We start from the raw sequence: 57,671 nt of genomic DNA, 5'->3' as shown, positions 1-57,671 counted from the left end.
GGTCACGGTCAGGTCGTAGCTGGCTGGGCTACTCGCTCCTTGGTCAAAGGTGACAGACTCAAGTTGCACTGCTTTAGACAGAGCGAAACCAGCTCCATCACCATCAGCGTCATTGTAATCATCTTCCAATACTGTTGGATTAAGCGGACTTAAATCAAGGGTTGGCAATATCACTGTGGTACCGCCACCAGTCACCGTGCGGATATTCACAGTCACTGTGTCAGTAGCGATACCTGTGCTGACATCTGGATTGGACTCCACTGCATTCTTATCCTGTGTATACACAGTCATGTAAATGTCCCGACCATCCACATCAAGAATCGGTCTATTCACAGTAAACGTCACGTCTTTGCTTATCACACCTGTAAAGCCATCTGTCGCACTGATCTGCCATTGACCACCGCCTAGGAAAGTTGCGCCATTTACCGTTACGCCATCAGGCACACCAGCAATCACAATACGCGTAATATGCTCACCTGCACCACCTGCATAGTCATGGTCACGTTCATTGGAACCGCTGGTGTTTAACGCATCATGTGAATCGGTATCAATGGCTTTGGTAATATCCAAATGAACAGTGACGGTATTACTGATGGCTAAGTCTAATTCATAGCCAGAGTGACCAGCGTGAGCGTCAAAATAAGCCGTTCCCCCAGTGCCAGTGATGGGAGGTGTATCATCGACAAACTCAACGGTATCAGTGACTGGACGGAAATGTAGCGTGTGGGTAATGCTATTGAAATTACCTGCGACCCAGTCTGAGCCTAGGATTGGAGGCACAGTGGTGACACCTGCCGTGGTAGGGCCTGTGTAAGTCGGTCCTGTTGTACCGTCGCTGGAAGTATCACGGACGATATAATCCATATTGAGATTAATGTCTCCGCTATAGTTAGCAGGACTACGCACATATAAACTACCCAAGTTCGCATAGGCGATATAGTAGTAACCACCTACTGCCATCAGTGCGTTCATTCCACCCGCATCGCTATACAAAATCAGATTTCGAGCCGTAACATCTGATTCTAAGATGCGTACCGCATAGATTTGTTCATTGACGTTATCGCCATTTTGAATGACTGTCGACAGGTCAATCCGACCTATATTTCCACCGATTTCATCTTCCCAGACATCAGATTGCAGATTCAACGTAGCTTCTGGTGATGGCGTGACATGGAATTCAGCGAATTGCGGTGGGCCAAACTTGGTGGCTCTACCATCGTTTTCTGTGACCACAGGTTCTACGGTAAAGTTTTCCGTACCACTAAAGTTCACAGGTGTTTTGATTTGTGTGGTCACAATCTGTGCTGGAGTCAGCACCCAAACACGCGCATCGCCTGAACCACCCAAGGTGGTGATTGGATTGCCTGTTGCTGCATCTACTAAACTAAAGCCTTCAGGTAAATTGGTAATACGCAGCGTCAATGTTTCTGAATTGACTGACGGATTCAATGGGTTTGTTTCGCCGACCGTCGCAGCTGTAATAAAGTTGCTCAGATCAATCACATTTGGATCACCATTGGCAGCAGCACTATTAATGCCCCCATTATGCTCATCCAAATTATTTTCCACCCACGTTTGACCACCCACAATGGTTACCAACGGTGCATCAGGCACACCAATAACGGAGATAGCGATGGTTTGTGTCGATGTCACTGGATTGGTCTGGGTATATGTTCCCGCATTCGGCCCACCTGAAATCGTGATCGTATCTACGGATACGGCTTCAACGGTTAAATTGATATCCAAACCATTGGTATTACTGTCTTTAGGTGGGGTGAAGATCGGGTTAATGGTGCCTTGTGGCAAGCCATGCAATTCTAAGGTGTATAGACCACCACCTTGATCAACCAATTTATCGCCACCATTGATCCAAGTGCTATTATTTAATGTATAATAGACATGACCATTAAATTCGATTTTACTGCCTTCTGGAATGCCTTGAATTCGGATATTAAAGGTTTCGCTACCATCGAGATCAGTGGTTTGTGTACGAATGGTCAATGCTCTTGAGGTATCTTCGTCCATCACCTCACGAATTCTGACCCGCAAGGTCACAGCATCTGCAACAGGCTCAAGCAATATATCTTTCAGCCAAGCTACGCCAGAGTCTTGTATCACTTCCGCATTGGTTTCTTCATCGTAGTCTTTGGTACGTGCTTGTACTTTGATAAACACTTCACCTGAAAAACCCTCTGGCCCTTTGAATTCAACTGAATCTAAGAACTGTATGGCAACTTCACTAGCAAATGCTGTGCTGCCGCTATGTCTAAACTCTCCAGCAATTGGATTAAGTCCTGTAATGATCCCACCTGCATCACGCACCACTTCATAGGCAGTGAGCACTGCAAAAGTATTTTCTTTATTGCCATTTGCACCGCCTGAACCCACACCATCTTCATTACGCCAAGGTGCTTTAAAGTCGAAACCAACGGTATTTAGTGCAAACCATGTATCTTCAAAACCATTTGTTACATAGCTAAAGTTGCCATTCATGCTTAAGTCAGGTGTAAGACCACCATTGGCAGCATTGATATCGGTATTCATCGCAGTCCAATTGGCTGGGTTGTCTGCTGCTGTGGCATAGTAATCAGTCGTTGAACCTGTAATCGTGGCATTGCCTGTCAGCGCTAAAGCTTCAGCGGTTGGGGTCACTGTGATGCGGATACCAATGTTTCTGGTTGCAGTATCTGAAACAAGGCTAGCGTTAACTGTATTGGTATCGGTCGAATTAATAGAAACCTGAAAGTCAGCAGCTGGCAAGTCTTTACTGCTATGTGCTGGCGGTTGAATCATGAAGCTATCTAATACTACTTCACGTTGCGCCCTAGTTAAAGAGTTGTCAAACGTAATAGTATAGATACCCGTTAGACCATCACCTGTCGTTGACCAGCCACTACTAGGTGCTGGTGCAATGACTTTCCAGTCTGTAGGTACGGTAAATGACACGCTATTGATACGTTCATCACCTGTGCCTGTATCGGTCACTCTCACATGCTGCAAGAAAGCGACTGCGGTATCTTCTGCTGTTGATACATTCCCAGCGGCAACGTCGCCTGCAACTGGAGTAACACGCAGATTCAGCACCACCGTGTTGTTATTAACCAGTGGGTCAGCATCATGCGTATCTGCTTCGGGTACACCCAATGTCGCTGGATTTGCAGGTGCGAATACGAGTGGTGTGCCTGAATTATTATCATGATCGTGATAATAACCATCGGCATCATAATCTTGAGCGTTAATGGTAAGAATAATATTATTCAAATCACCACTAAAGTTGCCTGCCGCACCAATCCTGATATTCGGGAAGCTACCTATTCCGCCTGTTTGTCCAGCACCACCTGCGTTGTCATTGACCGTGACGCTAGCACCGTTTACCAATGTTGAACCATTGACAACAATATTTTGTCCAGTGGTATTGGTGATAGTGATCGAGCGGATTTCGGTATCATCTAAATCGGCAAATTGCGCGCTAAGAATATCTTTTACATTAAACCTTGTTTCTTCTTTAATGGTCACAGTGGCAGCGGTATTACCCCCTGCACCACCGTATGTGACGGCATCCACGTTGATAGGCAGAGCTGCAGCAGTATTAAATATCAACTGCGCATCGTCTGTTACTGCTTCTACAGAGACAAAGATATTTTGGGTAGCTGTATTACCATTTGTGCCGTTATCTGGTGTAGACACAATCAGACCACTATCATTCACTTCGTACTCGGTCACACTCACATTGACATTAAAGTTCTCATGACGATGTAATGCTGGACTCACCGTAATGGCTTCATATTCAGCAATCGTGAGGTAGTTAATATTCGCTGCACCACTTGGCACACCAGCATGATGGTAGCTGGTAGAAGGCGTTGTGCTACCACTGCTATCCACGATCACCACAGTAAAGACACTACCATTTGCAACTGTTGGTATCAGTGCTGTTGCACCATTCAACAACTCCGTTCCAGTTACTGCACCAGCACCCGACAGTGTCAGTGTGATTGCGCCTAACCGCTCTGGATGATCGCCTGTTGTAGCACCATTTTGATCGGTTGGATCGGTAATCACAGGGGCTTTCAAGCCCAACAGCACATCGGTATCTTCGAGCGTATACACAAAGTGCGGATGCGTGGCGTTTGTTTCACCGTCATGTGCAATTGTAGGCACATCATTGGTAATTGGGCGTACTGTCACATCAACCGTATAAGTTTTAGGCCCTTGATCGGTGGTGGTGGTGTAAGCAAAATTATCTACACCGCTAAAATCTGGATCTGGATAGTAGGTAATCTGACCATTCGTTTCGACTACTGCATAACCATTTTCAGTTCTATAGGCATCCACAGTCTGTGCTACACCATTCACATATACTGTTACACCAGTTTCAAGTGTCGCTGCTGTACCTGCTGACGCACCTTGCATATCAACAAACGTATTGCTACTTGTGGCATCCGCGTTGGTATTAAAGGTGTTGCTATCAGGCGCACCATGACCAAAACCACCATCATTCGTTAAATCTTCATTAACAATTAATACCTTAGGATCTGGCACAGGTGGTTCATCATCCAGCACGATGACACTAAAGTTACCGATCGTGGTATCGCCATCACCATCAATAATCTGAAGATCATTAAATGGTAATGTCAAATCGCTCACATTCAAGTGGGTTAATGGCCCTTGCAACGTGAATACATAAGTGACAGCCCCATTTGCCGCAACAGCCAATGTCACCGTGAATGCAGGATTACCATTATTCAATGCCGTTAGGGTATGTCCATCAGGTGAAATACTTGCAGTCAAATTCGGATTGGAATTACTATCCGCCCATGCTTCCAGCGCAGTTTGAGTGGCGATAGTAAACCGAACATCGCGCGATGTTGCTGCACCTGTATCCATCCCAAAATTAACGTTAAGTGAGCCATTAACTGTCAATGCAGGCGCGTTAGGGCTGCTACCTAGAGGTAAATCTGCTTCATCCACTGTAGGTGCAGGACTTGCACTGATAAATGCAGGACCATCATCTAGGAAGGTAAAACGACTACCGACGTCTACTTGCGTTTGAACGTTATCGCCATCTTTATCAGTTGCAACCGCTCTGACAAACAATGCACCATTTACTAACCCCACAGGTTCGTTATGCGAGGCACCAGTCGTTGGATGCACCACCGCACGAGATTGAGTTAAGGTCATGGCATCACCAGTCAAGCTCATACGGAAGGCTTCTGCACCACTTGAATTGCCCACATGTCCAACAACATCATTGCCTACTTTGTAAAGTAGAATCGCCTGACCAGTTGCAGTATCCACCAAACCACTGTTTACACCATCACTCGCAATCTGCAAGCTGTACACCAGAGGATTGGTGGTTGCCGCACCATCTGCACGATAATTTGGAGTAAACACGTTTGTTACAAAGTCAACGTCTGTGGCTGAAACCGTAGCGTTACTTTGCAGTACAGTTTCATCCACTTGCACAGTGCCCAATACACCAGGATTCGAGCTGATTGTTGGGGCGTCGTCTAGGAAGCCAATTCTATTACCTATATTAAGACTGGCGGAATTTTGGTCGCCGTCTTTATCAGTAGCGGTAGCCGTTAATATCACTGTATCGTTGGTTAAATTAATCAATTCATTCGGATTACTCGCATCTGGATGCTGTAATGCACGAACCTGATCTAGGGTCACTGCACCTGTACTCGAGTCGACAGTGATATTAAATGCAATTGCACCTGATGAATTAGCCACACCACCACTGCCTACGCGCCCTACCACACCACCAAATTCCGAATACAGCCAAATCGCTTGACCTGTCGCAATATCAACCACACCGCTATTCGCACCCTCACTTAATACGCTTAGGCTATAAGCGGTAGTGCCTGCATTATCTGCACCGTAGTTCACAGTAAACGCCGTCGAGAAGTTTTCGGTATCATTGCCAGATAAGGTGGTTTCATCAACCAGCAGATTCGTGGTCGTTCCTACAACTGCAACGGTTGGCGCATCATCACGGAAGCCAACTTTATCACCCAAACTAATGCTTGCAGTGGCACTATCACCGTCTTTGTCGGTCACAGTAGCCGTCAATGTCACTGCATTCGTCGTTAAGTTAATGAGTTCATTCGGTTGTGCTGAATTTGGATGCTCTAATGCGCGGACTTGGTCTAGTGTCACTGCACCTGATGTGGCATTAACATGGATATTAAACGCAACTGCACCACCTGTATCTGCCACACCACCACTACCAACACGTCCTACGACACTGCCTGATTCTAGGAACAGATAAACACTTTCACCTGTGGCAATATCAACTACGCCACTCGGCACACCATCACCTAATACGCCTAAGCTATAAACGGTAGTGCCTGAACCATCTGCACGATAATTCGTATTAAATGCTGTGGAGAAGTTTTGGGTGTGGTCAGTTGCCAAGGTTGTTTCATCAACCTCCAGAGTAACCACAACACCTGTCGGTGTAATCGTTGGCGCATCATCTCGGAAACCCACTTTATCACCCAAGCTAATACTTGCAGAAGCAGTATCACCATCTCTGTCGGTAACAGTTGCAGTCAAACTCACTGCACTAGTAGTTAAGTTAATGAGTTCATTCGGTTGTGCTGAATTTGGATGCTCTAATGCGCGGACTTGGTCTAGTGTCACTGCACCTGTTGCTGCATTCACACTGATATTAAATGCAGTTGCACCACCTGCGTCTGCCACACCACCACTACCAACACGTCCTACGACACTGCCTGATTCTAGGAACAGATAGACACTTTCACCTGTGGCAACATCAACTACACCACTCGGTACACCAGCACCTGATATGCCCAAGCTATAAACAGTAGTTCCCGCACCATCTGCACGATAATTCACATTAAATGAAGTGGAGAAGTCTTGTGTAGCGTTGGATGCCAAGCTGGTTTCATCAACCAGCAGATTCGTGGTCGTTGCTACAACTGCAACGGTCGGCGCATCGTCACGGAAGCCAACTTTATCACCCAAACTAATGCTTGCAGTGGCACTGTCACCGTCTTTATCAGTGACTGTGGCGGTTAAGGTCACTGCAGCAGCGGTTAAGCTAACGATGTCATTATCATCACTACCATCAGGATGACTTAATGCACGCAATTGATCTAAAGTCACTGCGCCTGTACTTGAAACGATAGTGATATTGAATGCGATTGCACCATTTACGTCTGCCACACCACCACTGCCAACACGTCCTACGACACTGCCTGATTCTAGGAACAGATAGACACCTTGACCAGTGGCAACATCAACTACACCACTCGGTACACCAGCACCTGATATGCCCAAGCTATAAACAGTAGTTCCCGCACCATCTGCACGATAATTCACATTAAATGAAGTGGAGAAGTCTTGTGTAGCGTTGGATGCCAAGCTGGTTTCATCAACCAGCAGATTCGTGGTCGTTGCTACAACTGCAACGGTTGGCGCATCATCACGGAAGCCAACTTTATCACCCAAACTAATGCTTGCAGTGGCACTATCACCGTCTTTGTCGGTCACAGTAGCCGTCAATGTCACTGCATTCGTCGTTAAGTTAATGAGTTCATTCGGTTGTGCTGAATTTGGATGCTCTAATGCGCGGACTTGGTCTAGTGTCACTTCTCCTGTGCCTGCATTTACGCTGATACGGAATGCTTCCGCACCACCTGCGTCTGGCGCACCTGCTGATCCTACCCGTCCAACGATGTCCGCACCCTCTTGATACAGATAAACCGCTTGACCTGTGGCAACATCAATCACACCACTCACTGCACCAACACTGGATGCAGTCAGACTATAAACCGTAGTGCCTGCACCATCTGCACGATAATTGATATTAAATGCAGTGGAGAAGTTTTCAGTTTGGTTCGTTAATAAGGTTGTTTCATCAACCTCCACATTAATGACAGCACCTGTGGTCACAATCGTTGGTACATCATCACGGAAACCCACTTTATCACCCAAGCTAATGCTTGCGAAAGCACTATCACCGTCTTTATCCGTTGCTGTGGCAATCAATGTCACGGCATTGGTCGTTAAATTAATTAACTCATTCGGTTGTGCTGGATTTGGATGTTGTAATGCACGGACTTGATCGAGGTCAACCTGACCTGTTGCTGCATTAACGCTGATACGGAAGGCTTCTGCACCCAATGGATCCGCAAAGCCTCCTGCGCCCACTAAGCCGACCACTTCACCTGTTACCAAGGCGTACAGATAAACTGCCTGACCTGTAGCAACGTCAATCACACCACTCACTGCACCAACACTTGATATGCCGAGGCTATAAACTAGCGCGTTGCTTAATGCTTGTCCATCTGCACCGTAGGTGTTGACGGTGAAGGCACTAGCAAAGTTTTCGCTGTCATTCGTGGTCAACACTGTTTCGTCAACTTCTAATACTGTGAGTACCGCGTTGGTGGTGACGCTTGGGCCGTCATCCAAGAAGCTTAAGGTGCCTTCAATATCAAGATCCGCACTGGCCGTGTCGCCATCTTTATCCGTCGCAGTCGCTGTCAACGTGATCGCGCTGCTGATCAATGCCGAGGCATCGTTGTGATCCGCAGTGTCCGCATGCACGATGGCGCGGCTTTGGTTCAAGGTCACGTCGGCATTGGTCGCATCCACACTGACGCGGAACGCTTCTGCACCCGCTGGGTCAGCAACACCTGCTGCGCCAACCAGTCCAATGATGTCGCCATTCACGTCTTGGAACAGGTAGATGTTTTCACCAGTTACGGTGTCAACCAGACCACTGTCGCTGCCGACGGTGGTGCTTAAGCTGTAGACCAAGCTATTGGTCACTGCGGCAGTGTCTGCACCAAACGCATGCGTGAACGCATCGCTGTAACTGGCTGTCGCATCAACGCCGTAAGCGGTTTCATCCACGGTCAATGTCGCAGCGGTGCTGCCAACGCTGACGCTTGGGCCGTCATCCAAGAAGCTTAAGGTGCCTTCAATATCAAGATCCGCACTGGCCGTGTCGCCATCTTTATCCGTCGCAGTCGCTGTCAACGTGATCGCGCTGCTGATCAATGCCGAGGCATCGTTGTGATCCGCAGTGTCCGCATGCACGATGGCGCGGCTTTGGTTCAAGGTCACGTCGGCATTGGTCGCATCCACACTGACGCGGAACGCTTCTGCACCCGCTGGGTCAGCAACACCTGCTGCGCCAACCAGTCCAATGATGTCGCCATTCACGTCTTGGAACAGGTAGATGTTTTCACCAGTTACGGTGTCAACCAGACCACTGTCGCTGCCGACGGTGGTGCTTAAGCTGTAGACCAAGCTATTGGTCACTGCGGCAGTGTCTGCACCAAACGCATGCGTGAACGCATCGCTGTAACTGGCTGTCGCATCAACGCCGTAAGCGGTTTCATCCACGGTCAATGTCGCAGCGGTGCTGCCAACGCTGACGCTTGGGCCGTCATCCAAGAAGCTTAAGGTGCCTTCAATATCAAGATCCGCACTGGCCGTGTCGCCATCTTTATCCGTCGCAGTCGCTGTCAACGTGATCGCGCTGCTGATCAATGCCGAGGCATCGTTGTGATCCGCAGTGTCCGCATGCACGATGGCGCGGCTTTGGTTCAAGGTCACGTCGGCATTGGTCGCATCCACACTGACGCGGAACGCTTCTGCACCCGCTGGGTCAGCAACACCTGCTGCGCCAACCAGTCCAATGATGTCGCCATTCACGTCTTGGAACAGGTAGATGTTTTCACCAGTTACGGTGTCAACCAGACCACTGTCGCTGCCGACGGTGGTGCTTAAGCTGTAGACCAAGCTATTGGTCACTGCGGCAGTGTCTGCACCAAACGCATGCGTGAACGCATCGCTGTAACTGGCTGTCGCATCAACGCCGTAAGCGGTTTCATCCACGGTCAATGTCGCAGCGGTGCTGCCAACGCTGACGCTTGGGCCGTCATCCAAGAAGCTTAAGGTGTCTTCAATATCAAGATCCGCACTGGCCGTGTCGCCATCTTTATCCGTCGCAGTCGCTGTCAACGTGATCGCGCTGCTGATCAATGCCGAGGCATCGTTGTGATCCGCAGTGTCCGCATGCACGATGGCGCGGCTTTGGTTCAAGGTCACGTCGGCATTGGTCGCATCCACACTGACGCGGAACGCTTCTGCACCCGCTGGGTCAGCAACACCTGCTGCGCCAACCAGTCCAATGATGTCGCCATTCACGTCTTGGAACAGGTAGATGTTTTCACCAGTTACGGTGTCAACCAGACCACTGTCGCTGCCGACGGTGGTGCTTAAGCTGTAGACCAAGCTATTGGTCACTGCGGCAGTGTCTGCACCAAACGCATGCGTGAACGCATCGCTGTAACTGGCTGTCGCATCAACGCCGTAAGCGGTTTCATCCACGGTCAATGTCGCAGCGGTGCTGCCAACGCTGACGCTTGGGCCGTCATCCAAGAAGCTTAAGGTGCCTTCAATATCAAGATCCGCACTGGCCGTGTCGCCATCTTTATCCGTCGCAGTCGCTGTCAACGTGATCGCGCTGCTGATCAATGCCGAGGCATCGTTGTGATCCGCAGTGTCCGCATGCACGATGGCGCGGCTTTGGTTCAAGGTCACGTCGGCATTGGTCGCATCCACACTGACGCGGAACGCTTCTGCACCCGCTGGGTCAGCAACACCTGCTGCGCCAACCAGTCCAATGATGTCGCCATTCACGTCTTGGAACAGGTAGATGTTTTCACCAGTTACGGTGTCAACCAGACCACTGTCGCTGCCGACGGTGGTGCTTAAGCTGTAGACCAAGCTATTGGTCACTGCGGCAGTGTCTGCACCAAACGCATGCGTGAACGCATCGCTGTAACTGGCTGTCGCATCAACGCCGTAAGCGGTTTCATCCACGGTCAATGTCGCAGCGGTGCTGCCAACGCTGACGCTTGGGCCGTCATCCAAGAAGCTTAAGGTGCCTTCAATATCAAGATCCGCACTGGCCGTGTCGCCATCTTTATCCGTCGCAGTCGCTGTCAACGTGATCGCGCTGCTGATCAATGCCGAGGCATCGTTGTGATCCGCAGTGTCCGCATGCACGATGGCGCGGCTTTGGTTCAAGGTCACGTCGGCATTGGTCGCATCCACACTGACGCGGAACGCTTCTGCACCCGCTGGGTCAGCAACACCTGCTGCGCCAACCAGTCCAATGATGTCGCCATTCACGTCTTGGAACAGGTAGATGTTTTCACCAGTTACGGTGTCAACCAGACCACTGTCGCTGCCGACGGTGGTGCTTAAGCTGTAGACCAAGCTATTGGTCACTGCGGCAGTGTCTGCACCAAACGCATGCGTGAACGCATCGCTGTAACTGGCTGTCGCATCAACGCCGTAAGCGGTTTCATCCACGGTCAATGTCGCAGCGGTGCTGCCAACGCTGACGCTTGGGCCGTCATCCAAGAAGCTTAAGGTGCCTTCAATATCAAGATCCGCACTGGCCGTGTCGCCATCTTTATCCGTCGCAGTCGCTGTCAACGTGATCGCGCTGCTGATCAATGCCGAGGCATCGTTGTGATCCGCAGTGTCCGCATGCACGATGGCGCGGCTTTGGTTCAAGGTCACGTCGGCATTGGTCGCATCCACACTGACGCGGAACGCTTCTGCACCCGCTGGGTCAGCAACACCTGCTGCGCCAACCAGTCCAATGATGTCGCCATTCACGTCTTGGAACAGGTAGATGTTTTCACCAGTTACGGTGTCAACCAGACCACTGTCGCTGCCGACGGTGGTGCTTAAGCTGTAGACCAAGCTATTGGTCACTGCGGCAGTGTCTGCACCAAACGCATGCGTGAACGCATCGCTGTAACTGGCTGTCGCATCAACGCCGTAAGCGGTTTCATCCACGGTCAATGTCGCAGCGGTGCTGCCAACGCTGACGCTTGGGCCGTCATCCAAGAAGCTTAAGGTGTCTTCAATATCAAGATCCGCACTGGCCGTGTCGCCATCTTTATCCGTCGCAGTCGCTGTCAACGTGATCGCGCTGCTGATCAATGCCGAGGCATCGTTGTGATCCGCAGTGTCCGCATGCACGATGGCGCGGCTTTGGTTCAAGGTCACGTCGGCATTGGTCGCATCCACACTGACGCGGAACGCTTCTGCACCCGCTGGGTCAGCAACACCTGCTGCGCCAACCAGTCCAATGATGTCGCCATTCACGTCTTGGAACAGGTAGATGTTTTCACCAGTTACGGTGTCAACCAGACCACTGTCGCTGCCGACGGTGGTGCTTAAGCTGTAGACCAAGCTATTGGTCACTGCGGCAGTGTCTGCACCAAACGCATGCGTGAACGCATCGCTGTAACTGGCTGTCGCATCAACGCCGTAAGCGGTTTCATCCACGGTCAATGTCGCAGCGGTGCTGCCAACGCTGACGCTTGGGCCGTCATCCAAGAAGCTTAAGGTGCCTTCAATATCAAGATCCGCACTGGCCGTGTCGCCATCTTTATCCGTCGCAGTCGCTGTCAACGTGATCGCGCTGCTGATCAATGCCGAGGCATCGTTGTGATCCGCAGTGTCCGCATGCACGATGGCGCGGCTTTGGTTCAAGGTCACGTCGGCATTGGTCGCATCCACACTGACGCGGAACGCTTCTGCACCCGCTGGGTCAGCAACACCTGCTGCGCCAACCAGTCCAATGATGTCGCCATTCACGTCTTGGAACAGGTAGATGTTTTCACCAGTTACGGTGTCAACCAGACCACTGTCGCTGCCGACGGTGGTGCTTAAGCTGTAGACCAAGCTATTGGTCACTGCGGCAGTGTCTGCACCAAACGCATGCGTGAACGCATCGCTGTAACTGGCTGTCGCATCAACGCCGTAAGCGGTTTCATCCACGGTCAATGTCGCAGCGGTGCTGCCAACGCTGACGCTTGGGCCGTCATCCAAGAAGCTTAAGGTGCCTTCAATATCAAGATCCGCACTGGCCGTGTCGCCATCTTTATCCGTCGCAGTCGCTGTCAACGTGATCGCGCTGCTGATCAATGCCGAGGCATCGTTGTGATCCGCAGTGTCCGCATGCACGATGGCGCGGCTTTGGTTCAAGGTCACGTCGGCATTGGTCGCATCCACACTGACGCGGAACGCTTCTGCACCCGCTGGGTCAGCAACACCTGCTGCGCCAACCAGTCCAATGATGTCGCCATTCACGTCTTGGAACAGGTAGATGTTTTCACCAGTTACGGTGTCAACCAGACCACTGTCGCTGCCGACGGTGGTGCTTAAGCTGTAGACCAAGCTATTGGTCACTGCGGCAGTGTCTGCACCAAACGCATGCGTGAACGCATCGCTGTAACTGGCTGTCGCATCAACGCCGTAAGCGGTTTCATCCACGGTCAATGTCGCAGCGGTGCTGCCAACGCTGACGCTTGGGCCGTCATCCAAGAAGCTTAAGGTGTCTTCAATATCAAGATCCGCACTGGCCGTGTCGCCATCTTTATCCGTCGCAGTCGCTGTCAACGTGATCGCGCTGCTGATCAATGCCGAGGCATCGTTGTGATCCGCAGTGTCCGCATGCACGATGGCGCGGCTTTGGTTCAAGGTCACGTCGGCATTGGTCGCATCCACACTGACGCGGAACGCTTCTGCACCCGCTGGGTCAGCAACACCTGCTGCGCCAACCAGTCCAATGATGTCGCCATTCACGTCTTGGAACAGGTAGATGTTTTCACCAGTTACGGTGTCAACCAGACCACTGTCGCTGCCGACGGTGGTGCTTAAGCTGTAGACCAAGCTATTGGTCACTGCGGCAGTGTCTGCACCAAACGCATGCGTGAACGCATCGCTGTAACTGGCTGTCGCATCAACGCCGTAAGCGGTTTCATCCACGGTCAATGTCGCAGCGGTGCTGCCAACGCTGACGCTTGGGCCGTCATCCAAGAAGCTTAAGGTGCCTTCAATATCAAGATCCGCACTGGCCGTGTCGCCATCTTTATCCGTCGCAGTCGCTGTCAACGTGATCGCGCTGCTGATCAATGCCGAGGCATCGTTGTGATCCGCAGTGTCCGCATGCACGATGGCGCGGCTTTGGTTCAAGGTCACGTCGGCATTGGTCGCATCCACACTGACGCGGAACGCTTCTGCACCCGCTGGGTCAGCAACACCTGCTGCGCCAACCAGTCCAATGATGTCGCCATTCACGTCTTGGAACAGGTAGATGTTTTCACCAGTTACGGTGTCAACCAGACCACTGTCGCTGCCGACGGTGGTGCTTAAGCTGTAGACCAAGCTATTGGTCACTGCGGCAGTGTCTGCACCAAACGCATGCGTGAACGCATCGCTGTAACTGGCTGTCGCATCAACGCCGTAAGCGGTTTCATCCACGGTCAATGTCGCAGCGGTGCTGCCAACGCTGACGCTTGGGCCGTCATCCAAGAAGCTTAAGGTGCCTTCAATATCAAGATCCGCACTGGCCGTGTCGCCATCTTTATCCGTCGCAGTCGCTGTCAACGTGATCGCGCTGCTGATCAATGCCGAGGCATCGTTGTGATCCGCAGTGTCCGCATGCACGATGGCGCGGCTTTGGTTCAAGGTCACGTCGGCATTGGTCGCATCCACACTGACGCGGAACGCTTCTGCACCCGCTGGGTCAGCAACACCTGCTGCGCCAACCAGTCCAATGATGTCGCCATTCACGTCTTGGAACAGGTAGATGTTTTCACCAGTTACGGTGTCAACCAGACCACTGTCGCTGCCGACGGTGGTGCTTAAGCTGTAGACCAAGCTATTGATCACTGCGGCAGTGTCTGCACCAAACGCATGCGTGAACGCATCGCTGTAACTGGCTGTCGCATCAACGCCGTAAGCGGTTTCATCCACGGTCAATGTCGCAGCGGTGCTGCCAACGCTGACGCTTGGGCCGTCATCCAAGAAGCTTAAGGTGCCTTCAATATCAAGATCCGCACTGGCCGTGTCGCCATCTTTATCCGTCGCAGTCGCTGTCAACGTGATCGCGCTGCTGATCAATGCCGAGGCATCGTTGTGATCCGCAGTGTCCGCATGCACGATGGCGCGGCTTTGGTTCAAGGTCACGTCGGCATTGGTCGCATCCACACTGACGCGGAACGCTTCTGCACCCGCTGGGTCAGCAACACCTGCTGCGCCAACCAGTCCAATGATGTCGCCATTCACGTCTTGGAACAGGTAGATGTTTTCACCAGTTACGGTGTCAACCAGACCACTGTCGCTGCCGACGGTGGTGCTTAAGCTGTAGACCAAGCTATTGGTCACTGCGGCAGTGTCTGCACCAAACGCATGCGTGAACGCATCGCTGTAACTGGCTGTCGCATCAACGCCGTAAGCGGTTTCATCCACGGTCAATGTCGCAGCGGTGCTGCCAACGCTGACGCTTGGGCCGTCATCTTCAACAATAACATTCAGCGTCGACGCTGCTGTCGCACCATGGTTGTCGGTAACGCTGGTCGGAATGGTGAACTCAAGGATGTCTTCTACGCTGTTATCCGCATGATCCACCGCACCATCTAAGGTGACGATGTAGTCGCCTGTTGCGCTGTCTAAGACCACACTGACCACTGGAATACCGTTGGCTCTTCCCACAACTTCGGTCGCGCTGACCAATGTCCAAATCACAGCAACACCATTGGAGGTCAATACGTCGCTTGGAACACCTGTAAACGCATAGGTTAACACCGCGTCGCTGTCAACATCCGCACCCACTAGACTGCCATTAAAGATTCGACTGTTGGTGAGGTCATTACCATTGCTATCAGCAAGTCCGTCAACTAAGCCTTCTTCAGAGACCCGAGCACTACCTGCCAATAGCGTTGGGGCGTCGTTGGTACCCGTGATGGTAATGGTTAAGGTGGCTTGGCTTTCGTCGCCATCCGCATCAATCATGGTGTAGCTGATGGTTTCAGTTAAGGTTTCACCTAGTGCCAATGCCTGTACTGCGGTATCGCCGTTGTCCAAGGTATAGGTGTAATCACCATTGCTATCTAAAGTGATTTCGCCATGGTTCAGGCTGACGGGTTGTCCAACATCCGCTGGATTGCCTGCTACTTCGGTGACTGCTGTGGCGATATCTGCATAGCCATCCCCACCTGTGGTGTCATTGGTCAGCACGTTGCCTGTGACATCAATATCATCTTCGTTGATCGCTGCGCTGTCATCAACCGCAACTGGGCTGTCGTCTTCAACAATGACATTCAAGGTCGAAGTGGCGCTTGCACCATGGTTGTCGGTAACGCTGGTCGGAATGGTGAACTCAAGGATGTCTTCTTGGGTAATGTCCGCATGATCGACGGCTTTGTCTAAGGTGACGGTGTAGTCGCCTGTTGCGCTGTCTAAGATCACACTGACCACTGGAATACCGTTGGCTCTTCCCACAACTTCGGTCGCGCTGACCAATGTCCACACCACGGCCACGCCATTGGAGGTCAACGCTTCGCTTGGAACACCTGTAAACGCATAGGTTAACACCGCGTCGCTGTCAACATCCGCACCCACTAGACTGCCATTAAAGATTCGACTGTTGGTGAGGTCATTACCATTGCTATCAGCAAGTCCGTCAACTAAGCCTTCTTCAGAGACCCGAGCACTACCTGCCAATAGCGTTGGGGCGTCGTTGGTACCCGTGATGGTAATGGTTAAGGTGGCTTGGCTTTCGTCGCCATCCGCATCAATCATGGTGTAGCTGATGGTTTCAGTTAAGGTTTCACCTAGTGCCAATGCTTGCACGGCTGGATCAAGGTTGTTCAAGCTGTAGCTGTATGCACCATTGCTATCTAAAGTGATGTCGCCATGGTTCAGGCTGACGGGTTGTCCAACGTCCGCTGGATTTCCCGCAACTTCGGTGACTGCTGTGGCGATATCTGCATAGCCATCCCCACCTGTGGTGTCATTGGTCAGCACGTTGCCTGTAGTGCTGACGTCGTCCTCAGCAATCGCTGCTGTGTCATCAACCGCAACTGGGCTGTCGTCTTCAACAATGACATTCAAGGTCGAAGTGGCGCTTGCACCATGGTTGTCGGTAACGCTGGTCGGAATGCTGAAGTCAAGGATGTCTTCTTGGGTCATGTCCGCATGATCGACGGCTTTGTTTAAGGTGACGGTGTAGTCGCCTGTTGCGCTGTCTAAGATCACACTGACCACTGGAATACCGCTGGCTGTTCCCACAACTTCGGTCGCGCTGACCAATGTCCACACCACGGCCACGCCATTGGAGGTCAACGCTTCGCTTGGAACACCTGTAAACGCATAGGTTAACACCGCGTCGCTGTCAACATCCGCACCCACTAGACTGCCATTAAAGATTCGACTGTTGGTGAGGTCATCACCATTGCTATCGGCAAGTCCGCCAACTAAGCCTTCTTCCGAGACCCGCGCACTACCTGAGGTCAGCTCTGGTGCAGTATTTGTTATCGTAATGGTTTCAATTGCTTGACTAGTACCGCCATGACCATCGCTGATGGTGTACGGGAAGCTAACTTGACCCACAAATCCTGTATTTGGAGTAAAGGTGATGGTGCCATCAGCAGCAACAGTCACAACGCCATTGGTTACAGGAATGCTCTGTGCTGTACCTGGTGTCAGGGTGACGCCGTTAATGCTGGTAATGCTTAAGGCGTCATTTTCTGGATCGGTATCACCTTGCAGTGGACTCAGTGTCACTGGAGTGTTGTGCGGCGTGGTGTAGTTGTCATTCACCGCAGCAGGTGCAGTGTTGGTGATCGTAATCGTTTCAGTGGCAGTGCTACTACCACCATGTTCATCGCTGATGGTGTACGAGAAGCTAACTTGACCCACAAATCCTGTATTTGGAGTAAAGGTGATGGTGCCATCAGCAGCAACAGTCACAACGCCATTGGTTACAGGAATGCTCTGTGCTGTACCTGGTGTCAGGGTGACGCCGTTAATGCTGGTAATGCTTAAGGCGTCATTTTCTGGATCGGTATCACCTTGTAGTGGACTCAGTGTCACTGGAGTGTTGTGCGGCGTGGTGTAGCTATCATTCACTGCAACAGGGGGGGTATTTCCTGTTAGTGTAGATACAGACAATGGCATCCAACTTCCACCGCCCAAACCATGTTCAAAAGGCTTAATAACTGATAAGGATGCTGGATATTCAATCCCTAAAGGTGGAATATTATCGACCACCCTATTCAGCATCAAAGGGTTAATGCCATCAGCGACAGATGTTTCACCTGCCCGTGTCAGTTGAACAAAACGATGCCCACCTTGGGTAACATCAGGATCGCCCTCGAAAGACTCCCCTGCAATTTCAACGTAGTCCTTACCTTCTTTTTTAAATACGCGACCATCATCCAAACGAACAACATCATTTTGTTGTTCAGTGTCATTCATTTGCTGAAATGATTTTGCAAAATTTACAATTTTATCGATATCTGAATTTGATTCGCCCAATAAAGAACTCAGGCTAAAATTACCGCCATTATTCGTTAAATCTTTACCGTGTATTTCAACCACACGACCATTTGAAAGCTGCAATACGACATTGCTTTCTTCAGAAAGATGCAATACATCCTTTGCCTGAAGTTTTGCCCCTTTTTTTAGAATTAATTTTTTATTTGTATTGGAAAAGTGCCAAACATCACCGTCAACCGAGATTACTTTTACTGTTGTATTCATTTATAATTTTACCTCAATTGGCTTTGTTGCATAAATATGTAAGCATCTGATTTAAATAAATTTAATTTTGGATCAAAAAATAATCAAAACTTTTAAAATCATATAGTTATGAAATCTTTGTGCAACAAAGCCACCTCAATTTGAAAGTTTAGCCATATCAATTATTTATACTTGTATGGCAAAATTTACTTTAGCGCGGACACGAAATTATCCTAGTTTAGTTAATTAATATACAATATTAGTGTTACAGTCCATATACATTTACCTTCTTAAGTTGGCATTTTTTTAACTAAAATTGTTACAAAGGCGCATTTATTTAACTTTATTTAAACTATTGGTATTGTCATTTTGATAAATCGTTTTACCTTGGGATTAGCTACTATGTTGAGTCGTTTCTTAATTATTTGCTTGAGTAATATCTGTATTTTTTCAACTTATGCAAACGCACGAGAACCGCACAGTCTACTTAGTATTTCAACTAATGATCAGAACAATTTGGCATTGTTAAATCAACCCAGCACATGGTCTTTAGATAATCTAAATAAAGCTGAATGGTCAGACAATCTTGAAAAAGGCTATCTTCCTGTTTACGCAAAGTTACAAGTCCTGTTGAGTCGCCACTATTCATCCTCAGGGGCGATTGATGGTTCATTGGGCTTAAATACTGTTAAAGCGATTTCAGCTTTTCAAATTATGAAGGGTCTAAGTGGTGATGGAATCTTAGACGCAAATACTTGGCATCTTTTAAATGAAGATACAACCCAACCAACATTTATTGAATACACGATTACTGCACAAGACTTGAAGGGGCCTTATGCTCAATCTATTCCTGTAGATTATGCTGAACAATCAAAGATGCGAGGTTTGTATTACACCCGTGTGACTGAGATGCTCGGTGAAAAGTTTCATATGGATGAATTGTTTTTACAAAAAATAAATTCAGGTGCAACTTTTAATAAAGTTGGTGAAAAGATTATTGTGGCAAATGTGAAAAACACGTTGCCAAAAAATATAAAAATGATTATCGCGCACAAAGGCTCAAAACAATTATATTTGCTTGATCAACAAAATAAGATGATTGCTTCTTTTCCTGCAACCATTGGTAGTGAAGATAATCCCTCACCATCTGGCACTCATGTGATTGGGAGCATTGTGCCAAATCCACACTACAGCTATAACCCTAAGAATTTTATTCAAGGCAAAAATCTTAAACCTCTTAGTTTACCGCCCGGACCGAATAATCCAGTTGGAAATATTTGGATTGGTTTATCTCGACCTTCTTTTGGAATTCATGGGACACCCAACCCCGCTTTAATTTCTAAAACAGCTTCGCATGGGTGTATTCGATTGACCAATTGGGACGCAAATAATTTATCTAAAATTGTTCGCAAAGGCATGACTGTCAGATTTTTGGAGTAGAAGCGGCTTTGTTGCACAAAGATTTGAAATGCAAAGCGCCCCTAATTGAGCCAAATTTAAGGCGTAACTTGGGTAAGTGGTCGACCTAATTCCGTAAATCTGTTAAGGACTGCTACACGTGCATGGATCTCATTCACTTGACTAGGAAAGCTTCTTGCCATTAATTTATCGCCTAATAATTTGATGCAATGCATCTTGGTTTCAACCAAACTTCGCCGATGATAGCCTGACCATTTTTTCCATAGTGTCCTGCCTAAACGTTTAATTGCTCGAAGTAATTCATTTCGCTCTAGCGAGCTACTCTTTGTATCTTTCCATGGTTTCGCATTTTTTCTAGGTGGAATCACCGCATGTGCTTGCCGATCTGCAATGACCTGACGGCATTGCTTGGTGTCATAAGCTCCATCGGTATAAACAGAGTCAATCTGCTCATCTTGTGGAATCTGATTAAGTAAATCACCAAGCACCTGTGAATCACTGACATTATTGGTTGTGAGCTGAATAGCGCGTATTTGTAGGGTTTTGGCATCTATACCAATATGTAGTTTACGCCATTGGCGACGATATTCAGCTCCATGTTTCTTGCGTTTCCATTCGCCCTCACCTAGAAACTTCATGCCTGTAGAGTCTACGAGTAGATGCAGCCCATCGCTACTTTTTTGGTAGCTGATTACAATATCAATATGCTTTTGTCCTCTACAAAGCGTGGTGTAAGAATATCACTGATATTCGGGGCTGCTCATCCGCAAAGTTTAATCAGACTTTGCACAAAGCCAGTAACCATACGTAAAGACAGACGGAATAAGGATTTAATCATTAAGCAGCATTGGATAGCTGCGTCGGAGTAGATTTGATTTCGCCCTTGTTTGCCTTTTGATGGCGCATACCATTGCGTAGCAGGATCAAACCAAATGGCAATATTTCCGCGACTCATGAGTGCTCGGTTATATGCGGGCCAATTGGTTGTGCGGTAGATTTTGTGTGTAGGCTTCTTCATTTGAAAATTATATCGCTGAAAAAGCCTTTACAGATAGGTTTGTGCAACAAAGCCCTAAAAAGATTAAAAACACTATATATAGTGAAATTTACAATTTAATAACACAATATAGGGTGCACAACCCTTGACTCTCCTATAAAAAATACGTGAATATTATAGCTTATTTTTCAGCCACTTGGCATAAATATGGGGAGACATCAGCATATGTCTATAAAAAAAAAGCTATTGAAAGTCATCGTGTATCTTCAAAAAACTTACAATTAATGTGTTATCCAAAATGTATGCATGCCTACCAAATCTGGATTGCTCTATTTTTTCAGCTTAATCAGAAACAGCAAAACTATCACTTGAATTTAACTTTTAAACAGAATATCGAAATCCCTCTTCTGACAACAGACAAAGCTGATCACTATTTTTTTAGTAGTCATTTCAGTTGGATCTATGCCTATTTTTACAACAAGAATAAAAATGAATTTAAGTTCAGAGCTTATGAAAAAAATAATTCCTACGAATTCACCATCCAGGCTTTAAGCGAAGTAAAGGCCTTACTGTGTTCCGGATTACACCACTCCATTCATGGCTTAGACGTCATTTCGAATTGGCTAAATGAACAATACTTAGCTGCACATCTTCAGGAAGTTTTCGGTCAGGAAGTTTTAACTATCAATTATCTACGAGAATTATCAGGACTGTCTAAATCCAAAAGTCCAGTGAGTTCTATTTCAAATTATGCCGACCCACTGTCATTAGAAAAAATTCTGGCGGGAATTTAATCATGAATGAATATCGTTATTTAGAAGATACTCAAGAATTAAAGCTTGAACCATTTCGAGACTTCTATCAAGCACTGGCGGAAGCAAAACTGGAAAATGATCAGGACTTCTTTAAGCTCAATGATTTCATCCGACCAACTGAAGTCGTTAAACTAATTAAAATTATGAATCAGCATCCTACTGATCTATCGATTAGTAAGTATCCATTAGCTCATTATCTCCTGGCGCTGATCAACACTCCATCAGCATATCAATCAAATGCACTGAAATGGGCCATTTTCAATACTCAATGCATTGAATTACTTGATAGCAAAGAACATGCAGCTACTGTAGCTAATCTTTGTAGACGTTTTCGTTTAGCCAGTACAAAGCAGGAATACCATTGGCTTTACAATTTTTTACCGTCTCTTCCGATCGAATTAGACGATCTTGTTGAATTTCTAAAAGAAGCTGAAACTGAGAATAGAAAATTATTTGACAAATCCAAAGAGAGTTTAAAGAAAACCGAAATAGGCCAATTGGCAGAAATCCGCGTTATTTATACGTATACCTATACTCAATCAGAACGTCAAAAAAGACACCGTCAAAGTAATCCAGGCATCCAACAAGAATCTCCCCAAACAGATATTTACAAGACATCAAGAACTACTCTTGATGATGAGCAAACGTATCAGACCAAGTTTGAACAGGGTACAGCTAAACAATCACGCGAAGATAAAATCATTGAAACAGTTGAAGATCATAACTTTGAATTTAATGGATTAGAGCAACATTCTGTCACTGCTCAAATCGTAAATCTGAAAAGTAAAATTCTGCATCAAAACAAGAATGAGCTAATGAACAAGCCAAATCCTCGGGTTTTCGATTTACCTACTGCACGGCACGTTATGCAAGTTTTATTTGAAGAAGCAGAAAGTTCTCCCATTCATGCTTTACTTCTATTTTCAGTACTCAGCCTTACTTATTATAAAGATCTGCCAGTTTTCCAAAAAAACTCACGAATCACTGCAAAAAATAAAAAGGTTTTACTGAAGCCTGACTCGTGTTTCTTCAAACAAAGCTTTGAAATCTCTAAATTCAAAGATTTTGTTTTGAAAGAACATATGCTGAATACCATAAACTCTTTTACAATTCCCTTGCCTCAAGTTTACTTTAAAAATATTTTTCAACTAAAAAAGTGGGATCATGCAAAAATTGATTCAAAGGTACAAGAGCATTTACGTAGCATCAATAAAGAGCTGACTTTCCAGCTAACTCAACAAAATCTCCCACGTTTACTCAGTGACATTACATTGAATGAGCTAGGTTATGAATTGGAAAGTAAGTTACTTAGCGGCGTAAGCGTTCAGCACTATATTCCATGCCATTACTCTTCAACACAGATCATAGATATTCTCGATATTTATAGCCAAACACTTTATCTAGTTTGCCCGCAGCTCAACAGCAGTTATATCGAAGAATTTAAATCTCCTATTACTTTCGGTAGTCAGCAAACACCAGATCTGCCACTGGTTAAATCTTTATTTAAACAGCTTGATGAACAAGTTCGAGGTAATCCAAATCCTTTCAAAACACTGAAGTATTATTCAATCTGGCTTTGGCATATTTGCATGCTGATAACTTCAGCACGACCAAGTGAGTCCTTCCCGCCAAATCTAGATTATATTGACCTCGACAATCAATTGATGGCTGTTGCAGATAAAGAGCAGCGTTATTCGGGCACCATTGGACGATATCTACCGTTTAACGATTATCTTCGTGATGAAATACAGCATTACCTAAAATATTTAAAACACTTTCTCTACCTCACAAAAGCCTATCTGTCCAATGAACAAGTACAAACAATCCATGAGGTCTTCGAGGGTGAACGCCCCTTTCTATTATTTTACGATCCACAAGGAGATATCCGAAATTTAGAACTTTCTGATATTCAAAAATTCTGTACAGAAATAGCCCTTCAGCGCAATTGGACCCGCCACTTTTCTCGTTATTTTTTTGCACAATACTGCAATGAAGATATAGTTAAAGACATCTTTGGTCATGACGAAGCAATGCAGGGACTGTTTGATCGTTATTCGGGTTTTCAGGCAACTGATTACGATCATATTCGAGTAGCACAAGACAAGCTTGTCGAAATATTAGAACTTAAAAGTATGTCTACATTTAACGGGTTCCTGATTGAATGAGTAAACACCCACACTCCCTCAAAAGAATAAAAAAGCATAGAAAAAACAAAGCATTTCTTCTGAACTTGTTTAGTGAGAAATGTATAGAGCTGACGCCTGAGAACTATTCGGAAATTTGTCGTCAAGTTGATAATCAGCTTTTAGAACACTGTAAGTCAAACATCCGTAGCTATCAGATGGCACGTATAGAATTTGCTAAATATATCAAGCGCTTTAATCTTTCATCGAATCACTACTATCCAGTGCCTGCCGCTCCCGTAAGGTACGAAAGATCTCTGCCACTACAAAATATTGAAACCTTAAAACATGGTAAAAAAGTTACTCAATTTGCCAAAAATATGATTGCTTACTTGACAAAACATAATGACTTCAGTCCCACTCAATCTCTTGGCTTTTGTTTGATCAGTTCAATATTATTTAATGGCATTTATAACCATGCCGAATTGCAATTTTTTTTAAAAATCATTTTAAAAACAAAGAAATTTCAAAGTTTTTTAAACCTAAATCATATGGTAACACTCGAAATCCCGAACCGGAATTTCGGTAATCAGCGTATAATTGACCCTGATTTTTCAGTCAGCTATACAAAAACGTTTGTGCTACACGACATTGTGAAATGCTGGATCTACAGACTTAAACATCAAAAGTTTGATTTATTTTCGGATATTGAAGATGCAGAACATCTGATTAACGCTTGTATTATTGAATGCTTCCCTGAGGAAAAGGTACGTTGTAAAGACCTGTTAAAATACGGTTTTTACTATACACAGTTCCTGAAAAACAGCGGACTGGATCAAATGTCCATTTGTATCCTAAAAAATGAAATTTACAGTTCCAGTCCTCTCGAAAAACAATTAGAAGCTTATTTTGTTCAGTTTGAACAAAAGCACACCAATAACATTAAAGTTGAGAATACTTGTGAAAACCATCAGAACCACTCTAGAGTCAATATCGCATCAGATATAGCAGAAACTCTTGTAGAAATACGTCAAGCCATTCGTGCAAAAAACTATAAAGATCAACTCATAGGGTTATATTCCAGAGAACTGTCTCCTGCCTTAGAGCGTTTGTTGCTGTGGACCATCCTACGTTCAAAATTAACAGAGACTCAATTAAACTGCTTAAATCAAATTATCCAACAACAGAAACGATTTGAGCGCAAGCTTATACGTGCAGATTTTCAGTCAATTAAGCAAAGCTCTCTAAATACCATGTTTTCACAGTTTGCCATCGATTGGCTGATGGCAACGCAAGACAAAGACATTTCATCATTTTCAAATGCCGATTTTGAAGATATGTATGGAGAAATGCTTTTATTAAAGAAAGAAACAACTAGAGAGACTTTACAAAAACGTCTACAGGAGTTTCATCACAAACAGACATTATTTTTTAACGCGCCCACTGTGGATCTGGATAGTTTAATCCAAGTAAAAATCTGCAGAACCGCATTGATCTCGCCCCATATTTTTTACCACATGCTAGAGCAGCTCGAAAATACTCAAGATATTTCGATTCAGGATAAAAATATATTTAAACTGATTTTTATTCTGGGGTTCAGAGTCGGACTACGGATCAATGAAACATTGAATATCTTCGTACGTGATCTATTTATTAGTGAAGATGCTGTGATACTCACCATTCGCAACAATCGCAATAAAAATCAAAAAAGCTACTCAGCTTACCGCAAGATTCCCCTGCATCATCTACTTAAAGCCGACGAATTACATACATTTAAAACATATAGTCAGAATAGAAAACGTCTGCTAAAAGAACAGGGAAAATCAGTTACACAACCGCTGTTTTTAAAACAGTCCTTAGAAGAAACTCATGAAAATGAAGTGAATTCCCTATTGAAACAATTGATCCAGTCATTTTTCGGTGAGCACAATTTTACTTATCACAGCCTGCGTCATTCAGCATTTAATCATCTTTATCTGATTTTAAAACACTCACCGCTTGCTGATGCATTTACAGACTATACGCCAAATGAGCAACTCCGCATCCGTTATGCCTTGCAACGAAACAGAAATACTCAACAGATCTGGTACGCCCTTTCTCATTTTGCCGGGCATCTGACACCTGAAACAACCTGTTCTAGCTATCTGCATTTAATGCATCTGGCAATCAGTTATCAGCTCAATCAAATACAAAGCCCGCTTCCTAAAGAAGCCTATTTTAATATTCTAAAACATGATGCTGCTGTTAAATACCCTGTTCAACAACGTGCAATCAGGTCGTTCTTATTTGATCAACTCACTAAAGACCGTTACAAGCAACATGATCATCAATATCAACCAGGGCACCAGCGTTCCACTGATCCACTCGTACTGGGAGCACATGATTCCGAAATGAATTTTGAACTATTGCATCACATTCTTGTAGTTGAAAAAGAACAAGACCTTATGTTACCTGAAACTATTCCTTTGCAAATCGCGCAAAAATTACGTGCTAGAGCCCAGCATTTGAAAACCTCCTGTGTAAACCAAAAAAAATCTTCCCGCCTATTTACTACAGACTTTTTAAGAAAATCTCCTGATGCACTGGTCACCATGTTGCCCACCAATCAGGAAGAAAAACAGATCATTCATAAGGTTCAGGAACGCTTCACAACAGTACATCATCAATATGAAAAACAGCTCAATACGATCTATTCAATTTATCTTGAAAAAGTTCAGCCCAATTCAGCCCAGTTCATTTTTGAACTGAATGAAAAACGCCAACTGAAAAAGTTTATGTCTTTTATCAGCAGTTTATTTCCTAAAAAATATCTTCATCTTGAGCTTTCCCAACGGAGTAAGGAACAGCTCAAAAACACATTACAGGATTTAGCATTACGGATAGAAAATTTCAGCCTGAATGAGGATGAAGAGCGAATCAAGTTCTCTTTCAAGTATAAAGATGCAAAAGCACTTGGGGTATTCAAACTACTGATGTATCTAATGATCGTTTCTCGTCTTTAAGCTGTTTGTAATAAAAATTTGAACTCTGAGAAACGATAATCAAATAGTATAAACTCTAGGTATCAGCAACGTCTGAAACTGAGATCAGTCATGCATAAAACATCAGAAAAAATTGCAAAACAAAAAAAGGTATTAACTAAAGCTGTTTTATCATCTGCAAAACAACTTGGTTTGACACAGGACCAGCTTGCTATCGTTATCAATTTAGATTCAGTGGAAACTTTAAATTCGCTTGAGTTAGATCCCGATTCAAGTCAGGGAGAACTCGCAATTATTTTAATTCGTATTGCGATATCACTAGATGCTCTAACAGGTGGAGAGGCTAAATGGATGCAGCATTTTATGAAGTCACCAAATAAGCTAACCAAAGGCATTCCGATAAAACAGATTCAGACTACTCATGGATTAGCTACTGTATTAAACGTAGTCGAAGGACTTCGGCTTCAGGGTAAATATTAAGAAATACAAAGCTTCATTACACAGAAAATTAAAAGTCATAATTTTGTCTAATAATTCAAATTCAAGGTATAAGAAGTTCCTCTTCTCAAGAGGTATACAACTGCCTCATTATTGAGAACTGTCATACATATATGGATTCTATTAACCTAATTCGAGGCTAAATTGAATCTTATAAGTTCAATTTAGCTATTCAAGAATCATTATAAAAGTTTGCTATATAGCGAACATTAACCATAATTAGTTAAAAGTTTGCTATATAGCTAACAAATTTCGGGAGAAAAAATGGCTACACGAGGTGAAATAGGTAAAGAAATACGTTTGGCAAGAAAAGGGTTAGGCTATACACAGAAAAGCCTTGCAGAAAAAACTCAAGTCAATAAAACAACAATTTCAGAGATGGAAAATGGCCATTTTACAGGTTCATTTGACATATTTGAACGTGTGCTTGATGGTGTTGGTTTACAATTCGAAGTGAATAAAAAAAAGCATAAATTGCCGCAGTGGGATGAAATTGAAGAAATATTTTCAGAATATGATGAATAAATTGTGAATCGGTACCGAATAAGGTATCAGAAAAGGCAAAGCCCTGCCCATCAACCTCGTTGCTCCAGACCACTTGTGCCAGATATTCCAGATTGACCTGATAGCAAATCCCAGTTCCTCGCGACACCACGCGAAACTGATTGAGCTTAAAGCAAGTTGTTAGACGCTATTAGATTGTAAATGTCTAATTAGACTTCTTTAATCTAATAGGATCTAATCACCCAATAAAGCACCTTTTCACCGATCAACCGACACATTTTATAATTCCATTATTTTGTGGCTTAATAGCCATATCCAAACATAAGACCCAATATTATGGATTTAAGATTCAGAAAACCTGAAGAAGTTGTTGGATTATTATATGAGAGGCTTCGCAAAGAACGACTTTATCTGGAAATGACTCAGTCAGACGTCGCTACACGTGCTGGTGTTAGCGTGAATACAGTATCTAATCTGGAAGCTGGTCGAAATGTTTCATTTGAAAATTTAGTATGCGTTGCCATGGTATTGGGCAGATTAAAAGAATTAGAGGAACTCTTCAAACCAGATTTAAACAGTGTAGATGACATTCTCCGCTATGAGAGCAATACGGCTCGCCAACGTATCAAAAGGAAATAAATCCATGCTCAAAAAACTTAATGTTTACTACAATGGATGGGGTGAATATTGGCTTTGGGGTACACTGGTCTCCTCAACCGCAATCACAGGTCGACCATTAATCGCCTTTGAATACAGTGCAGAAGCGATCAGTAAAGGTTTAGAACTTTCCTCTTACCTACTTCCGTTAAAACGTGACCATTAAGAAAGAACTTTCCTGCACATCAAATGGGATTGCCAGGTCCTATATATGATGCCCTACCCGATGGTTGGGGCATGCTTCTTATGGATCGCTTATTTAAAAAGATGGATTCAATCCAGCACGGATTGGGCCATTAGAACGACTCACGTATATTAATACACATGCGATGGGGGCATTATCCTTTGAATCTTCAGCACCTGAGTTAGCATTAACTGAAAATATTCCACTGATTAAACTCGCTCAAGAAGTCCAGGAATTTCTCAAAGGAGAAGGTGCAGAATTTTTACAGCATTTATTAATTATGGGTGGATCGCCACAAGGTGCAAGGCCAAAAGCACTCGTCTATCGTGATCCTGTCACCAACGAATTCTCAACAGTTAGCTCACATCAACATGAAGCTTGGCTGATCAAATTTCCCGCTCAGCAAGAGCATCCTGAAGTTTGTGCAATTGAAGCTGTTTATGCAGAATGCTTGCGTTATTGTCATATTGATACCCCTGACACTCAATATTTTACTCTTCCGAATGGATTAACCGCATTTGCATCAAGGAGATTTGACCGCCACGATGGCATGCGTATCCCTATGCAAAGTTTAGCGGCCGTCACCGGAGCTGATTTTAAATCACCAGGGAGTTTAGACTACAGTAATTTTCTTCGCGCTACACACTTTTGCACCAATGATGTTCGCGAAAAAGCAATTGCATTCAAGCGAGCTGTTTTCAATGTAGTCTTCAATAATCGAGATGATCATTGCAAAAACTTTTCATTTCTGATGTCCCAAAATGGGCAATGGAAACTCTCCCCTGCCTATGATGTTACTTTCTTTGAAGGGCCAGGTGGATATCATCAAATGGATATCATGGGTGAGGCACTGGATATTCCTCGACAAGCTCTTGTAAAACTTGGTACTCAGGAAGCGGAACTTTCTGCCCAAGAGGTCGATGAAATTATTGGCTCGATTTGTAAGGTTGCAATCCGATTCAGTAATATCGCTCATGACCTATTACCTGGACAAATTCAAACAGAGACTCTCCAGATGATCCAAAATAGGATTGAGCATAATATTCATTTATTGAATTGAATATAAAAAATTTTCATGAGGATCAAGAATCATTATATTAAATTATATAATGTTGTTGTTTCTCATGAAAATTAGCACCAAAATACAGGTGACTTTTATAGACTAAAATTTCCAATATGAAGTGACCAAAATACCCTTAAATGATCTAAATTGCTAAAAATTTTACCCCACTAGAAACCACAAACAATCAATTAAATCAAACACTTATATAGCTAAATTCTAAAAACACTAGCACATGGAAACATCTGTAAAACCTCATTTCCTATGGTTATTTTTTATTACAACTTCATTCTGATTTTATCCATCATTTCCTGCATCTTATTTGAACTATCCAACATCTTTTGTTCTTCATTTTTTTGCTCAAACATATTTTTTTTCAATTCATTACGGTTATTTAATGCATCTTTAATTCGTGAAATAGAAGCGACCGTATCCGTATAACCTTGTTCAATCCAATCGTTAATGCTATGTGCATTAAATGCCAACAAGTCTCGAATACCCTCCCTTTCAACTAATTTTCTAGGACGTAATTCTATTACTGTAGTTTCATTAAAAACCGTCCTGTTCCAAAAAGAACCATCCGATAAGTGACTTACAAGTACCAAATTACATCCAGCATTAATTAATGGTGTAATAGGCGTATTGCCTTGAACCGTTTTCCATCCTCCCTGTCCACCATCAGTATACGTTTCTCCTCCTATTTTTTGACTCTCATACAACATTGGTAAAGCAGCAGATGCCATTAATGCATTTTTCCATTCATACTCTTGCAGTTGTTGTAAGCACAAAAAATCAGATGGTGCTGTATCCTTCAAAGAAAGCATCGCGGCTAAACATTCAATTAAATCGGACATACCACCATTACTTTTATATACTGATACGTATAACTGTTTGCCTCGCTGTAAAGATTGCCAATCTAAATACTTATTAATTAAAGTTGTCAGTGGTGAATTATCTAAGAAACTAGGATCTTGCTTAAAAATATCAGGACCAATGCGATAATGAGCAAGTAACTTTTGAACAACCATCAAGGGCACAGCATTCAATCGCAATCCAAAGCTTGCTAAAAGTATCAAATAGTATGGTATGGGGAGATTTTTCACTTGTGGCTTAATTGGCGATTGCTGAATTAATGACTGCCAAATTTCATTTAATCGTTCATAACCTTCTTGCATTGAAGAACTTGTTGCCAATAAAGCACCATTAAGTGCCCCTATGCTTGCACCAGAAATAATATCTACTTCTATTCTATATTCGGCTAAAGCCTTAACAACCCCAACATGGTACGCACCTTTTGCACCGCCCCCTGAAAGTACAAGCCCTGTTTTCAATATTTTTGTCATTTTCTGATTCCAAACATTTCATTTAACGCATATTGAGATAATTTTTCAGCAGTTAAAATACGTGGCACATAGATAGATAACTGCTCTGGTTGTTGGGAAGCATAATAGCTAATTGGCATCTGTTCATCTTTAGTCCAGTCACCCATAAATGCATAACTTTCTTTAATTGATACGCTTAATGATGTTGTTCTTTTAAGCCATTGTGAAGGATGTAAATATTCATCTACTTCTATCTGCATATCACTTTGCAAGCATTTTATTGCTTCAAAATAAATAGTTTGTTTAATATCTTCTACTGCTTTTATTGCTTTAGGGTGGCTATGATAGTTTCTATAGTACTCACCAAAATCTCCCCAATATAAGCGTTCTAATACAGTGTATAATTTCTGTAATGGGGATAATATTTGAAAATGATTTGCTTGCCATTGCTTAAATAATAAATTGATTTGTCTATGCGCCCTAGATTCCGCTTCAACTAGAGATAAACGTTGATCAAGATCGAATATATGATGATTAACCTTTTCATTTAATTGCTCTAATAACTCCTGTGTGTGCAAACTAAATTTTGCCAAATCAGTCACTGAATTTTGCACTTCCGTCATTTTCTGATTGAGTATTTTAAGTGCTGAAAATCCCACATTTAACTCACTCATTAAGGTATTGAGCCATTCAAAAGCTCCTTCTAGGCCTTGTGCTAAATTTTCATTGACTTGATTTTGCCGTATTGCAGATGCTCCAGTGAATGAATCTACTAAACGAGACATCTTATTCAACCTAGTAGACTGCACTCTAATATGATCTTGTGATACATGTATGCTATTTGCAATTTCAATAACAAATTTGTCTGCGATACATGGCATTATTTCTGATAATTCAGATTGCATTTTTATTTCCTTAGAATGAATAAGACATAATGTCTTATTCATTATTTCTATATTAAGCTGCTGACTTGATTTCTTTATTTAATGCAGACTTCAAAACTGTAATTCTCTGATTAAAATTTAAATTTTCTTGAAGCATAAATTGTATAATTTCTAGCAACAATTGATCATTTTGATGAGAATTTTCTTTATCATTTAAACTATTCTCAATGTCTTTTTTAAGACCTGAAATTTTACGTTTAAATTCAATAAAAAATTGCTCGGTAGTTTGAATTAGAGGCAACTCAATATTTTTTTGAATAGATTGATTTAAAAGCTTTTGACTATCCTCTAAATCTTTTCTCACCTGTGTTTTAATTTTATTCATATCTACTTTATATTCTTGCACTTTAACTGTATATTCTTCTTGCCCCCAATCACTATTTAACCAATTTTTAAATCGCCCCCATTTACTATCTACAACTCTTGTTCTTTTTTCCTCATACTGCTCTTCCAATAAAGCATCTTGCATTAATCGAGCACTTGTAAGTTTTAAATCTAAATTCTTACGGCTTGGCAACTTAATTTGAATATCATCAAAGCCACTTTGACTTAATGTTTTGTTAATTTGCAACATATTTTTTTGTGCATTTTGAAGAATATTGTTTTTAAATTCATCCTCAAAAACAACCAATAGCTTATCGAGCTCCTGTTCAATATTCTGGTTAGTCAGGTTATGTGACGTCTGTAATACATTTTGAATACTTTCTAAAAACTCTAATGCCCCCTGCTTATCATCTCCAAAATTGATCTTAGGATTTTTCGGATCATATTGCAGATCTGAATAAGTCTTACGTACTACACCAAGCAATTTGGATAATCTTGATAGACTTGCACTAGATGAAACTAAAGTATTTTTTTCTTGTGCTTTCTTTGATTTCTCATTAGCTGCAAACAGTTTTTGCTCTAGTTCTTGTTCAACCTGCTTAAATTGTTCTTTAATAATATTCAGAATTTTTTGTGAAAAGTTTTTTTGATGTTGACGAATTGAACTTTCTGCTACGACTTCTGTTTTATCAATATTTTTGATATTTTCCGTTAAATTAGAAATCAATGCTTTCAATTCTGCTGCTGACTTTTGCATTGACTGCTCTTTTACCCCCAAAACAGTATGAATTTTATCAGAGCACTCCTCTAACTTATCAACTGCAGCCTCTAAAGCTAAAATTGCTGCATTATCATATGAACTTGCAATGATATCTTTCAATGGCTGACTTAACTTAGAATCTGCCCACAAGTCATCAATACTGTCTGCAATACGCTCTGGCGTTCTTAATGACTCTCTACGTAATCCCGCTTCTTGATAGAAATCATTAACCCAAGCTGTTTCATCGGTTATTTCAGGTAATAAACCGTCCTGATCTCTTTCATGTCGTGCACGATTTGCAAGATAACCCCATTTAGCCGCGATTGGATAAACACGATCTTCTTTAATCAAACCTTCTGTCAAACCATCAACAAAGGTTTTAACCTCATCTGCTTGCATACCATTTCGGTCACAATTATCAAATTTGTTGACCAAAGCATAAATCCTATCTTTAACAGTTCCTGCAATACTCTGTAAATCTTCACGAACTTGAGCATCGGCCTCAGATTTGAGTTGCGTATAATCCATCACCGCAAGGACAGCAGAGGCTCTTTTTAATTGTTCTTGTAACATCGGGCGTAAGTGTGCCTGACCTGCTTCATTGGGTCCTGGTGTATCTAGAAGAATTAGCTTTCCTTCTGTATCTCCCGCACCTTGAAGATGAGAAAACTCAATTTCAATTACTGGTAACTGATCAATATTTTGATATTCATCAAATGGGAATGTTAAATCAAATTTAGGTGCAATACGGACAAGGTCATTTAAACAAACCAAGAAAGAGAAAATTTCTTTCTCACCCAAAGCCTCTGTTTGTATTTTCAAACCTTGTTGAATCTTTTCAACGGTCACATATAAGTCTTTATCTGACTTTAAATCCTCAAGAATAGGAGCATTCTTTTTATTCGAAATCGCTTTTTTTAGTTCATTAATTAATTTATTGAGTGGTAAGCCCGCTTTTTCAGAAAATAATAATCGTGGGATTTTTTGAGTTGGCGTATGACGAATTAATGTTGGAATTGCAGTCATTGGGGCATTACGATTCGGTAATATCTCAGAACCTACAATTGCATTAATCGTTGTGGACTTCCCTGCTTTCATAGTACCAACAACCGCCAATACCATTTCTAAGTTTGAAAGTTTAAATTCTTCACCACGTAGGACAGCAATTTCCATTTGAACAGAGTCCTTATCTATAGTCGCTTTATCATATTGATTGTGCTTTTTACCATCAGACTCTGATAAAAGTTGCTGATCTAGCATTTTATTCAAAAATGCATGTTCAACTTGTAATAATGCCTGAGCTTCATCTCTTAACGTTTTTATATCTAAAGACATTTAATTTATCCTGCTGATTTATTTAAAGTATAAACAAGATTCTGAAGTTACTCAGAACTATATAATCGTACTTGCTGTTGCAATTTTTTAAAGGATACTTGCCAATATGAAAAGTCCTCAATCAGTTGAGATTCAATATTCATAGAAAGAATATTTTTAGAATTATGTTCGTGTATCCATTTTAAATTTTGATGCATATCTTTTAGCTCGGCCACCATTTTTTGCCTAACACCATCATAAGAATGTGTATCGTTAACCAATATGCTGCTGACTTTTTTTATAATTTTCTCAGAATCACTTATATATATATCTAAGCTTCTTTTATCTATATAAATATCTAATGGATACTGCTCTGCAAATAATATAATTGAATCTAATTTAGAAAAAACTTGATCATGCAGTTGTCTAATATCACTCATGATTTTATTAATTTTATTTTTCTTACTTTTTTTCTCTTCACCATATAGCCGTGATATTTTTTTAGAACAACTCATTTCTTTATTAATTTCTTTAGTCAAACTATCTAGGGAATTAAATACTACCTGTAAGTCAGTATTTACTGAAATTTTTGAGATTAGTTCTAGAAATTCAAAAATAGATTTTAGTTCATTATTGTTTGGATCTAGCTTATCGACTGCTGCTTCTAAAGCTAAAAATGCAGCATTGTCATATGAACTCTCAATAATATCTTTTAACGGCTTACTTAAATTAGAAACTCCCCACAAGTCATCAATGCTTTCTGCTATATGCTCTGGTGTTCTTGATGCCTCTCTGCGTAATCCTGCCTCTTGATAGAAATCCTCAACCCAAGCTGTATCATCCGTTATTTCAGGCAATAAGCCATTCTTGTCTCGTTCATGCCGTGCACGATTTGCAAGATACCCTAACTTCGCAGCAATTGGATAAACTCTATCCTCTTTAATTAAACCGTCTGTTAAACCCTCAACAAAGGTTTTGACTTCATCTGCTTGCATTCCATTACGGTCACAGTTGTCAAACTTATTGACCAAAGCATACATCCTATCTTTCACAGTTCCAGCAATGCTCTTTAAGTCATCACGGACTTGTTCATCAGCTTCTGACTTGAGCTGCGTATAATCCATCACAGCTAAAACAGCAGATGCTCTTTTCAACTGTTCTTGCAACATTGGACGTAAATGTGCTTGACCGGCTTCATTTGGTCCTGGGGTATCTAGAAGAATAAGCTTCCCTTCTGTATTTCCTGCATCTTGAAGACGAGAAAATTCAATTTCGATTACAGGAAGTTGATCAATATCTTGATATTGATCAAATGGGAATGTTAAACCAAATATAGGTGAAATACGGACAAGATCATTCAAATAAACCAAGAAAGAAAAAATCTCTTTCTCTCCTAAAGCCTCAGTTTGAATTTTCAGCCCTTGCTGAATTTTTTCAACGGTCACATATAAGTCTTTATCTGACTTTAAATCATCAAGTACATGAGCATTTTTTTTATTTAAAATAGCTTTTTTTAATTCACTAATTAATTTATTGAGTGGTAATCCAGCTTTTTCAGAAAATAATAATCGCGGGATTTTTTGAGTTGGTGTATGACGGATTAATGTCGGAATTGCAGTCATCGGTGCATTACGATTCGGTAATATCTCAGAACCTACAATTGCATTGATCGTTGTAGATTTTCCTGCTTTCATGGTACCAACAACTGCCAATACCATTTCCGATTTATCTATTTTAAGGTATTCATTTTTAAACTCAAAAATCTTATTTTTCAAGCTTACATTATTAAAATTTCCGTGAATCAAATACTCATTATCATCAATTTTTTGTAAAATTTTTATCATTAATAATAATAAAATTTTTGTCTCTAAATTTAAATTTCCAACAATCAAATGACTCAATTTAACATCCTAAAATTTATTGATTTTTTACTTAATCCATGAATATAAAATTATACACACATGCCCTTGAAAATCAATGAATTCTTATATTTCAAGACTGAAATTTTAATATAAATAAGATTTAAAAATCCGAAGTAACTTAACCTTTTTAATCGCAATTTGATAAGTGATGTTTGGGGTTCAGGGGTCGCCCCTGACAAGCCCTGTTGCATACCAAAAAGCGATCCGTAGGATTGATTTTTGTAACTACAGGTAGGCTTGCTTGAATTGGTGGATAGAAAACCTAAAACCTTTATTATTTTTAAAATCAGGTAAATAATCATTTACAGACAGATGAGACTATCCATAATTATATAAAGTGTGTGATTCATAGATATCATTTCAATATAATGGGTGTCTATGAACAGAGAAATTCAACAAAGACTCGTATGGGTTAAATTATTTGAAGAGACCAATAATGCTGGCCTAGTTTGTCGGAGATGTGGCATTTCTAGACCAACGTTACGCAAGTGGTGGAAATGATATTCTGAATAAGGTACAAGACCAAAAGCACTCATCTATCGTGATCCTGTCACCAACGAATTCTCAACAGTTAGCTCACATCAACATGAAGCTTGGCTGATCAAATTTCCCGCTCAGCAAGAGCATCCTGAAGTTTGTGCAATTGAAGCTGTTTATGCAGAATGCTTGCGTTATTGTCATATTGATACCCCTGACACTCAATATTTTACTCTTCCGAATGGATTAACCGCATTTGCATCAAAGAGATTTGACCGCCACGATGGCATGCGTATCCCTATGCAAAGTTTAGCGGCCGTCACCGGAGCTGATTTTAAATCACCAGGGAGTTTAGACTACAGTAATTTTCTTCGCGCTACACACTTTTGCACCAATGATGTTCGCGAAAAAGCAATTGCATTCAAGCGAGCTGTTTTCAATGTAGTCTTCAATAATCGAGATGATCATTGCAAAAACTTTTCATTTCTGATGTCCCAAAATGGGCAATGGAAACTCTCCCCTGCCTATGATGTTACTTTCTTTGAAGGGCCAGGTGGATATCATCAAATGGATATCATGGGTGAGGCACTGGATATTCCTCGACAAGCTCTTGTAAAACTTGGTACTCAGGAAGCGGAACTTTCTGCCCAAGAGGTCGATGAAATTATTGGCTCGATTTGTAAGGTTGCAATCCGATTCAGTAATATCGCTCATGACCTATTACCTGGACAAATTCAAACAGAGACTCTCCAGATGATCCAAAATAGGATTGAGCATAATATTCATTTACTGAATTGAATATAAAATATTTTCATACTGATTAATACTCATTATATTAAACCATATATTGTTATTGTTTCTCATGAAAATCAGTATAAAAAAATAGGTGACTTTTACAAAGTAAAATATCCAAAATTAAGTGACCAAAATAACATTAAATGATCTAAATTGATGAAAGATTTACCCTATAAAAATTTAAATCATTCAAATTAAATCAGTTACTTACAATTAATGTAATTTAATGAAATAAATCTCGGTGACCTTGCCAAGGTTGGGGTCGGGAGTTCGAGTCTCCTTTCCCGCTCCAGATTCTAAAAAAGCCCTGATCGAAAGATCGGGGCTTTTTATGTTGATGTTATTTTTTTAAATGATCCTTTCATTTTTGTTTCACTCAATAACAAATTCTTAAAGTACTTTCTGATTTTATAACCAAGATGTGACCATGCCACCCCTACGACAATATAAAAAGCCCTCATCAAAAGATCAGGGCTTTTTATATTTCACCAACGCATCAGATAAACTCAAGCTAGCAAACCACTAGCCACAATACAGAGTCCATTTCCAATATAATTAAAAGGTAATTCGCTGATAGTTACGGTATTGCGGTGTCCAGAAATTACGTTCAATAGCCAACTGCAATTCTTCTACACTGACTTTCGGTGCTACCCCATCTTCAATCGCAGCAAGCGCCACTTTTAAGGCAATCTGCTTCGAAATCGACTGTAAACAATCCAGATTTGGCAATAAATCTGCCTGAGGATCTTTCAGTTTCGGAGAACAGTCCGCCAAGGCATTACTCGAGGCCATCAGCATATTATCCGTGACACGTTTTGCACCTGAAGCAACTACACCCAAACCAATGCCCGGAAAGATATAAGAGTTATTGCATTGTGAAATATGATGAATCTGCCCCTGATAATTCACTGGTGCAAATGGGCTACCCGTCGCAATCAACGCTTTGCCCTTGGTCCATTGCAAGATATCTGCCGGAACAGCTTCTACGCGGGAAGTCGGATTGGATAAAGGGAAAATAATCGGTTGCACACTGTTTTCAGCCATGGCTTCAATCACTTCCTGAGTGAATAGACCTGGCTGTCCAGATACGCCTATCAGTACCGTCGGTTTGGCACGCTTAACTACATCTAGCAGAGAAATCATGCTCTCAGCATCTGCCCAGCTTTCTACATTTTCAAGAGGCTGTGCCAGTTTGCGCTGGAAGTCCAGTAAATTCGGCTGATTTTCTGTGATCAGACCAAAGCGGTCGACCATAAACACGCGTGCACGCGCTTCAGCATCACTTAAACCCTCAGCAACCATTTGCTTAATGATCTGTTCTGCAATCCCGCAACCAGCTGAACCAGCACCCAGGAAAGTAACCACCTGATCTTTGAGCTGTTTACCTGCTGCACGCGAAGCAGCAATCAGGCTGCCGACAGACACTGCTGCGGTGCCCTGAATATCATCATTAAAACAACAGATTCGATCACGATATTTTTCCAGCAAAGGCATGGCATTTTTCTGTGCAAAGTCTTCAAACTGAATTAAGGCATCTGGCCAGCGCTGTTGAATCGCCCGAATCACCGTCTCGACAAAAGCATAGTATTCATCGCCGCTGATTCGTGGTTCACGCCAGCCCATATAAATCGGGTCATTTAACAACTGCTGATTATTGGTACCGACATCAAGAGTAATCGGTAAGGTATAGGCCGGACTGATCCCGCCACATGCGGTGTAGAGTGCCAGTTTTCCAATGGGAATCCCCATACCACCGATGCCTTGATCTCCAAGACCCAAAATGCGCTCACCATCTGTAATCACAATCACTTTCACGTTCTTTTTATTGATATTGTGAATAATCTGGTCGATCTGATCACGGTCAGGATAGGAAATAAAGATCCCACGATGACGGCGATAAATATCAGAAAAGCGCTGACATGCCTCACCCACAGTCGGGGTATAGATAATCGGCATCATCTCACTGAGGTGATTTTCAATCAGATGGTAAAACAGGGTCTCATTGGTATCCTGAATATTCCGCAAATAAATATGCTTGTTAATATCACTGCTAAAAGCACAATACTGCTGATAAGAACGCTGACTTTGTTCTTCAATCGTCTCGGTGACATGAGGAATCAAGCCATGCAAGTTAAAGCTTCTACGCTCTTCTTCAGAAAATGCAGAGCCTTTATTGAGTAGTGGGAGTTCTAGCAGAGTATTTCCAGCATAAGGAATATATAAAGGGCGTTTACTGTTCAAATTTTCTCTGGGCATTATTTAACTCATCTAATCAATCTTCGGCAGTTCTGCCAAAATAGTCACATCACTTTGTTTATTTTATATAGCTTAGCCTGATTTTAAGCTGTTAGGTCATTTAGCAAATTTATAATACTTGTAGCAGGATTTTATAATCTGATAACACTCATTTTCAGCCTAGGTTTTGGACGGTTTCTAAAATTAATCCCTATTCGTATTTTTAATTTAAATCGGCAGCAAGATCTGTTTGACAAAAAACCTCAGCTCATCAAGGATAAAGCATAAATTTAATAAGATGAACGAGTATAAAAATGAGTGAACTGCAACCGCTTTATCAGCTCGATATTCTGGGGACAGGCTATGAACAAGCGATCTTAAACTTTCCCGATGATTATGAGGGCAAAGTCGTAGCAACCCTGATCCGTAAAAAAGCAGCCCAACCCACAAAAAAAGCAGTTTTATATATTCACGGCTTTATCGATTATTTTTTTCAGACCGAAATGGCAGAGCGCTTTAATCAGCATGGTTTTGATTTTTATGCGCTGGATTTAAGAAAATACGGACGTTCGATTCTGCCGCATCAAAAATATTATAACGTCTATGACTTGGCTGAATATGATGCAGAAATTACCCAGGCACTCGACATTATAGCAGCCGAAGGTCACGATGCTGCCCTGCTCTGTGGTCATTCTACCGGCGGCCTGACCACGACCTTGTATGCGGCACATCATCCGCAGCACCCTTTAATCAAAGCACTTTGGGTCAATAGTCCATTTTATGACTTCAATATGAATCCGATTAAACGTGCGCTTGGCATTCCGCAACTGAGCAGACTGGCCAAAATTTTTCCCAATCTTAAATTTCCAAGCGAGCTGAACAAGTGGTATGCCACCAGCCTGCATAAGGATTTAAAAGGCGAATGGGACTTCAGTCTGGACTGGAAAAAGACCCGCTACCCGATGGTTCGAATCAGTTTTATTCGTGCCATTCATGAGGCACAGAAGGAAATTCATCGCGGTGTTCAGCTCGATGTTCCGGTACTCATCATGCATTCGCATCAGACCTTATACCCTAAAAAATGGGGCAAAGCCGCACAGAGCAGCGATGTAATTCTAGGCATTAAAGACATTCAAAAATATGCCAAAAAAATTAAAGGCGATGTCACGGTTCAAAGTATCCAGAACGGTTTACATGATCTGGTACTTTCAGAGCAATCTGTGCGTAAGCAGGTTTATCAGCAACTGTTTCAGTGGCTGCATGACCAAGGACTTTAGATAAACGCGGAAGAAGAAATGAAACTTACCCTCATTTCTCTTGCCTGGCTTCTTTTGAATCCTTATTAGGTTGGAATGTAATCAAGCACATTGAAAATATGCCAATCTTTCGATGTTTTATAAATGCTATAAGCCCTTGTTTTTAAATTTAAGGCTTGAGAATTTATAATTTTTATTATTCTACCGCTTGTCTCCAAATATTGTCTTTTGTAGCAAGCCTGTAAACAAACAACCGTCCGTCTTGTTCCCTCTTTATAGTAGAGCTGAATGCAGAAGCGCCTATATTTTTTGATCGGCAACATGCGCGCAGCCTGCACCACTAACAATCATATAAAGGAATAGATTATGCGTTATGCAGACCCCAATACTGACGGTTCAAAAATTCAATTTAAAGCGCAATACGATAATTTCATTGGCGGCGAATGGGTCGCTCCAGTCAAAGGTGAATACTTTGACAACATCTCTCCGGTAGATGGCAAAGTCTTTACCAAAGTGCCGCGCTCTTCTGTAGAAGACATTGAATTGGCCTTAGATGCAGCACACAAAGCCAAAGAACAATGGAACCGGTCATCGCCGACCACCCGCTCCAATATTCTGTTGAAAATTGCAGATCGTCTGGAACAAAATCTGGAACTGTTGGCGGTGGCAGAAACCTGGGACAATGGTAAACCGATCCGTGAAACGCTGGCTGCCGATATTCCACTGGCGATTGACCATTTTCGTTATTTTGCCGGCTGTATCCGGGCTCAGGAAGGCGGCATTTCCGAAATCGACGAAGATACCATTGCTTATCATTTCCATGAGCCGTTGGGCGTCGTGGGTCAGATTATCCCGTGGAATTTCCCGATTCTGATGGCTGCCTGGAAACTCGCGCCAGCCTTGGCTGCAGGTAACTGTATTGTGCTGAAACCTGCGGAACAGACTCCAGTCAGTATTCTGGTGCTGGCTGAATTGATTCAGGACATTTTGCCGCCAGGCGTATTGAATATCGTCAATGGCTATGGAGTCGAAGTCGGCCGTCCACTGGCGACCAATCCACGTATTGCCAAGATTGCCTTTACCGGCTCAACCGCAGTAGGTCAGTTGATCATGCAATATGCGACTGAAAATATTATTCCGGTGACTCTGGAACTTGGCGGTAAGTCACCGAATCTGTTCTTTGCCGACATTATGGATCAGGAAGATGATTATCTGGATAAAGCCCTAGAAGGCTTTGCCATGTTTGCCCTGAACCAGGGTGAAATCTGTACCTGTCCTTCCCGTGCCTTGGTACAGGAAAGCATTGCCGATGAGTTTTTGGCGCGTGCGGTAGAACGGGTACAACGCATTAAAACCGGGCATCCCCTAGATACCGACACCATGATTGGCGCGCAAGCTTCTCAGGAACAGCAGGATAAGATTCTGGGCTGTATTGCCACTGGCCGTGAAGAAGGCGCACAAATCCTGACCGGTGGTGAAGCACGTCAGGAAGTGGGTCAAGGTTTCTATATTGAACCGACCATCTTTAAAGGCAGCAATGACATGAAGACCTTCCAAGATGAAATCTTCGGGCCTGTACTGGCTGTGACCACCTTCAAAGACTTCGATGATGCGATCAAGATCGCCAATGATACGATTTACGGACTCGGTGCCGGTGTCTGGTCACGCTCAGCGCATACCTCTTACCGTGCTGGCCGTGCCATTCAGGCCGGTCGGGTCTGGACCAACTGTTATCACATCTACCCTGCCCATGCGGCTTTCGGTGGCTATAAAAAATCAGGCATTGGACGTGAGAATCACAGAATGATGCTGGATCATTATCAACAAACCAAAAATCTGTTGGTGAGCTATTCAACCAAACCGGCAGGTTTTTTCTAATCAATCTGATGATTAAAAGCGGGCTTCGGGCCGCTTTTAACCTAATATTTTTTAAAAATTTTAATACTATAGGACTTACGCACTATTATTTATAGATTTTCTGTGGCAGCAGATGATTCTTATCGAGAATAAATTCATCAATAAAGTTCTTGATAATTGGTCTAAATAATTTCTTCTGCCAACGATATACATTTTCAAAGATCCGCTCAAACTGGTTCTTTTGTATCTCAACATAGGCCATCAAGGCTGAGAAAATATGATTCAAAATCAGCTTGGATCGTCTTACTTGAAACTTTTCAATATGACAAACCTGTTTAATTACTCGATGATATTGTTCTATTTTCCAATGACTTGAATGTAATTCATAAAAACCATCAAAGGACAATAAATCATCTTCATCTTGATGCACAATATAAAATCTCTGCTGTTCTTTTAACTGAGTCTTAAATAATTGTACAAAGCCAACATCTTTGAGCCAGACCACTTGACCCTGATGAAAATTCGGCAATAAACGGAGTTGAAACCATTGTCCTTTTTCAGGGGAAACCTTACGGTTACTGTCGACACCAAACATAAATCGAATACCATGTTTTCTTATGGTTTTTAGATTTTCAGTCGATGAATACCAACTATCACCTGTAATGAATTGAATCTTTGCACCCCAATCGAGTACTTCACTTAACATCTCCATAAAGTAATCATTCTTGGTTTTACTTTCTGACTTATCATAAATTCGAAAATTAATTGGAATATTTTTGCCATGTTGATCTGTCGCATACAAGGTAATGAGATTAATACCCTTGACGGATCGGTGGTGTTTACCTGACCAAAAATAGCTAACTAAGTCCATATGTTGACTATATGGCTTATCTAAAACAGTATCATCAATACTGACTATAAGTTTATTATTATCAATGTGTTGAATTGCTTCTTGATATAGATCGTGAGCTGTGTAGTCTTCACGCTCCAAAAAGCGATTTACACTGTCATGCGAGATATTATAAGTCTCGGCAAGTTGTGTGCAGCTAATAGAGTTTGGTTCTGTCATGAGAAAGCCCATATAAATGGGTAATGTACAAGTTGCTGTAGAAGCATGTTTAGTTCGTCTGATCACAGATACGTTATAAAGTAGTTTGAGACTTTTTTAAATCCGTCAATGCGTAAGTCCTATACTAGGTAAAATTTTCCAGCATTGTTCGTCCAGAATTCCCTTGAATGACTGACAATAAATTAAAATACTTTCTGAAAATACCTTAATGTCTGAGCTTATGTTGATTTCCCCTAAGTTTCTCATTTTTTATGCTTTTTAATTGCTCAAAAAACCTGCATAAAGCCCAGGCTTTCATTTAAAGTCGGCTTTTCATGTTTATCAAGACTGTGTATAACAATGAACTACTAGAGGGAAAGCAATAAGCATAGGCAAAATTGCGCAAAAAGCGTTAGACTATGTACCCAATAATGTCATGATTCGGTCTGATCAAGATCAAAAAAGAAGGTGAAGGTTGATGCCGCTCAATACTGTTGAAGAGCTTGTAGCAGATATCCGTGCAGGAAAAATGGTCATCCTGATGGATGATGAAGACCGTGAAAATGAAGGCGATTTAGTGATTGCTGCCACACACGTACGTCCTGAAGACATCAACTTCATGATCACCCATGCACGTGGTCTGGTCTGCCTGACTTTAAGTAAAGAGCGTTGCCAGCAGTTGAATCTGCCGTTGATGGTAGATGCCAACGGTGCCCAGCATGGGACCAATTTCACCCTGTCGATTGAAGCGGCTGAAGGTATTTCTACCGGTATTTCTCCGGCTGAACGTGCGCACACGATTCAAACTGCTGTGGCTGCTCATGCCAAACCGGCAGATATTGTACAGCCAGGACATATCTTCCCGCTGATGGCGCAACCAGGCGGTGTCTTGCACCGTGCCGGACATACTGAGGCAGGTTGTGATCTTTCCCGTTTGGCAGGACTGGAACCGGCATCAGTCATTTGTGAAATCATCAATGAAGATGGCACCATGGCGCGCCGTCCGGATCTTGAAGTGTTTGCTGAAAAGCATGGCCTGAAAATCGGTACTATTGCCGATCTGATTCATTACCGCATGACCAATGAACAGACGGTTGAGCGTATCGATCAGCAAAGTATTGATACTGAATACGGCAGCTTTGACCTGTACCGCTATCGTGAACTGGGTAACCCGGATATCCATCTGGCCTTGGTCAAAGGTGAGCCTAAAGAGGGTGTGACCACAGTGCGTGTACATGGTTTTAACCCGACCCGCGACTTGCTCAAACTGAAGAAACAGGATGGCGAGCCGGCCTGGAACCTGGATCGTGCCCTGAAAGAAATTTCCAACAGTGATCGTGGTGTACTGGTCTGGATTGGCCAACACCATTTACAGGACCTGGGTCCAGCATTAGATACCCTTAAAGCACCAAAAAATGTAAAATCAAATTCTGCACTGTCTCAGCAGTATCAGACCATTGGTGTGGGTGCACAAATTTTGCGTGATCTAGGCGTTGAAAAAATGAAGCTGCTGAGCTCTCCATTGCGTTTCAATGCCCTGTCAGGCTTTAACTTAGAAGTGGTAGAATACATCACCGCACAACAAACATCTTAAGAAATCATCGAGGTTGTTATGGCAGTTCGCCGTATTGAAGGTATGTTACATCTCGCGAACGAAGACCGTTATGCGATTTTAGTTGGTCGTTTTAACAGCTTTGTGGTTGAACATCTGTTAGAAGGTGCCATTGATACATTGAAACGTCATGGTGTATCAGAGGATAATATTACTGTAGTTCATGCACCTGGTGCCTGGGAACTTCCTGTAGTTGCGAAAAAACTGGCAGCTTCAGATCGTTTCGATGCCATCATCGCGCTTGGCGCCGTTATTCGTGGTAGCACGCCTCACTTCGATTTCGTTGCAGGCGAATGTGCCAAAGGTTTAGGCGTGGTTGGCCTGGACACTGGCTTGCCGGTCATTAACGGTGTACTCACTACGGATAGTATTGAACAAGCGATTGAACGCTCTGGAACAAAAGCAGGCAATAAAGGTAGCGAAGCTGCCCTGACTGCGATTGAAATGGTTAACTTGTTAAAGGCTATTTAACGCTATGTCGCAAACACTTCAAGCAACTTATGCAGCAAAACGTAAAGCACGTCGCTTTGCTGTACAAGGAATTTATGAATGGCAAATGAGCCACAATCCGGTGCATGAGATTGAAGCACGTACGCGTGTGGAAAATGCCATGCACAAAGTGGATCTGAGCTATTATCATGAATTGTTGACTCAAGTGGTTGCCAATCATGAAGCATTGGATGCGCTCTTAATCCCGGTACTCGATCGCGAACTTTCAGCACTGGATGGTGTTGAGCTTGCAACCCTTCGTCTTGGTGCCTATGAACTCAAAGAACATCTTGAGATTCCATATCGCGTCGTTCTAGATGAAGCAATCGAACTGGCTAAACATTTTGGCGGTGCCGATAGCCATAAATACATCAATGGTGTATTGGATCGTTTAGCGACAACTTTGCGTGCAGCAGAAAAACAGCAGTCTAACTAATAGCGTAGATTCGTTGTATGGCTGAATTTTCGATTATCGACACCTATTTCAATCGCAAGAATGCCCATTCTGTCGATCTGGGCGTCGGTGACGATTCAGCCTTGCTCACCCCCCCTCCTCAGCAACAACTGGTCATCTGTGCCGACACCCTGGTTGCTGGACGCCATTTTCCAATAGACACCGATCCGCATGCGATTGGCTGGAAATCTGTGGCGGTTAATTTATCTGATATTGCCGCGATGGGCGCAACCCCGTACAGTATTTTACTCGCATTGAGCCTACCCCAAATTGATCATGACTGGCTAAAAGCTTTTAGTCAGGGTCTATATGATTGCTGCGATCAATTTGGGGTGAGTTTAATCGGTGGTGATACCACTCAGAGTCCTCATTTAACCCTGTCTGTCACTGCATTAGGCTGGGTGGATATTGGCCAGGCTGTGCCACGCTCAGGGGCAAAACCGGGTGATCTGATCTGTGTCAGTGGAACTGTCGGTGATGCAGCTTTTGCACTACAGCATCTTGGTCATCCACTGCAAAAACGTCTGGACTATCCAACGCCACGCTGTCAGCTCGGTGCTGCCTTAAAAGGTCTGGCGCATAGCATGATTGATATCTCGGATGGTTTGGCACAAGATCTTGGACATATTCTCAAAGCTTCTCAAGTCGGTGCAAAGCTGCAACTCGAAAACTTACCGATCAGTCCTGCCCTGCATGCCTTAAACGATGCGCAAAAATGGCAATATGCCCTCGCTGGTGGCGATGATTACGAGTTATGCTTTACAATAAGCCCGCAAAATTACCAAAAATTATTGCAAAAACAACTTGATGTTCCGATTAGTATAATCGGAAAAATTCAGCCGCAGCACGGCTTAACTTTTGAAAAAAATGGCGTAGATCATTTACTTCAATTTAATGGGTATCAACATTTTGCATAAACCTGCGATCAATTTTAAAGCCATGTCATGGATCGACCGACTGATTGTCTTTAGTGGGGTTGGTTTTGGTTCCGGTCTGGCACCTAAAGCACCTGGTACCTTTGGTTCGGCTTTTGCACTTTTATTTATCCCTATTTGGCTGCATCTTGGTTTTCTAAACAGTGTTTTTGCCATTGCCATCATGTCTCTGGTTGGCATATATATCTGCGGGCATACTGCTAGAGTCATGGGCGTACATGATGATGGACGTATCGTCTGGGATGAATTTGCAGGACAATCCATCACATTTTTGCCCCTGATCTACTTAGGTCAGATGAACTGGTTATGGTTGCTCGTCGGTTTTGCGCTATTCAGATTATTTGATATCTGGAAACCTTGGCCGATCCGGGTGATTGACCGTCAGGTCGACGGTGGCTTCGGCATCATGCTGGATGACATTATTGCCGGTCTTTGGGCGGCTCTTTGTATTTTGCTTTATTTTTACTTCACAGTGGCATAAGCCATATTTAGGATTAGAACATGTCAACGACTGTTATTATTCTTGCTGCAGGTAAAGGCACGCGCATGCGTTCAAGCTTACCGAAAGTATTACAACCTCTTGCAGGACGTCCTTTACTGAGTCATGTCATTGAAACGGCAAAAAAATTAAATGCAGATAATATTATTACGATTTATGGTCATGGTGGTGACCGTGTTCAAACAGCATTTGCACAACAGGATATTAAATGGGTAAAACAGGCTGAACAGCTGGGTACCGGACATGCGGTGCAAATGACCTTGCCTGTACTGCCTAACGACGGCGTATCTCTGATTCTTTCCGGCGATGTACCGTGCATTAATCCTGTGACCTTGCAAAAATTACTCGATGCCACCGCAGAAACCGGTATTGGTCTGGTGACCCTTACCCTGCCGGATGCCAATGGTTATGGCCGTATTGTGCGTGAACAGGGTCAGATCCAGGCCATTATTGAACATAAAGATGCCAACGATGCCCAACGTCAGATCAAGGAAATCAATACCGGTATTTATGCGGTCAGCAATGCCAAGTTGCATCAATGGCTGCCAAATTTAAGCAATGACAATGCGCAGGGTGAATATTACCTGACCGATATTGTGGCGATGGCTTTGGCAGATGGTATGCAAGTTGCATCGGTAGAACCTGAGCAGGCTTTCGAAGTTGAAGGGGTAAATGACCGTGTGCAGCTCGCTGCTTTAGAGCATCAGTTCCAGGCTTATCAAGCCAAACAGCTAATGCATCAAGGTGTACATCTGATTGATCCAAGCCGCTTTGACTTGCGTGGCAATTTAACTGTCGGTCAGGATGTCCGCATTGATATCAATGTGATTATCGAAGGTGATTGCGAGCTGGGCGACAACGTTGAAATTGGCGCCGGCTGTATTATCAAGAATACCAAGATTGCAGCTGGCACCAAGGTTCAGCCATATAGCATTTTAGATAGCGCCATCGTTGGGGAAGATACCCAAATTGGACCTTTTGCACGACTCCGTCCGGGTGCAAAACTCGCAGCTGAGGTACATATCGGTAACTTCGTTGAAGTTAAAAATACCACGATTGGTCAAGGCTCTAAAGCCAACCACTTTACCTACCTGGGTGATGCTGAAATCGGTGCCGGTTCTAATATCGGTGCAGGAACCATTACCTGTAATTATGATGGTGCGAACAAGTTTAAAACGATTATTGGTGATCAGGCCTTTATTGGCTCGAACAGTTCATTGGTGGCACCTGTAAAAATTGGCAATGGCGCCACAGTCGGTGCAGGCTCAACGATTACCCGTGATGTGGAAGACAACAGTTTGGCAGTAGAGCGCTCTAAGCAATTTGCCAAAGAAAACTATCCACGTCCGCAAAAAATCAAGAAATAAGGGGAATAAATATGTGTGGTATCGTTGGTGGCATTGCAGAACGTAGCATTACCAATATTTTGATTGAAGGTTTAAAACGCCTGGAATACCGTGGTTATGATTCAGCAGGTTTGGCACTCATTAACAACAGCCAAGTCCTACGTGAACGCCGTGTCGGTAAGGTTGCGAACCTTGAACAGGCTGTGAATGAATCACAGATTAGTGGTTCACTTGGCATTGCGCATACACGCTGGGCGACCCATGGCAAACCGACTGAAGAAAATGCCCATCCGCATATTTCTGAAAATGTGGCAGTGGTGCATAACGGAATTATCGAAAACTATCAGGAACTCAAAGATGATCTTGAAGCTTTGGGCTATGTGTTTACCTCACAGACTGATACTGAAGTGGTTGCCCATCTGATCAATGATGCACTGAAATCTACCCCGAGCCTGTTAGAAGCTGTACGCCAAGTGGTTCCGCAATTGAAAGGTGCCTATGCCCTGGGCATCGTACATACTGACCACCCGGATGAACTGATTACCGTGCGTGAAGGTTCTCCACTGGTGATTGGTGTCGGGATTGGTGAAAACTTCATTAGTTCAGATCAATTAGCCTTACTTCCAATTACTAACCGTTTTATCTACCTGGAAGAAGGTGATATTGCCCGTTTGACCCGCACCACCATTGAGGTCTTTGTCGATGGTCAACTGGTAGATCGTCCGGTCAAGGAACTGGATGCTGCGGTCAGCAATGCGTCTAAAGGTGAATACAAGCACTATATGCTCAAAGAAATTTATGAGCAGCCTGAAGCGATTAAACAGACCATTTCCCAAGCCTTAAATGGCAATGACCTGCGCGAAGACTTCCTTGCCAGTGCGGAACAAGACTTTTCAAAAATCCAGCAAATCCAGATTATTGCCTGTGGTACCAGCTATCATGCCGGCATGATTGCCAAATACTGGTTTGAACAGCTGATTGATCTACCTTGCCAGGTCGAGATTGCTAGCGAATTCCGTTATCGCACGCCGGTGATTGTGAATCACACGCTATATGTGTGTATTTCCCAATCTGGTGAAACTGCTGATACTTTAGCTGCATTACGTGATACGCAAAAACGTGCAACTGCCAAAGGCCTGGACATTACCACGATGACCATCTGTAACGTGGCGACCTCTTCGATGGTGCGTGAAACCCAGCATAGTCTGTTGACACTAGCAGGCCCTGAAATTGGTGTGGCTTCAACCAAAGCTTTTACTACCCAGCTTGCTGCATTGATGCTGTTGGTACTCAAAATCGGTTCTGTAAAAAATACGATTTCTACAGAACAAATGACGGAGATCACCACAGAACTTTGGCATACGCCTAAAGTGATTCTGGATACCTTGCGTCATGACGATGAAATTTTACGTCTCTCTGAACTGTTTGTTGAGAAGCAGCATTGCCTGTTTTTGGGCCGTGGTACCCATTTCCCGATCGCTCTGGAAGGTGCCCTCAAACTGAAAGAAATTTCATATATTCATGCTGAAGGTTATGCTGCAGGTGAGCTGAAACACGGGCCATTAGCACTGGTCGACAATGACATGCCGGTGGTGATTCTGGCGCCACAGGATGACATGCTGGACAAGCTTAAATCCAATATGGAAGAAGTTCAGGCACGTGGTGGCGAGCTATTTGTGTTTGCTGATGAGCACAGCGGTATTAAAGCCAAAGAGCGCAAGCACGTGGTACATATTCCATCAGTAAATGCAGTACTGGCACCGATTGTGTATAGCATCCCGGTGCAGTTACTCTCTTATCATGTGGCAGTGCTACGTGGTACGGATGTGGATCAGCCACGCAACCTGGCAAAATCGGTTACTGTAGAATAATTAAAATTGAATCGAGGCTGGGAATGTATTTAGGTAATAAAGTATCACCCTAGGTAATATAGTTTCATCTTTAGTAATAAAGTATCATCTCATATTGATTAAAGATTGATCGCCTGCTATTCTGAATAAATAAAGAATAGCGGGCGATTTGTTATGGTTACAGAACATCAGCAGAAACGCTGGATCAAAGAAGGACGTGGTCAAGGCTATCTAAAAGATTATAAGCCATGGATTACTGTACGAGATGTTAGCTCAAAAGGTCGTTCTCACCGAGTTTTTGGCCATACAACGAAACGCACCCATCATTTATTATCCGATTTAGAACTTGCAATTTTTCTACTTTTAGACTGGAATCCGTTAATTACTGATATCAGAGAGCAGTTCCCCTTGCCTCTCAACACTACGCTCGAAATTTCAGAAGGAGCCCAAATATCTCACCCCAAAATTAAAGATACTCTACAAACTATAAGTTCAAGTTTTTATGTAAATAGTCAAAGTACTAACCAACCAAATTTTGTCATCCGAACTAAATACACAAATAGCTTAAAGGATGAGAGAATCATTGAAAAACTAGAGCTTGAGCGTAGATATTGGAAAAGTACAGATACACCTTGGTATATCCTTACAGAAAAAGAAATTCCTTCCGTTATTTTGAATAACATCAAATGGCTTTATCCAGCCATGAGAGAATCTAGTACTGAATTTTACAATCGTTTAAACGATTATATTCATATATTTACACAGTATCCTGAGCTCGACTTAATTACTTTAAGTAAAAAAATAGATCAAGTGTATAATTTAACGATTGGTACGTCTTTAGCTGAGCTCCGAGAACTGCTTGCTCAACGCTATTTTATTTTCGATATAACTAAAGACTATAAAAAGATTAAAGCCTCTGAGATCAAGTTAGGTAATTTTGAAATATGGAAGGAGATTCGCCATGTTTCGAATCAATAGTGTATATAAGTTTCAAGGTAAAGATTACCGAATTCTTAAAATTATTCCTTCTCATATTATCTGGATTGATTTAAATCATCCCAATGCCAATCCCTCTATAATTAAAAAAGAAGAACTGATTACAGCCATAGAAGTAGGCGAAGCAGAAATAACCGATGATCCTTTTGCCGATATCTCCTTGATTAATGTGACAGAAGACTCTGTACAGCAAAAAAAACGTGATATGGGAATGAACATTATAGATTTACTCATATCTAATGAGCATTTCTATGATCCATCTATTCGTTTTAGCCTTGTTAAAATAATTACTGAGCAGCATAAAACAACTCATCAAACCATTTATAGATTAGCACGTCGATACTGGCAACGAGGTCAAACACCAAATGCACTTATTCCCAGTTATAACAATTCTGGTGCTAAAGGTGTTAAACGTATTGCAAAAAATAAAAAACTAGGTAGGCCAAGAAAATATAGTGAAGGTGTTGGTGCATTAGTTGATCAGAATGTCGAGCGACTTTTCAGAATTAATATTAATAAATATATGTTAACGAAGGATAAATATTCTTTGAGTTATGCCTATCGTAAATTTTCTACGATGTATCATTCATTATTTCCAGATACTGCTGATAGCGAAATTCCGACCATCTGGCAATTTAAATATTTTTATGAGCGTGAGTTTCCAAAAGTAACTCAACTTACTGCTCGAACCAATCCAATTATCTATGCAAAAGACATCCGAGAGCTCCATTCAACTGTCAACACCCAAGTCCTAGGGCCAGGTTCTCGCTATGAAATTGATGCAACAATTGCTGATATTTATCTTGTATCAGATTCAGATCGTGCCTGTATTGTCGGAAGACCCACTATTTATTTAGTTGCTGACGTATTTAGTAGAATGGTGGTTGGTTTCTATATTGGATTTGAAAATGCCTCCTATGTAACTGCAATGCAAGCTCTACAAGTCGCCATGACAGATAAAGTTGAGTTATGCAAACAATATGGTTATGAAATTACATATGATGACTGGCCATGTATTGGATTACCCGATGCTATTTTAGCAGATCGAGGAGAATTATTAGGGCATCAGATTGAAGCTTTAGAATATAACTTTTCTATTCGTATCGAAAATACTGCACCTTATCGTGGAGATTTAAAACCAATTGTTGAACGTTATTTCAGAACTATTCAGACAAAATTTAAGCCTTTTGCTTCTGGTGTAGTACAACAGGTTAAAGAAAAAAAACGTGGGGGCTCTGACTACCGGTTAGATGCAACACTTACTATAACTGAATTTAAGCAGATCATTATTGGTTCAATACTTGCACATAATACATCACATCAATTGACAACTTATGATCGTGATATAGATATGCCTAGCGATTTGCCTTTAGTTCCTATTCATTTATGGAATTGGGGAATACAACATCGTGTGGGTCAGTTAAAACAAGTTTCTGAAAAAGCATTACGTGTTGCTTTATTACCTAAAATTAAAGCGACCTTGTCTGACCTTGGCCTAAAAATGTTTGGAGTATTTTATAATTGCCCTGAAATATATAAACAAGGCTGGATGCATCGTAAAAAATCTATTTCTCGTCCAGAATCATTTCAAGTGGCTTATGATCCAAGTAATGCAGAAATAATTTATGTGTTTTATCAGGAGCATAGTTTAGATTATTGGGAAGCTACAATTTCTCCAAGATCTAGAGAATTCATGGGCTGTAGTTTTTGGGAAGTTTGGCAGGTTCAACACGAACAAAAGAAAACAAAAGCCGCTCAAAATCTAAAAACCAATAGGTCTCAAGCAAACCTTGAAGAACATATTGAATCAATTATTGCTCGGGCAGATGCAAAAAAACCTTCTTCAACACTTAGTAAAAAAGAACGTTTAACTGATCTTCGTAAAAATAAACAAGCTGAAAAAGATAGTGAACGATTGAAACAGAGAAACAACAGCCAAAAATCGTCAAAATCTGTCTTTACGGTTCTAGACCACTCTGAACAGTCTTCAGAAAATCAAAGTAATATTATTCCTATGCCTAAGTCTAGACAATTTATAGATTTAGAAAATGATGAAGATTACAAACTACGTTTTGGCATTTATCAAGAGTTACTAGATGACCTTGGAGATTCTGGCGATGAAAATTGATATTCACTAAATTCAAATAAGCAGGATACAATTATGACTAATAAAAACGACCATGCAGTGTATACAGCAAGTCCTGTTTCCGACTATCAGGGAAATCCTTTTATCGAAGCCTTACCCGAAATTTTTGAGGCAAAAGATACTATCCAAGCCATTAGAGGTACTATCGAATTTAAATTATCTGATCGACAACTCCCCAACAATACTCGTGCTCATATTATATCCCAGTTATTAAATAATTTTTTTCACCCTATTAAACGGCATTTAACATTAGAACAAAAAATTTCTATTATGTTAAGAAAGGGGTATGTAGGACGTAATATTACTACAGGTGATTTAAGTCGGCATTTACAAAATAGTTTTGAACATATTAAAAGCAATGATTTTAATGCTTCCCGCCATACAAATTTAATATCAACAGCACAGAGTCTAGTGTTTATTGGCTTCTCTGGTAGTGGCAAAACAACCACATTAAATCGCATTCTTAGAAATTATCCACAAAAAATTTATCATCCTGAACATAATTTCACTCAACTGGTCTATCTAAAAATAGACTGCCCATATAACGGCTCACTTAAATCTCTATATTTAAGTTTCTTTAGTGCTGTTGACCGTGCTTTAGGAACTAGTTATGAACAACAATACACTCAAAAAAGACATAATGAACAAAAGCTCTTGCAACTTATGGGACACATTGCCCATCTTCATGCAATCGGTCTTTTGGTGATTGATGAAATTCAACACCTCATGGCAAACAGATCTAAAAATTCTGATGAAATGTTGAATTTCTTTGTGACTTTAGTGAATGTTTATAGCTTGCCAATCATTATGGTAGGAACACCTAAAGCAAGTAACATATTTGAACGTGATCTGCGCTCATCACGTCGAGCTGTAGGTTTTGGTTCAATTCACTGGGAACCTATAAAAAATGAGCCTGCAATAAAAACCCCAGATGGGAAAGTTCGAAAATCTGAGTGGATGACATTTACAGATGCTCTTTGGAAATATCAGTGGTTAAGAAAAGCTGATCTCGCACTCTCAGAGGAGTTACGACAATGCTGGTTTGATCTAACCCAAGGTATTTTAGACGTAACAGTTAAGCTTTTTGTCCTTGCACAAATACGAGCAATTGAATCTGGTTTAGAACGAATCACTGTAAAATTGCTCCAAAATACATATCAAGAAGACTTTAAACCAATTCATCATATTATAGATGCCTTACGTTCAGGTGATGCTCGACGAATTGCACAATATCCTGATTTGATCACACCTGAAATTGACAGACAATTGTTAAAACTTTTTTCCAAAATCGAAGAAAGTGCAATTGAGCAAGAAGATGAGCTTGATGAATATCAAGGACATGATGAATCTATGCGTTTACATGCTCTGTTACTTGAGCTTGGTTATGACTCCAAGATTTTGATACCGATGGTTAAAAAAGTATTTATTAAACATCCTGACAAGCATTTGACCGAACTACTATCAATTATTTTGGACTGGTTAAAACAGAATGAAGATTCAACAAAGAGCCCTCCACTCTCCAAACCTAAAATATCCAAACCTAAACTACTTAAATATGATCAATGGCATACATTGGATTCAGTTGACTTACGTTTTCAATTTTCACAAAAAAAGAGTGGTCAAAGCTTTTATGATCATCTAAAAACTGAAACAGATTTGATCTTTGATATACCTGATTGGATCAAACAAGTGAGTTAGTTATGCTAAATTTCCCTATGCCTTATGAACATGAGCTAATTTATAGTACGGTGGCTCGTGCTGGAATCCGCTTGGCATTTGAAAGTCCCAAGCAATTACTTGATGCTGTATTTGAAAATAGACAGGTTATTGCGACGGTTGATTTACCCTGCCATCTTAATGCGATCGTTAATCAGTATTCTGAACAACAATTGACTCTACAAAATATAATATACAAACATACATTATTTCCTATATATGCACCTTTTGTGCCTGAAGCAAGAAGAAAACAATGTATCAAATGGATGGGTAATATTTCACAAGGTTCGGTACATCTTTCTTTGGGAATTAATGCTTCACGAGTCCCTATTATTCATAGACTACGTTACTGTCCACAATGTCTGAAAGAGCAAGCGCTTCAAAAAGGAGAATTTTACTGGTTGAGTTTATGGCAAATTCAGGGAGCTTGCTGTCCGCAACACGGTAATCTTGTAGAATCAAGACTAGATTTAAGATCATTACATCGACATGACTTTATAGCACCTTCAGATGTTTTTTGTACTGAGTGGAATCAGGTACCAGCAACAAGTGATGAACTTTTCATTAGTTCTAAAATAATAGAATTGTTATCTACACCGCCTTTTGTATCACCGAGTTATGAACAGTGGACGATGTTTTATAATGAACTAGCCAGACGGAATAACTGTATCCGTGGGGAAAACCAAATTGCTTTCGATCAAATTTTAGAAAAAATATCATTAAGGTGGCCAGAAAAATTTCTTCAGCAATATCATTTAGATGACTTAGCTTCTGAAACCAGTTGGCTACGTCATATTTTTAGAAAGCATCGCAAAAGCTTTAGTTATCTGGAGCATATTATTACAATCGAAGCTTTTTTAAATACTGACTGGTCTTTTACAGATATCTTCACTCAAGTTAAGTCCTTCCAGAAAGCAACTACTCAACAGAATAATCAAATAAAATTCCAGGATACTAATTTTGAAATAACTAGAGCTGAGAATCGTGAAAAATGGGTAGGTTTAGTACAAGAACATGGGGTTAAACCGGCTCGTCACCTGCAGGCAGCTCTTTATGCATGGTTATATCGAAACGATAAAGACTGGCTATTGCAGACAAACCAAAATTTCCATCAGAAATTTATTCCTCAAGAGGCTAAAATTGATTGGCAAAAACGCGATCTTTTTTATGTAAAGCAACTTATCCAACTTAATAATACTTTAATCTGGGATTTAGATAGCCCGAGACGCTCTATGAAATGGTGGTTTAAACAGACGTCTACTTCAAATACATTAGAGAAAAATTTACATAAATTACCTCTGATTCAACTTTTTCTAGAACGGTATAGTGAAAATATTAGCTGTTATCAAATCAGACGCCTAACAAAAGTGTTTATCGATATTAAAATCAATAAACAATCAATTCCTCAGTGGCGCATTCTACGAAAAGCTGGATTAAGTGAAGAACGAATGACATCTGAAACGAAAAGATTTCTAGAATATATCACTCTTGAATTCTCTCAAATTATTCAAAATTAATTTGATTAAATCGTTACCTTACTGA

At 42.3% G+C, this 57,671-nt stretch carries 27 protein-coding genes and 5 pseudogenes (1 of these 32 cut by a window edge); 23 read left to right on the top strand and 9 right to left on the bottom strand.

Going from position 1 to position 57,671, the window contains the following annotated elements; translation table 11 throughout:
- Positions 1-18,615 carry the 5' portion of a DUF5801 repeats-in-toxin domain-containing protein gene (locus tag PYW33_RS00655; protein ID WP_130908668.1) on the bottom strand. The gene continues 2,193 nt to the left of window position 1, outside the view, so only the first 18,615 of its 20,808 coding nucleotides appear in the window; the start codon lies at positions 18,613-18,615; its stop codon lies beyond the left edge, outside the window.
- A 381-nt stretch (positions 18,616-18,996) separates the two neighbouring features.
- Between PYW33_RS00655 and PYW33_RS00650 the strand changes: the two genes are divergently transcribed.
- Positions 18,997-20,034, top strand: a complete 1,038-nt coding sequence (locus PYW33_RS00650; protein WP_004647595.1) for a L,D-transpeptidase family protein — start codon at positions 18,997-18,999, stop codon at positions 20,032-20,034.
- Positions 20,035-20,090: 56 nt separating this feature from the next.
- On the opposite strand, the pseudogene PYW33_RS00645 reads toward PYW33_RS00650, so the two are convergent.
- Positions 20,091-21,031, bottom strand: a pseudogene (locus tag PYW33_RS00645) (IS5 family transposase).
- 146 nt (positions 21,032-21,177) lie between these two features.
- On the opposite strand from PYW33_RS00645, the gene PYW33_RS00640 reads away from it, so the two are divergent.
- From PYW33_RS00640 to PYW33_RS00620, 5 genes are all read left to right on the top strand, one after another.
- Entirely contained in the window at positions 21,178-21,804 is a 627-nt protein-coding gene (locus PYW33_RS00640; protein ID WP_004647598.1) for a hypothetical protein, read from the top strand.
- A gap of 2 nt (positions 21,805-21,806) precedes the next feature.
- Positions 21,807-23,990, top strand: a complete 2,184-nt coding sequence (locus tag PYW33_RS00635) for a hypothetical protein (RefSeq protein ID WP_004647599.1) — start codon at positions 21,807-21,809, stop codon at positions 23,988-23,990.
- Positions 23,987-26,950 carry a tyrosine-type recombinase/integrase gene (locus tag PYW33_RS00630; RefSeq protein WP_004647600.1) on the top strand — a complete coding sequence of 988 codons (2,964 nt, stop codon included), beginning with the start codon at positions 23,987-23,989 and terminating at the stop codon, positions 26,948-26,950. The genes PYW33_RS00635 and PYW33_RS00630 overlap by 4 nt, the downstream gene beginning before the upstream one ends.
- Positions 26,951-27,040: 90 nt before the next feature.
- Positions 27,041-27,409 carry an antitoxin Xre/MbcA/ParS toxin-binding domain-containing protein gene (locus tag PYW33_RS00625; protein ID WP_004647602.1) on the top strand — a complete coding sequence of 123 codons (369 nt, stop codon included), beginning with the start codon at positions 27,041-27,043 and terminating at the stop codon, positions 27,407-27,409.
- Positions 27,410-27,691: 282 nt separating this feature from the next.
- Complete coding sequence (locus PYW33_RS00620; protein WP_004647603.1) at positions 27,692-27,952, top strand: helix-turn-helix domain-containing protein; 261 nt, start codon at positions 27,692-27,694, stop codon at positions 27,950-27,952.
- 4 nt (positions 27,953-27,956) lie between these two features.
- Here PYW33_RS00620 and PYW33_RS16925 read toward each other — a convergent pair.
- Positions 27,957-28,094 (bottom strand): annotated as a pseudogene (locus PYW33_RS16925) (hypothetical protein); the annotation flags it as partial.
- A 173-nt stretch (positions 28,095-28,267) separates the two neighbouring features.
- On the opposite strand from PYW33_RS16925, the gene PYW33_RS00615 reads away from it, so the two are divergent.
- Both PYW33_RS00615 and PYW33_RS00610 read left to right on the top strand, forming a co-directional pair.
- A complete protein-coding gene (locus PYW33_RS00615; RefSeq protein WP_004647604.1) occupies positions 28,268-28,570 on the top strand; it encodes a helix-turn-helix transcriptional regulator in 303 nt (100 codons plus the stop codon).
- A gap of 4 nt (positions 28,571-28,574) precedes the next feature.
- Positions 28,575-29,832, top strand: a pseudogene (locus PYW33_RS00610) (type II toxin-antitoxin system HipA family toxin).
- A gap of 278 nt (positions 29,833-30,110) precedes the next feature.
- Here the strand turns inward: PYW33_RS00610 and PYW33_RS00605 are convergent.
- The 4 genes from PYW33_RS00605 to PYW33_RS00590 are packed head-to-tail and all read right to left on the bottom strand — an operon-like array spanning position 30,111 to position 36,397.
- A complete protein-coding gene (locus PYW33_RS00605; protein ID WP_004647608.1) occupies positions 30,111-31,175 on the bottom strand; it encodes a patatin-like phospholipase family protein in 1,065 nt (354 codons plus the stop codon).
- A complete protein-coding gene (locus PYW33_RS00600; RefSeq protein ID WP_004647609.1) occupies positions 31,172-32,059 on the bottom strand; it encodes a diguanylate cyclase regulator RdcB family protein in 888 nt (295 codons plus the stop codon). The genes PYW33_RS00605 and PYW33_RS00600 overlap by 4 nt, the downstream gene beginning before the upstream one ends.
- A 52-nt stretch (positions 32,060-32,111) precedes the next feature.
- Positions 32,112-34,517: a dynamin family protein gene (locus tag PYW33_RS00595; RefSeq protein ID WP_004647610.1), complete on the bottom strand. Its 2,406-nt coding sequence runs from the start codon at positions 34,515-34,517 to the stop codon at positions 32,112-32,114.
- 47 nt (positions 34,518-34,564) lie between these two features.
- On the bottom strand, positions 34,565-36,397 hold the full coding sequence (locus tag PYW33_RS00590; protein WP_004647611.1) for a dynamin family protein: 1,833 nt from the start codon (positions 36,395-36,397) through the stop codon (positions 34,565-34,567).
- Between the two features lie 399 nt (positions 36,398-36,796).
- Here PYW33_RS00590 and PYW33_RS00585 point away from each other — a divergent pair.
- Together PYW33_RS00585 and PYW33_RS00580 are read left to right on the top strand one after the other, a co-directional pair.
- Positions 36,797-36,916, top strand: a pseudogene (locus PYW33_RS00585) (helix-turn-helix domain-containing protein); the annotation flags it as partial.
- Positions 36,917-36,931: 15 nt separating this feature from the next.
- A pseudogene (locus PYW33_RS00580) lies at positions 36,932-37,693 on the top strand (type II toxin-antitoxin system HipA family toxin); the annotation flags it as partial.
- 552 nt (positions 37,694-38,245) lie between these two features.
- On the opposite strand, the gene PYW33_RS00575 reads toward PYW33_RS00580, so the two are convergent.
- Entirely contained in the window at positions 38,246-39,946 is a 1,701-nt protein-coding gene (locus PYW33_RS00575) for an NAD-dependent malic enzyme (RefSeq protein WP_004280930.1), read from the bottom strand.
- A 293-nt stretch (positions 39,947-40,239) separates the two neighbouring features.
- Here PYW33_RS00575 and PYW33_RS00570 point away from each other — a divergent pair, with 293 nt between their 5' ends.
- Both PYW33_RS00570 and exaC read left to right on the top strand, forming a co-directional pair.
- A complete protein-coding gene (locus PYW33_RS00570) occupies positions 40,240-41,202 on the top strand; it encodes an alpha/beta hydrolase (RefSeq protein ID WP_004647613.1) in 963 nt (320 codons plus the stop codon).
- A 345-nt stretch (positions 41,203-41,547) separates the two neighbouring features.
- Positions 41,548-43,059: an acetaldehyde dehydrogenase ExaC gene (gene exaC / locus PYW33_RS00565; protein WP_004647614.1), complete on the top strand. Its 1,512-nt coding sequence runs from the start codon at positions 41,548-41,550 to the stop codon at positions 43,057-43,059.
- 85 nt (positions 43,060-43,144) lie between these two features.
- Here the strand turns inward: exaC and PYW33_RS00560 are convergent, their stop codons facing one another.
- On the bottom strand, positions 43,145-44,173 hold the full coding sequence (locus PYW33_RS00560) for an IS701 family transposase (protein WP_080591875.1): 1,029 nt from the start codon (positions 44,171-44,173) through the stop codon (positions 43,145-43,147).
- Between the two features lie 391 nt (positions 44,174-44,564).
- Here PYW33_RS00560 and ribBA point away from each other — a divergent pair, with 391 nt between their 5' ends.
- The 11 genes from ribBA (at position 44,565) to PYW33_RS00505 (ending at position 57,646) form a co-directional block, all read left to right on the top strand.
- Positions 44,565-45,680, top strand: coding sequence for a bifunctional 3,4-dihydroxy-2-butanone-4-phosphate synthase/GTP cyclohydrolase II (gene ribBA, locus PYW33_RS00555; protein ID WP_004647616.1), 1,116 nt, complete (start codon positions 44,565-44,567; stop codon positions 45,678-45,680).
- An 18-nt stretch (positions 45,681-45,698) separates the two neighbouring features.
- The gene (ribH, locus tag PYW33_RS00550) at positions 45,699-46,169 is read left to right on the top strand and encodes a 6,7-dimethyl-8-ribityllumazine synthase (RefSeq protein WP_004280926.1); all 471 of its coding nucleotides are present in this window, start codon (positions 45,699-45,701) and stop codon (positions 46,167-46,169) included.
- Positions 46,170-46,173: 4 nt separating this feature from the next.
- Entirely contained in the window at positions 46,174-46,623 is a 450-nt protein-coding gene (nusB, locus tag PYW33_RS00545) for a transcription antitermination factor NusB (protein WP_004280924.1), read from the top strand.
- A 17-nt stretch (positions 46,624-46,640) separates the two neighbouring features.
- Positions 46,641-47,558: a thiamine-phosphate kinase gene (thiL, locus tag PYW33_RS00540; protein WP_004647617.1), complete on the top strand. Its 918-nt coding sequence runs from the start codon at positions 46,641-46,643 to the stop codon at positions 47,556-47,558.
- Entirely contained in the window at positions 47,536-48,057 is a 522-nt protein-coding gene (locus PYW33_RS00535) for a phosphatidylglycerophosphatase A family protein (protein ID WP_004647618.1), read from the top strand. The genes thiL and PYW33_RS00535 overlap by 23 nt, the downstream gene beginning before the upstream one ends.
- 20 nt (positions 48,058-48,077) lie before the next feature.
- Positions 48,078-49,442, top strand: a complete 1,365-nt coding sequence (gene glmU, locus PYW33_RS00530) for a bifunctional UDP-N-acetylglucosamine diphosphorylase/glucosamine-1-phosphate N-acetyltransferase GlmU (RefSeq protein ID WP_004647620.1) — start codon at positions 48,078-48,080, stop codon at positions 49,440-49,442.
- Between the two features lie 11 nt (positions 49,443-49,453).
- A complete protein-coding gene (glmS, locus tag PYW33_RS00525) occupies positions 49,454-51,292 on the top strand; it encodes a glutamine--fructose-6-phosphate transaminase (isomerizing) (protein WP_004647621.1) in 1,839 nt (612 codons plus the stop codon).
- A 153-nt stretch (positions 51,293-51,445) separates the two neighbouring features.
- The gene (locus tag PYW33_RS00520) at positions 51,446-52,249 is read left to right on the top strand and encodes a heteromeric transposase endonuclease subunit TnsA (protein WP_004647622.1); all 804 of its coding nucleotides are present in this window, start codon (positions 51,446-51,448) and stop codon (positions 52,247-52,249) included.
- Entirely contained in the window at positions 52,233-54,395 is a 2,163-nt protein-coding gene (locus PYW33_RS00515; RefSeq protein WP_004647623.1) for a DDE-type integrase/transposase/recombinase, read from the top strand. Before PYW33_RS00520 ends, PYW33_RS00515 begins: the two co-directional genes overlap by 17 nt.
- Positions 54,396-54,428: 33 nt before the next feature.
- Positions 54,429-56,111, top strand: a complete 1,683-nt coding sequence (locus tag PYW33_RS00510; RefSeq protein ID WP_004647624.1) for an AAA family ATPase — start codon at positions 54,429-54,431, stop codon at positions 56,109-56,111.
- A 2-nt stretch (positions 56,112-56,113) separates the two neighbouring features.
- Positions 56,114-57,646, top strand: a complete 1,533-nt coding sequence (locus PYW33_RS00505; RefSeq protein WP_004647625.1) for a TnsD family Tn7-like transposition protein — start codon at positions 56,114-56,116, stop codon at positions 57,644-57,646.
- Positions 57,647-57,671 lie beyond the last annotated feature (25 nt).

The sequence above is a fragment of the Acinetobacter lwoffii genome, from assembly GCF_029024105.1.
Taxonomy (GTDB): domain Bacteria; phylum Pseudomonadota; class Gammaproteobacteria; order Pseudomonadales; family Moraxellaceae; genus Acinetobacter; species Acinetobacter lwoffii.
The sequence above is the reverse complement of the archived record's forward strand: the minus strand, read 5'-3'. Positions and strand labels throughout refer to the sequence as shown.

Bases quoted from the DNA above. Each gene is read 5' to 3' on its own strand.
- PYW33_RS00650 (WP_004647595.1), top strand. From the start codon at position 18,997: ATGTTGAGTCGTTTCTTAATTATTTGCTTGAGTAATATCTGTATTTTT.
- PYW33_RS00635 (WP_004647599.1), top strand. From the start codon at position 21,807: ATGAATGAATATCGTTATTTAGAAGATACTCAAGAATTAAAGCTTGAA.
- PYW33_RS00630 (WP_004647600.1), top strand. From the start codon at position 23,987: ATGAGTAAACACCCACACTCCCTCAAAAGAATAAAAAAGCATAGAAAA.
- PYW33_RS00625 (WP_004647602.1), top strand. From the start codon at position 27,041: ATGCATAAAACATCAGAAAAAATTGCAAAACAAAAAAAGGTATTAACT.
- PYW33_RS00620 (WP_004647603.1), top strand. From the start codon at position 27,692: ATGGCTACACGAGGTGAAATAGGTAAAGAAATACGTTTGGCAAGAAAA.
- PYW33_RS00615 (WP_004647604.1), top strand. From the start codon at position 28,268: ATGGATTTAAGATTCAGAAAACCTGAAGAAGTTGTTGGATTATTATAT.
- PYW33_RS00605 (WP_004647608.1), bottom strand. From the start codon at position 31,175: ATGACAAAAATATTGAAAACAGGGCTTGTACTTTCAGGGGGCGGTGCA.
- PYW33_RS00600 (WP_004647609.1), bottom strand. From the start codon at position 32,059: ATGCAATCTGAATTATCAGAAATAATGCCATGTATCGCAGACAAATTT.
- PYW33_RS00595 (WP_004647610.1), bottom strand. From the start codon at position 34,517: ATGTCTTTAGATATAAAAACGTTAAGAGATGAAGCTCAGGCATTATTA.
- PYW33_RS00575 (WP_004280930.1), bottom strand. From the start codon at position 39,946: ATGCCCAGAGAAAATTTGAACAGTAAACGCCCTTTATATATTCCTTAT.
- PYW33_RS00570 (WP_004647613.1), top strand. From the start codon at position 40,240: ATGAGTGAACTGCAACCGCTTTATCAGCTCGATATTCTGGGGACAGGC.
- exaC (WP_004647614.1), top strand. From the start codon at position 41,548: ATGCGTTATGCAGACCCCAATACTGACGGTTCAAAAATTCAATTTAAA.
- ribBA (WP_004647616.1), top strand. From the start codon at position 44,565: ATGCCGCTCAATACTGTTGAAGAGCTTGTAGCAGATATCCGTGCAGGA.
- ribH (WP_004280926.1), top strand. From the start codon at position 45,699: ATGGCAGTTCGCCGTATTGAAGGTATGTTACATCTCGCGAACGAAGAC.
- nusB (WP_004280924.1), top strand. From the start codon at position 46,174: ATGTCGCAAACACTTCAAGCAACTTATGCAGCAAAACGTAAAGCACGT.
- thiL (WP_004647617.1), top strand. From the start codon at position 46,641: ATGGCTGAATTTTCGATTATCGACACCTATTTCAATCGCAAGAATGCC.
- PYW33_RS00535 (WP_004647618.1), top strand. From the start codon at position 47,536: ATGGGTATCAACATTTTGCATAAACCTGCGATCAATTTTAAAGCCATG.
- glmU (WP_004647620.1), top strand. From the start codon at position 48,078: ATGTCAACGACTGTTATTATTCTTGCTGCAGGTAAAGGCACGCGCATG.
- glmS (WP_004647621.1), top strand. From the start codon at position 49,454: ATGTGTGGTATCGTTGGTGGCATTGCAGAACGTAGCATTACCAATATT.
- PYW33_RS00520 (WP_004647622.1), top strand. From the start codon at position 51,446: ATGGTTACAGAACATCAGCAGAAACGCTGGATCAAAGAAGGACGTGGT.
- PYW33_RS00515 (WP_004647623.1), top strand. From the start codon at position 52,233: ATGTTTCGAATCAATAGTGTATATAAGTTTCAAGGTAAAGATTACCGA.
- PYW33_RS00510 (WP_004647624.1), top strand. From the start codon at position 54,429: ATGACTAATAAAAACGACCATGCAGTGTATACAGCAAGTCCTGTTTCC.
- PYW33_RS00505 (WP_004647625.1), top strand. From the start codon at position 56,114: ATGCTAAATTTCCCTATGCCTTATGAACATGAGCTAATTTATAGTACG.